The 57,671-nt window shown below is 50.3% G+C and carries 52 protein-coding genes (2 of these 52 cut by a window edge); 18 read left to right on the top strand and 34 right to left on the bottom strand.

The features are described 5' to 3' along the window. From F566_RS0122900 to F566_RS0122875, 6 genes are all read left to right on the top strand, one after another. Nucleotides 1-229: the final stretch of an amino acid ABC transporter substrate-binding protein gene (locus tag F566_RS0122900; RefSeq protein ID WP_020409372.1), read on the top strand. The gene continues 788 nt to the left of window position 1, outside the view; the window shows 229 of its 1,017 coding nt (coding positions 789-1,017); the start codon falls outside the window, past its left edge; it ends in the stop codon at nucleotides 227-229. Between the two features lie 98 nt (nucleotides 230-327). Beyond that, entirely contained in the window at nucleotides 328-1,515 is a 1,188-nt protein-coding gene (locus F566_RS0122895) for an amino acid ABC transporter permease (RefSeq protein WP_020409371.1), read from the top strand. Nucleotides 1,516-1,521: 6 nt separating this feature from the next. After that, nucleotides 1,522-2,616: an amino acid ABC transporter permease gene (locus F566_RS0122890; RefSeq protein ID WP_020409370.1), complete on the top strand. Its 1,095-nt coding sequence runs from the start codon at nucleotides 1,522-1,524 to the stop codon at nucleotides 2,614-2,616. A gap of 32 nt (nucleotides 2,617-2,648) precedes the next feature. Beyond that, nucleotides 2,649-3,416, top strand: coding sequence for an amino acid ABC transporter ATP-binding protein (locus F566_RS0122885; RefSeq protein ID WP_020409369.1), 768 nt, complete (start codon nucleotides 2,649-2,651; stop codon nucleotides 3,414-3,416). A gap of 31 nt (nucleotides 3,417-3,447) precedes the next feature. Next, nucleotides 3,448-3,894: a GNAT family N-acetyltransferase gene (locus F566_RS0122880; RefSeq protein ID WP_020409368.1), complete on the top strand. Its 447-nt coding sequence runs from the start codon at nucleotides 3,448-3,450 to the stop codon at nucleotides 3,892-3,894. A 146-nt stretch (nucleotides 3,895-4,040) separates the two neighbouring features. Beyond that, the gene (locus tag F566_RS0122875) at nucleotides 4,041-4,838 is read left to right on the top strand and encodes a PhzF family phenazine biosynthesis protein (RefSeq protein ID WP_020409367.1); all 798 of its coding nucleotides are present in this window, start codon (nucleotides 4,041-4,043) and stop codon (nucleotides 4,836-4,838) included. Between the two features lie 98 nt (nucleotides 4,839-4,936). Here F566_RS0122875 and F566_RS0122870 read toward each other — a convergent pair whose 3' ends face one another. Continuing rightward, on the bottom strand, nucleotides 4,937-6,670 hold the full coding sequence (locus F566_RS0122870) for a bifunctional protein-serine/threonine kinase/phosphatase (protein WP_020409366.1): 1,734 nt from the start codon (nucleotides 6,668-6,670) through the stop codon (nucleotides 4,937-4,939). A gap of 218 nt (nucleotides 6,671-6,888) precedes the next feature. Further along, entirely contained in the window at nucleotides 6,889-8,361 is a 1,473-nt protein-coding gene (locus F566_RS0122865) for a NarK family nitrate/nitrite MFS transporter (protein WP_020409364.1), read from the bottom strand. A 455-nt stretch (nucleotides 8,362-8,816) separates the two neighbouring features. On the opposite strand from F566_RS0122865, the gene nirB reads away from it, so the two are divergent. The 3 genes from nirB to F566_RS0122850 all read left to right on the top strand — a co-directional run bounded on the left by nirB (nucleotide 8,817) and on the right by F566_RS0122850 (nucleotide 14,648). Then, nucleotides 8,817-11,267: a nitrite reductase large subunit NirB gene (nirB, locus tag F566_RS0122860; RefSeq protein WP_020409363.1), complete on the top strand. Its 2,451-nt coding sequence runs from the start codon at nucleotides 8,817-8,819 to the stop codon at nucleotides 11,265-11,267. Nucleotides 11,268-11,453: 186 nt separating this feature from the next. Next, a complete protein-coding gene (gene nirD / locus F566_RS0122855) occupies nucleotides 11,454-11,783 on the top strand; it encodes a nitrite reductase small subunit NirD (protein ID WP_020409362.1) in 330 nt (109 codons plus the stop codon). 159 nt (nucleotides 11,784-11,942) lie between these two features. Continuing rightward, nucleotides 11,943-14,648 (top strand): nitrate reductase, encoded by a 2,706-nt coding sequence (locus tag F566_RS0122850; RefSeq protein WP_020409361.1) that lies wholly within the window; start codon nucleotides 11,943-11,945, stop codon nucleotides 14,646-14,648. 85 nt (nucleotides 14,649-14,733) lie between these two features. Here F566_RS0122850 and F566_RS0122845 read toward each other — a convergent pair whose 3' ends face one another. From F566_RS0122845 to F566_RS0122775, 14 genes are all read right to left on the bottom strand, one after another. Beyond that, nucleotides 14,734-15,090, bottom strand: coding sequence for a YceK/YidQ family lipoprotein (locus F566_RS0122845; RefSeq protein WP_020409360.1), 357 nt, complete (start codon nucleotides 15,088-15,090; stop codon nucleotides 14,734-14,736). Between the two features lie 391 nt (nucleotides 15,091-15,481). After that, nucleotides 15,482-16,864: an ABC1 kinase family protein gene (locus tag F566_RS0122840; RefSeq protein ID WP_245555288.1), complete on the bottom strand. Its 1,383-nt coding sequence runs from the start codon at nucleotides 16,862-16,864 to the stop codon at nucleotides 15,482-15,484. 342 nt (nucleotides 16,865-17,206) lie between these two features. Continuing rightward, nucleotides 17,207-18,205: a lipoyl synthase gene (gene lipA, locus F566_RS0122835; RefSeq protein WP_020409358.1), complete on the bottom strand. Its 999-nt coding sequence runs from the start codon at nucleotides 18,203-18,205 to the stop codon at nucleotides 17,207-17,209. Further along, a complete protein-coding gene (gene lipB / locus F566_RS0122830) occupies nucleotides 18,198-18,872 on the bottom strand; it encodes a lipoyl(octanoyl) transferase LipB (protein ID WP_020409357.1) in 675 nt (224 codons plus the stop codon). The genes lipA and lipB overlap by 8 nt, the downstream gene beginning before the upstream one ends. A 23-nt stretch (nucleotides 18,873-18,895) precedes the next feature. Next, complete coding sequence (locus F566_RS0122825) at nucleotides 18,896-19,159, bottom strand: HP0495 family protein (RefSeq protein WP_020409356.1); 264 nt, start codon at nucleotides 19,157-19,159, stop codon at nucleotides 18,896-18,898. A gap of 201 nt (nucleotides 19,160-19,360) precedes the next feature. After that, entirely contained in the window at nucleotides 19,361-20,521 is a 1,161-nt protein-coding gene (locus tag F566_RS0122820) for a D-alanyl-D-alanine carboxypeptidase family protein (RefSeq protein WP_026180251.1), read from the bottom strand. Between the two features lie 196 nt (nucleotides 20,522-20,717). Then, entirely contained in the window at nucleotides 20,718-21,638 is a 921-nt protein-coding gene (locus F566_RS0122815) for a septal ring lytic transglycosylase RlpA family protein (RefSeq protein ID WP_020409354.1), read from the bottom strand. Beyond that, a complete protein-coding gene (gene mltB / locus F566_RS0122810) occupies nucleotides 21,635-22,675 on the bottom strand; it encodes a lytic murein transglycosylase B (RefSeq protein ID WP_020409353.1) in 1,041 nt (346 codons plus the stop codon). Before mltB ends, F566_RS0122815 begins: the two co-directional genes overlap by 4 nt. A gap of 185 nt (nucleotides 22,676-22,860) precedes the next feature. After that, entirely contained in the window at nucleotides 22,861-24,012 is a 1,152-nt protein-coding gene (rodA, locus tag F566_RS0122800) for a rod shape-determining protein RodA (RefSeq protein ID WP_020409351.1), read from the bottom strand. A 67-nt stretch (nucleotides 24,013-24,079) separates the two neighbouring features. Continuing rightward, nucleotides 24,080-25,930: a penicillin-binding protein 2 gene (gene mrdA / locus F566_RS0122795; RefSeq protein ID WP_026180249.1), complete on the bottom strand. Its 1,851-nt coding sequence runs from the start codon at nucleotides 25,928-25,930 to the stop codon at nucleotides 24,080-24,082. A 172-nt stretch (nucleotides 25,931-26,102) separates the two neighbouring features. Next, nucleotides 26,103-26,573, bottom strand: coding sequence for a 23S rRNA (pseudouridine(1915)-N(3))-methyltransferase RlmH (gene rlmH, locus F566_RS0122790; protein WP_020409349.1), 471 nt, complete (start codon nucleotides 26,571-26,573; stop codon nucleotides 26,103-26,105). 9 nt (nucleotides 26,574-26,582) lie between these two features. Beyond that, complete coding sequence (gene rsfS, locus F566_RS0122785; protein ID WP_020409348.1) at nucleotides 26,583-26,939, bottom strand: ribosome silencing factor; 357 nt, start codon at nucleotides 26,937-26,939, stop codon at nucleotides 26,583-26,585. A 41-nt stretch (nucleotides 26,940-26,980) separates the two neighbouring features. Beyond that, nucleotides 26,981-27,634, bottom strand: a complete 654-nt coding sequence (nadD, locus tag F566_RS0122780; protein ID WP_020409347.1) for a nicotinate-nucleotide adenylyltransferase — start codon at nucleotides 27,632-27,634, stop codon at nucleotides 26,981-26,983. A 50-nt stretch (nucleotides 27,635-27,684) separates the two neighbouring features. After that, nucleotides 27,685-28,941 (bottom strand): glutamate-5-semialdehyde dehydrogenase, encoded by a 1,257-nt coding sequence (locus F566_RS0122775; protein ID WP_020409346.1) that lies wholly within the window; start codon nucleotides 28,939-28,941, stop codon nucleotides 27,685-27,687. Nucleotides 28,942-29,095: 154 nt separating this feature from the next. Here F566_RS0122775 and F566_RS0122770 point away from each other — a divergent pair, with 154 nt between their 5' ends. The 3 genes from F566_RS0122770 to F566_RS0122760 all read left to right on the top strand — a co-directional run bounded on the left by F566_RS0122770 (nucleotide 29,096) and on the right by F566_RS0122760 (nucleotide 32,628). Continuing rightward, nucleotides 29,096-30,100 (top strand): GGDEF domain-containing protein, encoded by a 1,005-nt coding sequence (locus tag F566_RS0122770; protein ID WP_020409345.1) that lies wholly within the window; start codon nucleotides 29,096-29,098, stop codon nucleotides 30,098-30,100. Then, entirely contained in the window at nucleotides 30,090-31,073 is a 984-nt protein-coding gene (locus F566_RS0122765) for a GGDEF domain-containing protein (protein WP_020409344.1), read from the top strand. The genes F566_RS0122770 and F566_RS0122765 overlap by 11 nt, the downstream gene beginning before the upstream one ends. A 79-nt stretch (nucleotides 31,074-31,152) precedes the next feature. Next, entirely contained in the window at nucleotides 31,153-32,628 is a 1,476-nt protein-coding gene (locus F566_RS0122760; RefSeq protein WP_020409343.1) for a bifunctional DedA family/phosphatase PAP2 family protein, read from the top strand. Nucleotides 32,629-32,673: 45 nt separating this feature from the next. On the opposite strand, the gene F566_RS0122755 is transcribed toward F566_RS0122760, so the two are convergent. Next, complete coding sequence (locus F566_RS0122755; protein ID WP_020409342.1) at nucleotides 32,674-33,270, bottom strand: LON peptidase substrate-binding domain-containing protein; 597 nt, start codon at nucleotides 33,268-33,270, stop codon at nucleotides 32,674-32,676. A 248-nt stretch (nucleotides 33,271-33,518) separates the two neighbouring features. Between F566_RS0122755 and F566_RS0122750 the strand changes: the two genes are divergently transcribed. Further along, on the top strand, nucleotides 33,519-34,358 hold the full coding sequence (locus F566_RS0122750; RefSeq protein WP_020409341.1) for a potassium channel family protein: 840 nt from the start codon (nucleotides 33,519-33,521) through the stop codon (nucleotides 34,356-34,358). A gap of 52 nt (nucleotides 34,359-34,410) precedes the next feature. Here F566_RS0122750 and F566_RS0122745 read toward each other — a convergent pair whose 3' ends face one another. Continuing rightward, complete coding sequence (locus F566_RS0122745; RefSeq protein WP_020409340.1) at nucleotides 34,411-35,658, bottom strand: HDOD domain-containing protein; 1,248 nt, start codon at nucleotides 35,656-35,658, stop codon at nucleotides 34,411-34,413. A gap of 425 nt (nucleotides 35,659-36,083) precedes the next feature. On the opposite strand from F566_RS0122745, the gene ilvD reads away from it, so the two are divergent. Further along, nucleotides 36,084-37,925, top strand: a complete 1,842-nt coding sequence (ilvD, locus tag F566_RS0122740) for a dihydroxy-acid dehydratase (protein WP_020409339.1) — start codon at nucleotides 36,084-36,086, stop codon at nucleotides 37,923-37,925. Between the two features lie 50 nt (nucleotides 37,926-37,975). Here the strand turns inward: ilvD and prsT are convergent, their stop codons facing one another. From prsT to F566_RS0122710, 6 genes are all read right to left on the bottom strand, one after another. Further along, the gene (prsT, locus tag F566_RS0122735; RefSeq protein ID WP_020409338.1) at nucleotides 37,976-40,780 is read right to left on the bottom strand and encodes an XrtA/PEP-CTERM system TPR-repeat protein PrsT; all 2,805 of its coding nucleotides are present in this window, start codon (nucleotides 40,778-40,780) and stop codon (nucleotides 37,976-37,978) included. A gap of 140 nt (nucleotides 40,781-40,920) precedes the next feature. Further along, nucleotides 40,921-41,691, bottom strand: coding sequence for an exosortase-dependent surface protein XDP1 (gene xdp1, locus F566_RS0122730; RefSeq protein ID WP_020409337.1), 771 nt, complete (start codon nucleotides 41,689-41,691; stop codon nucleotides 40,921-40,923). A 170-nt stretch (nucleotides 41,692-41,861) separates the two neighbouring features. Continuing rightward, nucleotides 41,862-42,371 carry a dihydrofolate reductase gene (locus tag F566_RS0122725; protein ID WP_020409336.1) on the bottom strand — a complete coding sequence of 170 codons (510 nt, stop codon included), beginning with the start codon at nucleotides 42,369-42,371 and terminating at the stop codon, nucleotides 41,862-41,864. An 18-nt stretch (nucleotides 42,372-42,389) separates the two neighbouring features. Then, nucleotides 42,390-43,184, bottom strand: coding sequence for a thymidylate synthase (locus F566_RS0122720; protein ID WP_020409335.1), 795 nt, complete (start codon nucleotides 43,182-43,184; stop codon nucleotides 42,390-42,392). Between the two features lie 62 nt (nucleotides 43,185-43,246). Continuing rightward, nucleotides 43,247-44,083 (bottom strand): prolipoprotein diacylglyceryl transferase, encoded by an 837-nt coding sequence (gene lgt, locus F566_RS0122715; RefSeq protein ID WP_020409334.1) that lies wholly within the window; start codon nucleotides 44,081-44,083, stop codon nucleotides 43,247-43,249. After that, complete coding sequence (locus tag F566_RS0122710) at nucleotides 44,080-44,880, bottom strand: sulfite exporter TauE/SafE family protein (RefSeq protein WP_020409333.1); 801 nt, start codon at nucleotides 44,878-44,880, stop codon at nucleotides 44,080-44,082. Before F566_RS0122710 ends, lgt begins: the two co-directional genes overlap by 4 nt. Before the next feature lie 107 nt (nucleotides 44,881-44,987). On the opposite strand from F566_RS0122710, the gene F566_RS0122705 reads away from it, so the two are divergent. Continuing rightward, entirely contained in the window at nucleotides 44,988-45,782 is a 795-nt protein-coding gene (locus F566_RS0122705) for an NRDE family protein (protein ID WP_020409332.1), read from the top strand. Nucleotides 45,783-45,824: 42 nt separating this feature from the next. Here the strand turns inward: F566_RS0122705 and F566_RS0122700 are convergent, their stop codons facing one another. From F566_RS0122700 to pomA, 3 genes are all read right to left on the bottom strand, one after another. Continuing rightward, nucleotides 45,825-46,487 carry a hypothetical protein gene (locus F566_RS0122700; RefSeq protein WP_020409331.1) on the bottom strand — a complete coding sequence of 221 codons (663 nt, stop codon included), beginning with the start codon at nucleotides 46,485-46,487 and terminating at the stop codon, nucleotides 45,825-45,827. Nucleotides 46,488-46,593: 106 nt separating this feature from the next. Continuing rightward, nucleotides 46,594-47,577, bottom strand: coding sequence for a flagellar motor protein MotB (locus F566_RS0122695; protein ID WP_020409330.1), 984 nt, complete (start codon nucleotides 47,575-47,577; stop codon nucleotides 46,594-46,596). A 32-nt stretch (nucleotides 47,578-47,609) separates the two neighbouring features. Continuing rightward, a complete protein-coding gene (gene pomA, locus F566_RS0122690) occupies nucleotides 47,610-48,374 on the bottom strand; it encodes a flagellar motor protein PomA (protein WP_020409329.1) in 765 nt (254 codons plus the stop codon). 262 nt (nucleotides 48,375-48,636) lie between these two features. Here pomA and F566_RS0122685 point away from each other — a divergent pair, with 262 nt between their 5' ends. The 3 genes from F566_RS0122685 (at nucleotide 48,637) to dxs (ending at nucleotide 51,897) form a co-directional block, all read left to right on the top strand. After that, the gene (locus tag F566_RS0122685) at nucleotides 48,637-48,879 is read left to right on the top strand and encodes an exodeoxyribonuclease VII small subunit (protein WP_020409328.1); all 243 of its coding nucleotides are present in this window, start codon (nucleotides 48,637-48,639) and stop codon (nucleotides 48,877-48,879) included. Then, nucleotides 48,872-49,774 (top strand): polyprenyl synthetase family protein, encoded by a 903-nt coding sequence (locus F566_RS0122680; protein ID WP_020409327.1) that lies wholly within the window; start codon nucleotides 48,872-48,874, stop codon nucleotides 49,772-49,774. The genes F566_RS0122685 and F566_RS0122680 overlap by 8 nt, the downstream gene beginning before the upstream one ends. A 188-nt stretch (nucleotides 49,775-49,962) precedes the next feature. Next, nucleotides 49,963-51,897 (top strand): 1-deoxy-D-xylulose-5-phosphate synthase, encoded by a 1,935-nt coding sequence (gene dxs, locus F566_RS0122675; RefSeq protein WP_026180247.1) that lies wholly within the window; start codon nucleotides 49,963-49,965, stop codon nucleotides 51,895-51,897. Nucleotides 51,898-51,975: 78 nt separating this feature from the next. Here dxs and ribA read toward each other — a convergent pair whose 3' ends face one another. The 7 genes from ribA to secA form a co-directional block, all read right to left on the bottom strand. After that, nucleotides 51,976-52,614, bottom strand: coding sequence for a GTP cyclohydrolase II (gene ribA, locus F566_RS0122670; RefSeq protein ID WP_020409325.1), 639 nt, complete (start codon nucleotides 52,612-52,614; stop codon nucleotides 51,976-51,978). A 119-nt stretch (nucleotides 52,615-52,733) separates the two neighbouring features. Then, nucleotides 52,734-53,756 carry a GTP 3',8-cyclase MoaA gene (gene moaA / locus F566_RS0122665; RefSeq protein WP_020409324.1) on the bottom strand — a complete coding sequence of 341 codons (1,023 nt, stop codon included), beginning with the start codon at nucleotides 53,754-53,756 and terminating at the stop codon, nucleotides 52,734-52,736. Between the two features lie 62 nt (nucleotides 53,757-53,818). Continuing rightward, nucleotides 53,819-54,070, bottom strand: a complete 252-nt coding sequence (moaD, locus tag F566_RS0122660) for a molybdopterin converting factor subunit 1 (RefSeq protein WP_020409323.1) — start codon at nucleotides 54,068-54,070, stop codon at nucleotides 53,819-53,821. Then, on the bottom strand, nucleotides 54,063-54,575 hold the full coding sequence (moaC, locus tag F566_RS0122655) for a cyclic pyranopterin monophosphate synthase MoaC (RefSeq protein ID WP_020409322.1): 513 nt from the start codon (nucleotides 54,573-54,575) through the stop codon (nucleotides 54,063-54,065). Before moaC ends, moaD begins: the two co-directional genes overlap by 8 nt. Nucleotides 54,576-54,604: 29 nt before the next feature. Next, a complete protein-coding gene (locus tag F566_RS0122650) occupies nucleotides 54,605-55,576 on the bottom strand; it encodes a Nudix family hydrolase (RefSeq protein ID WP_026180246.1) in 972 nt (323 codons plus the stop codon). A 153-nt stretch (nucleotides 55,577-55,729) separates the two neighbouring features. Beyond that, nucleotides 55,730-56,950, bottom strand: a complete 1,221-nt coding sequence (argJ, locus tag F566_RS0122645) for a bifunctional glutamate N-acetyltransferase/amino-acid acetyltransferase ArgJ (RefSeq protein WP_020409320.1) — start codon at nucleotides 56,948-56,950, stop codon at nucleotides 55,730-55,732. Between the two features lie 5 nt (nucleotides 56,951-56,955). Then, nucleotides 56,956-57,671, bottom strand: the end of a protein-coding gene (gene secA, locus F566_RS0122640; RefSeq protein ID WP_020409319.1) for a preprotein translocase subunit SecA. The gene runs 2,038 nt beyond the window's last position; 716 of the gene's 2,754 nt are visible here — the last part of the coding sequence; the start codon falls outside the window, past its right edge — the gene reads right to left on this strand; its stop codon occupies nucleotides 56,956-56,958.

Here is a 57,671-nt window from a genome sequence, read left to right as displayed (position 1 = left end):
GAAATCCAGCACCAACCCGAACGTACAGCGTCTGCTGGGCACCGAAGCAGGTCAGGGCAAAAACCTTGGTCTGGACGATACCTGGGCTTTCAACATTGTTAAGCAGGTAGGTAACTACGGTGAAATGTTCGAGCGTAACGTTGGCTCCGAATCTCCTCTGGGAATCTCTCGTGGTCTGAACGCATTGTGGACTAAAGGTGGTCTGCAATACGCTCCCCCTATTCGCTAATATAGCGATCCAGCATCCGGGCGCACATCCTGTGCGCCCTTATCCTGTTCAAGACTCAAAAAAGCAACTCCTTTGACATCACACGGGGAGATCACTGAGTGGCAAATCAATCCAACGGACAGGGAAAAGCGAAAACAAGTTTTTGGAACGATCCAGCGGTACGTTCGGTAGTTTTCCAGCTACTCGCTATTGGCGCGGTCGTCGCTTTCTTCCTGTACATTATTAACAATGCGCTTTCCAACATGGAAGCGCGGGGTATCACAACCGGTTTCGCGTTTCTGAACGATTCAGCCGGTTTTGGAATCCTCCAGACTCTGGTCCCGTTTGACGAGACTTATTCATATGGCCGAACATTCATTGTCGGCTTACTGAATACGGTTCTGGTATCTGTCCTGGGTATTTTCCTGGCGACAATTCTTGGGTTTATTATCGGTATTGCACGTCTGTCCAAAAACTGGCTGATAGCCAAACTGGCATCTGTGTATATCGAGATATTCCGTAACATTCCGCTGCTTCTGCAGATTTTCTTCTGGTACTTTGCTGTACTGAGAGCCCTGCCAAGCCCACGTGACAGTTTCAATTTCAATGATTCTGTCTTTTTCAACGTACGTGGACTGTATATGCCGGAGCCAATCGCTCAAGATGGATTTGGCGCGGTCTGGATAGCTCTGTTTGCAGCCATCGCAATCATCATCGGCGTAGTTAGATACGAGAAGAAATACCAACTGAGAACCGGTAAAACTTTCCCACTGTTCTTCCCATCACTGGGATTACTGATCGGGTTGCCTCTGATTACCTACTTTATCGTTGGCTCTCCCATGTATCTGGAATATCCGGAGCTTAAAGGCTTTAATTTCCAGAATGGAATGGTGGTTATTCCTGAATTAATCGCCTTGCTATTGGCGCTCACCATTTACACCGCAGCGTTTATTGCTGAAGTGGTGCGTTCAGGTATCGAAGCGGTTCCGCATGGACAATCAGAGGCTGCTAACGCTCTGGGGCTGACTAACGGACAGCGTCTGCGACTGATCATTATTCCCCAGGCTATGCGTGTCATCATCCCTCCCTTGACCAACCAGTATCTCAACCTGACCAAGAACTCGTCTCTGGCAACGGCGATCGGCTACCCGGACCTTGTGTCTGTATTCGCCGGCACGACCCTCAACCAGACAGGTCAGGCCGTGGAAATCATTTTCATGACGATGGCGGTTTATCTCACACTGAGTTTAACCACATCTGCATTGATGAACTGGTATAACAAGCGTATAGCTTTGATTGAGAGGTAGTCTGAGATGAGCGAATTTAAACCTTTACCAGATCAGCCGCCTCCTCCCAATACTGTCGGACTGGTGGGCTGGATGCGTGCGCATCTTTTTACGGGCCCGGTTAATTCCGTTTTAACGGTCATTGCAGCCTTGATTATTGCCTGGGGTATCGCATGGTTCGTTAATTGGGGCCTCTTCAATGCCGATTTTATCGGCACAACGAGGGACGACTGTTCCGGAGCTGGCGCGTGCTGGGTATTCATCTATGCCCGTTTTGATCAGTTTATCTATGGATTCTTTCCAGAAGCCGAGATCTGGCGTATCAACCTGATGTTCTTCATCTTCGCGGCCTGCATCATCTCCATGATGATAGAGAAAACCCCGAAAAAAGGTTGGATTGCTCTGTTCACGCTCGTCGGTTTCCCGATCATTTCTTACTACCTTCTCAATGGCGGTTTATTCGGCCTTGAGGTAGTGGAAACCCATAAATGGGGTGGTCTGACGCTGACTCTGGTGATTGCGGTAGTAGGTATCGTGGCTTCATTGCCCATTGGAATCCTGCTGGCCCTCGGGCGCCGTTCGGAAATGCCTATCATCCGGAGCATCAGTATTGTCTACATCGAGTTCTGGCGTGGTGTGCCACTGATTACAGTGCTGTTCATGGCTTCCGTCATGCTGCCACTGTTCATGAGTGCCGGTGCAGAAACCGATAAACTGATGCGAGCCCTGATCGGGGTCACCATGTTCCAAAGTGCCTATATGGCCGAAGTCGTTCGTGGTGGTCTGCAGGCGATTCCCAAAGGCCAGACCGAAGCTGCCCAGGCACTGGGTCTGAGCTACTGGAAAACCATGTTCCTGATCGTTCTGCCCCAGGCACTGAAACTGATGATCCCTGGTATCGTGAACACGTTTATAGCCCTGTTCAAAGACACCAGTCTGGTATTGATCATCGGTCTTTTCGACCTGCTGGCCATTGTACAGTCAGCGCTTAACGACCCTAACTGGCTGGGCTTCTCAGTCGAAGGATACATATTCGTCGCCTTCATGTTCTGGATCTTCTGTTTCAGCATGTCTCGGTACAGCCAGGCCCTGGAGCGCAAACTGAACACAAGCCATCGTTAAGCAACTGGCTACATATTTAGAGCGGAGTTTTTATGAGTAATCAAAGCAACGCAGCTGAATCCCGCAGTAAAATGATTCAGCTAAAAAATGTGAATAAATGGTACGGCACCTTCCACGTGTTGAAAGACATCAACCTGGATGTGTACAAAGGCGAACGTATCGTAGTCTGTGGACCTTCCGGTTCCGGAAAGTCCACGATGATCCGCTGCATCAACCGCCTGGAAGAACACCAGGCGGGTGACATTATCGTGAAGGATATTCCACTGACTAACGACCTGAAGAACATTGACAGTGTTCGCCGGGAAGTTGGCATGGTATTCCAGCACTTCAACCTGTTTCCTCACCTGACGGTATTGCAGAACTGCACCCTGGCACCTATCTGGGTCCGCAAAATGCCACAGAAGGAAGCAGAAGAAGTTGCCATGAACTACCTGGAGCGGGTCAAAATTCCTCATCAGGCACATAAGTATCCCGGTCAGCTTTCCGGTGGTCAGCAGCAGCGTGTGGCGATTGCCCGCAGTCTGTGTATGAACCCGGAAGTCATGCTGTTTGACGAACCGACATCAGCCCTCGATCCGGAAATGATCAAGGAAGTACTGGATACCATGGTGCAACTGGCGGAATCCGGCATGACCATGATCTGTGTCACTCACGAAATGGGCTTCGCGAAAACTGTGGCTGACCGTGTCATCTTTATGGACGCCGGACAGATTGTGGAAGAGAACGAACCAGAAGAGTTCTTCCATAACCCACAAAATGAGCGGACCCAACTGTTCCTCAGTCAGATTCTGCAGCACTGAGTTAACAGCCAGAGTTTAAAAGAGTATAAAGATGACTCACAGCGATGTGATCATTCGAGCAGCGGCGCCCACAGATGGCGCCGCTTTACGTTTGCTCATGGATGAACTTGGCTACCCCATGGAACACAAGGTTTTACAAGCCAACCTGGAACAACTGGCCACAGACCCGGAGTGTGCACTTCTGGTAGCAGAAATATCAGAACAGGTCTGCGGCTTTGCCATGGCCTACACTTCCAAATCTCTCACAGCAGGAAAAAGTGCCATCATCGGCCACCTGGTCGTCACAGAATCCAAAAGAGGGGCAGGAATCGGCCGAAGACTGGTCGCCGAGCTAAAGGATTGGACGAAACGTCAGGGACTTACTACTATTCGAGTAGGCTCGCAAACCTACAGGGAAGCTGCCCATAAATTTTATGAAGACCAGGGCTTTAACAAGATTAAAACCCAGCTTTGGTTTCAACAGACTCTAAACGAATAGTCAGGCTGCAGTCAGATAATGACACTGGTAGCTGGACAGTGATTCACAGGGTCGCACGATAACACTGGCACGGTAGCCAATTCACCGGCCTCAGTAAAACCGGTGATGTCTCTCAAAGTGCCGTATACGGTTAATAGCAGGCGCATATGAGCAAACACCGCTTTTATCAGGTTGATGCATTTACCAGCGAAGTTTTTTCCGGTAATCCCGCCGGAATCTGTCCTTTGGATGACTGGCTCCCTGATCGAACGTTAATCAGTATCGCTGCTGAAAACTGTCTCTCCGAAACTGCTTTCTATGTTCCCAGGACCAATGGCTTTGACCTGAGGTGGTTCACGCCCGAGTCTGAGGTCGATTTGTGCGGACATGCGACATTGGCAACCGCCTATATCCTCTACTACAAGGAAGGCTTCAAAGGCCAGCGGGTTCAATTTCATACCCGAAGCGGCCTACTGGAAGTCACCCCCCACAAGAATGGCTATGCCATGTTGCTGCCCAGTCGCAAAGGAGAAATCACGGAGCCTCCACCGGCCCTGCTCGAAGCTCTGGGAGGCATCACCCCCCGTGAGGTTCTGAAAGCCAGAGATTATATTGCGGTTTTGGAAAGTGAAGCGGAAGTTCGCTCCCTGAAACCTGATTTTCGACTGTTGAAACTGCTGGATGTCTTTGGCGTTGGCGTCACCGCCCCTGGAAGCCGGGAAGATTTCGTCTCCCGTTTTTTTGCCCCCCGAGTTGGAATCAATGAAGATTCCGTTACGGGCTCCGCGTACTGCACACTGACCCCCTACTGGTCAGAGCGCCTGGGCAAAGTGGAATTGTCCTCCAGACAGTTGTCACCACGTGGTGGGCAGATCGAAAGCCATTATCGAGGACCCAATACTTTGCTGGTAGGCAACTGCAAACTTTATCTTGAGGGCACAATTCACGTACCAGGAGAATCCTGATCCAAGTACTTTCCTGATCCAAGTACTTTCCTGATCCAAGAGCTTGCCTGATTCAAGTGCCTACCCTGCTCTACGTACGAGAACGTCCTGAGACCTTTCTAGCCTCTGGAGAATATCCACCACAGCATCATCAACTGTGTGGCGAACAATACCCCCGCCGATATCTTCCAGAACCGCAGTGGATTTCTCTCTATCAAAGGTAATGCATGATCAGGCATGAGCCGGGCATTGGGGTGCTTCATATCATGCAGCCACTCTGAGAAGCTCTCGTACCGACGCCTGGGGTCCAGTTGAAGCGCTTTTTTAAGCGCTCCGTCCATCCATACGGGGATCAGAGGATTGTAGTGATAGGCCGGTGTATAGGTCAGTCTGGCGAAAGCGGCCGGGGATGCTGCTTTTTCATAACCTTCACCATAGGGAAGCTCACCAGTCAGCATTTCATACACCACAACGGCGACAGAAAATTGCTCCGATAACACCGATCCCTTACCACCAAGCGCATATTCAGGAGCACTGTAACAGGCAGTACCTAACGCATGCTCCCGTTCCAGCGGCGCGTTAATTTCCTGAATACCGGAGATCCAGCAGGAACCAAAATCAATCAGGGTGACCCTATCGTCATTGGTAATCAGAATATTGTCAGGTTTGATGTCCTGATGCAGTGTTTCCTTACGGTGAAAAGCCCTAACGCCCTTCACGATCTGCTCAACAATCTGTATCACCCGATTGATATCCGGCCGAGTGTTATCCCGAATCCAGCGGGACATCGGCACTCCCTGAATATGTTCGGTCAGATAATACAGCGCAGAGCGACTTCTGGCAGGTACGACCAGCTTCACCACATGGGGATTGTGCACACGCGCGGCAATCCATTCCTCATGCCGAAACCTTTCAATAAATGCGGGGTCATCCTCAAAGTTCACTGACGGGGTTTTCATGACCGATTGCTGCCCGGTTTCCACATCCTCGACCAAATACGCCTGGCTCCGGTGGCTTTCATGGATAATCCGTTTTACTTCATATCCATCAAGCCTCTGCCCCACACTCAGTGGCGGAGGAAAGGGAAGCAACCCCAATTCATGACAGTAATCCCTGGCCGTTTGAAGCCCAAGGCTATCCACCCTCACAATCTGACAACTGAGGTTATCGTCACTGCCGTTTTTCAGCGCTTCGTTAACCATCCATCGGGTCAATCCCTCAAAACGCGTTGGCAATTCGCCAAGCGCCTGACTGAGTTCCGGTTTTGTCAGAAAATCGTGAACGCCGTCAGTGGACAGAAAAAAAACATCTCCTTCCTGTAGATCAATACACCGATAATCTATCTCAAGATGCGCTGAAAATCCCATTGCCTGGGCCAGATAGCTTTGTTCCGCGTTGATTCTCTGAGTGTGATCGGTTGTCAATTGATCCAGTACGCCACCACGCATGAGATAAATACGACTATCTCCTACATGGAAAAGATGGGCCTTGGTGGACTTGAGCACCAGAATTGAGAGAGTACAGACATAACCCCGACTTTCGTTCAGGGCTCTCAGGCTCTGTCCATACAGCCATCGGTTCAATGCCAGCAGAACTTTCTGGGCAGACTGCTTGACCGACCATGAATCAGGCGTAGAGTAATAATCGTTAAGAAAGTTAATGACGCAGGTTTCTGCCGCTTCCTTACCGTTTTCCGCAGCACTGACACCATCGGCAATGAGCGCGACGGCCCCCTTAAAGTTCAGCACTTCCGTATCTGGTATCCGAATACCAATACAATCCTCATTACGGGACTTCACCCCCTGGGAAGAATACTGGTCTACAGACAGTGTTAATACATTACCCAGAACCATAATCTGTGATTTCTTACCTTACGCCTGATCTGTCGGATACTCGGCCTCTAGCAATCAGATACAGCCCTTCACTTATCAGATAAAAGGCCTTGATGCTTTCAGTATAGTGACCAAACACTTCATTCGGAGAAAGCTCATTCTTTGAGCTTATCATCATCATTCTGGACCAGAGGCACATCCCTGTGCCATCAGATATTATGAAAAGAATATAACTCAGGTCAGGTGACTTCTATCAGTTGCACACTGCCGTCTTCATCCACTTCCACCATATGTCCCTGAGGCTCTTCCAGAAACTGAACCGCAATGAAACATACGGCGGCAGCACCCGCGATGGTCATGAAAAAAGTCGCCGCATCCACAAAGGAATAGACCGTAAGAAATGTCACCGCGCCCACATTGCCATATGCGCCAGCCATTCCCGCAATCTGGCCAGTCATACGACGCTGGATAAGTGGAACCATGGCGAAAACAGCACCTTCTCCAGCCTGTACGAAGAAGGAGCAGACCATTACAGACAAAACAGCCACCGGAATGGCCCAGGCACTGTCAATCTGGCTTAGCAACATATAGCCGATTGCCAACCCACAGATCAGAATTGAAAGGGTTTTACGACGGCCAAACCGGTCGGAGATTAAACCACCACCAGGACGTGCGACCAGATTCATCAGGGCAAATGCACCACCCAACAGTCCTGCCTTGATCGGTGTCAGATCAAAGGTTTCCATGAAAAAAGCAGGCAGCATGGAGACCACCGCAAGCTCAGAACCAAAGGTAACGAAGTACGCCCAGTCCAGAATAGCGACCTGCTTGAACTTATAACGCTGCATGTCAGGGACACCATCTTTCAAATGGTCTTTATTCACTTTGTAGATCTGACTGAGCTGCACGAAGAACAGCAGAACCAACCCTATCCATAGCAACAAGGCCGTTGTCGCAGACAGCAATCCGACACCTGATGGAGAGAGTTTCCAGGTCAATACTGCCAGAGCGAGGTACATAGGAAGATTCATCGCGACATAGAACCAGAAATCCTTCCATGAACTGACTTCCAGGCCACCGCTTTTCTTGGGTTTAAAATAGGTAGACCCCTTAGGGGTATTACGAACCTTACGATAAAAAATCAGGCCGTAAAAAAACGCAACGACACCGGTGGTTGCGATCGCATAACGCCATCCATCATCTCCACCATACAGATATGCCGCCACGGCAGGCAGCGTCCAGGCTGCCGCAGAAGAACCAAAATTCCCCCATCCGCCATAGATACCTTCTGCCACCCCAACCGTCTTGGCAGGAAACCATTCCCCCACCATCCGTATGCCAATAACAAACCCAGCACCGATAAATCCGCACAAGAACCTGAACAGCGCAAGTTGCTCATAACTGGAAGCAAAGGCAAAGCCCCAACATAGGAAAGCCGAGGTCAATAATAAAAGGCTGTACACCGACCTTGGACCAAACTTGTCGACCAACATGCCTATCACTATCCTGGCGGGAATAGTCAGAGCAACATTCAGTATCAACAGTGCTTTCCACTGCTCGTTGGTCATATTGAATGCCTCCATGATGAAAGGCTTCATCGGGGCATGAGAAAACCACATCACGAAGGTTAGAAAGAACGCGAACCAGGTGAAATGTAGAGTACGAATCCTGGCCTGACTGAAATCCAGAACATTTAGTTTTTCTGACGACATTGAAAGCCTCTCTGCTCACTAGTTATGCAGTCTCTATCTACAAAAGACATGCCAATGCCTGACACGAAGCATTCGTCTTACCAACATCTGACCAACATCTTCTTTTCTTTCAATAAGTTGAAAATAAATTTCCGGACAAACTCAAAGTAACGCACCAACTATGTGCACACTGAAATTCTCAATACGCACCATTTTGATCTTGTTTTTGGTGCAAGCAGACAAGTTGTCGCACTCAAATAGTTCAAAAACAGACATTCTCACTTGAATTTATTCGAGGGAAGCTGCACCAGCTTGTGTCACGACAAGTTTTTTGTTTTTAGATATCAATAGGTTATTAGAATAACAAAGCAACATGGCACTTATCCTGCTTAGCACTAAGCAAGTTCAGAATACGCGGATTGCAGAACCCCAATTGCAGGAAACGCTCATCCTGCTATTTAAATGTGGAGAAGATCATGAAACAGAAGCTGGTGGTTATCGGAAATGGCATGGCAGGAATGAGAACTGTCGAAGAGCTGTTGAAGATAGCATCCGACAAATACGAAATTACGGTATTTGGAGCAGAACCTCACGGTAACTATAACCGGATCATGCTGTCTCCTCTCCTGTCCGGGGAAAAAACACTTAATGACATCATGATCAATGATCTCGAGTGGTACGCCACGAATAACATTACACTACATGCCGGATATGAAAAGCGGGTCACCAAAGTAGACCGCCGCAATAAAGTGGTTTACGCCGCAGACGGAACGGAAGCTGAATATGATCGCCTTCTGCTGGCCACCGGTTCATCTCCTTTCATTATTCCGGTACCAGGCAAAGACCTTAAAGGTGTCATCGCCTTCCGGGATATTTCAGACGTCGACACCATGCTGAGTGCTGCTAAGTGTAAACAGCATGCCATCGTGATCGGAGGCGGTCTGCTTGGCCTTGAGGCAGCCAATGGACTGCTTAAGCAAGGCATGGATGTGACCGTCGTGCACAACCTTGACGTTCTGATGAACCGGCAGTTGGACACCACCTCCGCCACTTATCTACAGAAAGCCCTGGAACAACGGGGAATGAAATTCCGTATGTCGGCCAATACCTCCTGCTTCGAGGGCGATGAACATGGCCAGGTGAAAAGTATCAAGTTTGATACAGGCGAAACCTTGCCGGCTGATATCGTCGTTATGGCAGCCGGTATTCGTCCCAATACGGAACTGGCTCAATCCATCGGTCTGTATTGTGAAAGAGGCATTGTCGTTAACGACACCATGCAGACCTACGATCCATGTATCTACGCCGTTGGGGAGTGTGTCCAACACCGGGGAGAGTTATTCGGACTGGTCGCCCCGATTTGGGATCAGGCCAAGGTCTGCTCCAATCACCTGGCTGGCTACGGGATCGGTATCTACAAGCAGAAAGAAGTTTCCACCAAACTGAAAGTGACGGGTATCGACCTGTTTTCTGCCGGCAACTTTCTGGGGGATAACGACAGCGAACAGATTGTCTTCCAGGATCCAAGTCGTGGTATCTACAAGAAGCTGGTCCTGAAAGACGACCGTATTATTGGTTCCGTTCTTTACGGAGACACTGTCGAAGGGTCCTGGTATTTCAATCTGATGCGTGAAAAAACCAGCGTGGCCGACTTCCGTGATGCACTGATATTTGGCCAACATTTTGTCGGCGATGCGGGACATCAGGGCCAGAATGCCATCGTCGATATGCCGGACGATGCGGAGGTCTGCGGATGTAACGGAATCTGTAAAGGGGACATCGTCAAAGCCATTACAGACAATAAACTTTTCACTCTGGATGATGTTCGCTCAGCCACTAAAGCCTCTGCTTCCTGCGGCTCGTGCACAGGATTGGTGGAACAGATTCTGACTGCCACTGTCGGTGGAAACTATAGCGACAGCCCCAGTGAGAAACCCATATGCGGCTGTACTAAGCACAGTCACGACAGTGTCCGCAATGCCATTACCGAAAACGGCCTAAAGTCCTTTCATGAGGTATCAGCCTTCCTGGAATGGGACTCCGCGGATGGCTGTCATGTCTGCCGACCGGCAATCAACTATTACCTGGTGTGCGCATGGCCTACGGAGAAAGTCGATGATCCCCGCTCCCGCTTCATCAACGAGAGGGTTCACGCCAATATCCAGAAGGACAACACCTACAGCGTTATTCCACGGATGTGGGGTGGGGTGACAACGCCGGATGAATTACGAGCCATCGCTGACGCTGCCGATAAATATCATGTGCCTTGCGTCAAAGTCACTGGAGGACAACGCATTGATCTACTCGGCGTCAAAAAAGAAGACTTACCAGACATCTGGAAAGATTTGAACGATGCCGGCATGGTCTCCGGACATGCCTACGGCAAGGCATTGAGAACAGTCAAAACCTGCGTAGGTTCTGAGTTCTGTCGTTTCGGCACCCAGGACTCCACGGGAATGGGTATCAAGCTGGAAAAAATGACGTGGGGTTCCTGGACGCCGGCCAAGGTCAAGATGGCTGTTTCAGGTTGCCCCAGAAATTGTGCTGAGGCGACTATCAAAGATTTTGGTGTCGTAGCCGTGGATTCGGGCTGGGAGCTGTATGTTGCCGGTAACGGGGGCATCAAAGTCAGAGCCTGCGACTATCTGTGCAAAGTGTCTACAGAAGAGGAAGTTATGGAATACGCCGGCGCCTTTATGCAGATGTATCGTGAACAGGGTCGACACAATGAGAGAACGGCCCCCTGGGTGGAACGTGTTGGCCTGAGCTATATCAAATCAGAAATTGTGGAAAACCCGGAGCAGCGCAAGGCTTTTCATGCCCGATTCCTCGAATCCCAGAAGTACGCACAGGTCGATCCCTGGGCAGAGAGGGCCAGTCAGAATGTGGAGAAACATGAGTTTATTCCACTGACCCAGGTTAACTGATCAGAAACATGAGAATTTCCGACCTGAACGGAAAGCATGCCGAGTCGGTACTGTCATGCGAAATAATTTCAGGAATATAACAAGGCATAAGCCACGAGCTGAAAAACGCGGTGCGTAAACCAGGACGTAACCACCGCTGATGTATCAACGGCCAACACCAGTTTGGCCCCGTATTGAGATTTGGTTATGACACAGTGGATTGATATTGGACTTCTGGAAGATATCCCCAAACTGGGCGCGAGAGTTGTCGGGTCTGTCCATGGCGATATCGCCATATTCCGTACCAAAGAAGATAAAGTTTTCGCCCTGAGAGATAAGTGCCCGCACAAAGGCGGCGCTCTTTCCCAGGGAATTGTTCATGGCAATCAGGTTACCTGTCCTCTACATAATTGGGTGATCAGTCTGCTCGACGGAGAAGCGCAGGGATTCGATAGTGGTTGTACGCCTGCCTATCCGACTAAACTGGAAAATAATCGTATTTATCTGTCGCTCGAGCAGGAACGCCAGACCGGCTAAGTCCGTTTCCCCGCCGGAAGTGGTGCGGTTTCGGTCCCCGCCCAGACCGTACCATTTCCCTTTTCCTGAGGCGCTTTAGAAGCGTCCCAGTGAGGAACGGGCAAAGATCAGGCAAAAGACAGTTACCGTCATAGAATAAAGTCATCATTTGGATACGCCATGTCAGCTCAATGTGCCTCCAACATTCATACTACCTGCGCTTACTGTGGAGTAGGTTGTGGTATCACCGCCCAAGTGATTGATACCGACACTCGACAGGTAGAAATCAAAGGCCAATCCGACCATCCGGCCAATTTTGGTCGACTGTGCTCTAAAGGGACAGCATTGGCGGATACTCTTGGGCCGGAAAACAGGCTTCTTCATCCGATCGTCGACGGCCAGGAAACATCCTGGAATAGCGCTCTGGATCAAGTGTCCAGCCGTCTTGCAAAGGTGATAGATCAACATGGGCCTGACGCTATTGCCTTTTATCTTTCCGGACAGTTACTGACCGAAGACTATTACGTTGCCAACAAGCTGATGAAAGGGTTTATCGGCTCAGCCAATGTGGACACCAATTCCAGGCTTTGCATGTCATCCTCCGTTGTTGGCCATAAACGGGCCTTCGGCACAGATACGGTGCCGGGTAACTATGAAGATCTGGAACAGGCAGACTTGATTCTGCTCACCGGTTCAAACACTGCCTGGTGCCATCCAATCATATTTCAGCGTATTAAGGCAGCCAAAAAACAGCGTCCGGAAATGAAAGTGGTGGTCATCGATCCACGCCGTACCGCCACCTGTGACATTGCCGATTTATTTTTACCGATCAATCCCGGTAGTGACGCTTTCCTGTTTAATGGCCTGTTGGCTTATCTCAGTCGCCTGGGGGCAATTAACTACGAGTTTCTGGAAAATCACACTGAAGGTTTTGGGGCAGCAATCAAGGCAGCCAACGAAACAGCCGGCGATATCGTGACGGTTGCGCGGCAATGCGGTATCAGAGAATCAGAAGTTGCCACTCTGTTTGACTGGTTCCGGCGAACGGAAAAATCGGTATCTGTCTACTCTCAAGGTATCAATCAATCGAGTAGTGGCTCCGATAAGGTTAACGCCATTATTAACTGTCACCTGGCAACCGGCCGTATAGGAAAGCCAGGAATGGGGCCTTTTTCTCTAACCGGGCAACCGAACGCCATGGGTGGTCGGGAAGTCGGCGGCCTGGCCAACCAGTTGGCCGCACATATGGATTTCGCTCCTGAAGATATCGCAAGAGTCGGTCGTTTCTGGCACGCACCGAATATGGTCAGCCAGCCAGGCCTGAAGGCGGTTGAGCTATTTGAAGCGGTAGCAGATGGAACAATCAAAGCCATCTGGATCATGGGCACCAATCCTGCGGTCAGCCTGCCTAACGCCAACCGAGTGGCACAAGCACTGTCCCGCTGCGATACAGTCATTGTGTCCGATTGCATCCATCAGACCGATACCGCCGAATACGCCAATATCCTTTTACCAGCACTGGGTTGGGGAGAAAAAGACGGTACCGTTACCAACTCCGAGCGACGAATCTCAAGACAAAGAGCTCTGCTTCCACCGATGGGGGACGCCAAGCCAGACTGGTGGGCGCTTTGCGAAGTCGCCAAAAGAATGGGATTCGGCCAGGAATTCAACTATCAATCCAGTCGCGACATTTTTGCCGAGCATGCTGCTTTATCCGGCTTTGAAAACTCAATGGAAGGCACTCTTCGTGACTTCAATATCTCGGCACTGAAGGGTATCTCCCGGCAGCAATACGAACAACTCGCGCCATTTCAGTGGCCGCTGGCAGGCTCGGGAGATTCAGACAAAGGATTGACAGAAACGACAGGCACTCCCCGTCTGTTTGCAGATGGGCAATTCTTCACCCCTAACAGGAAAGCCAGATTACTTCCGATTACCCCTACCCTCCCCCAGGCAAGCTTGTCAGAAGAGTATCCACTGGTGCTTAACACCGGCAGAATCCGTGATCAGTGGCACACCATGACTCGCACCGGTCTGGCTCCGCAACTGAATCAACATATCGCAGAACCGTTTTGTGAGATTCACCCCAGCGATGCAGACAGAATCCATGCCCCTCAGGACAGTCTGGTTCAAGTCCAGTCCCGTTACGGTGAGATGTTGGCAAGGGTACAGATTACAGAAAACCTGCAACCCGGGCAGGTGTTCGTTCCCATGCACTGGACCGGGCAACTATCCAGTGCGGGGCGAATGGGAACCTTGGTTAACCCCATTACCGACCCCTACTCCGGCCAGCCGGAAAGCAAACATACTCCGGTTAACGTCAAACCCTTTGCAGCCAACTGGTATGGTTTTGTGTTTTCCCGGCAACCTCTGGCGGTAGAAGGAATAGCTTACTGGGTGAAAGTTGTGGGACGTAATTTCTACCGTTATGAACTGGCGGGGGATGCCCCCATCGCTGATATCGGTAATTGGAGCCGGCATTTACTTTTGAGTGGAATAGAGAACGAGGAATGGCAGGAATATTCAGACCCGTCTGCCGGGAAATATCGTTCAGCAGCATTCGTCAACGGACAGCTGACCAGTTGCCTGTTTATTTCTCCAACCAATCAGTTACCGGAAAGATCCTGGCTGGCCAGCCTGTTTGAAGCAGATCATCTGACAGATCAGGATCGGCTCGGTCTGCTGGCAGGGATTCCAATGAACAGCGCCGCAAATACCGGCAAGACAGTCTGCGCCTGCTTTGGCGTAGGCGAAAAGACCATACGCACGACCATAGAGGAAAAACAGCTATCATCAGTTGAGGCGATAGGACAATGCCTGAACGCAGGCACCAACTGTGGCTCATGCATTCCTGAACTACAAGCCTTACTGGAAGACGCCGGTTAAGCCCTGCTACGATTTGTGAGGAGTCATTATCAGCAACGACTCGCTCCTCCGCGAAGGAGCCTTTATGGCTCCTCTTTTTCCTCAATCAATCAGAATGCGTACGCAATTCGATATCACCATATCGGGACTGATCATAAAGGGTATAGGGTAAGGCAAGGGTATCCAGAATGCCCGAGGCAACCAGATCGACCGCCCACATGGTGACGGCTTTTTCCGTTCCCTGCCAACTGTGTACAGGTGCTGGACGACCGTACATAAGGCACAACCCGTAGCTGACTCCGCTGTATACCCTGGGCAGCCGGGAACAATAACTCCCAGCCTCTTTCAGGTTATTGGCAGCAATGTGTTCCGGTCTGCCAACGGTATTAATGGTTCCGCATCCGGTTTGAAATAAAACAAGTACTAGAATGCCGATAGTGGCGGCCAATCGGATTAACAACATAATATGAGGCTTATCTATCGTTATAATTTTTCAATCGTTATTGTTTTCTATCATTATTATTGGGCTAAAGCTTTGCCCGGAAACAGAGATTACCCGATAACAGATTGTAATAGCGTGAGGGGATTCAAAGAGTTGGACTTCCAAAGACATCTCACCAGCCCTGGAACCCTATAAGCTCGAAAAGGTTATAGGATAGATATTGCAGATTGGTGAAGAAGGTCAATCATGTAGGACGGACACTGCGATTGACCTGTAAAGGAACGACGGCCACTTCAGCCAAAACGAAGCAGCATCAAATATATCAATGGCAAGGGAAGTTTAATCAATGCCGTCCAGACATCCGATACTCACCTGGCAATAACCCGACTTTCTTAGAGTCTGGTGGAACTGCTCAATGCTCTTCTGGTTCAGCACCATTCTCTTCAGGATATAAATAGGGAGTCAGAATCTCCCGACCATTAAACTCGGCCCCCAGCACAGAAAGAAAGGTGTACACCCCGACCAATTTACGGTTCAGGAATACAAACTCTTTGGGTGGAATCTGAAAGTAACGGCTAATTGCCGATCGGGTCGCGCGTTTGGCGATTCGGGTGGGAAGATCGCTTTGTTTCCAGCGGTATTCTCCGTTGTCATTCATGGCGCTGGCAGGCACAGTCAGACTTTCCGGCCCCAAAGGTTCCAGAACAGCCATACAGACTTCACCAAACTCTTGGAGAACGGAATCCGGCCATTCCCGCCGCATGAATTTCAGACGGATCGCCCCTTCTATTACTGAGTCGAGATCATGCTCGTAAGATGCCCTGATCATCTGACAAACCGGTTCAATAAACGCCGGCGGGTATTTCTGTACGGCCCCGAAATCCAGCAATACGATTTGGTCAGAGCCTTCAGCGGATTGACTAGAGCCTTCAGCTGTCTGACTAGCCCCTTCAGCGGACTGACCAGAACCCTCTCCGATTCGAATCCGGTAATTGCCAAAGTTAGGATCTGTCTGTAACTCACTCCAGGAAAAGAGTTCGCGTAGAAATAATTCTAGAGCGGCTTTTGCCAAATGATTTCGACGCGCCAAGGGCAACGCTGCAACAGAAGAATCCCCGACCCCAACACCGTGCTCGAAAGAAGTGGTAATCACATGTCCGGAAGAATATTCTGGAAAAACTTCGGGAACGATGAAACGGTCATCACCTTTAAGCATTTCTCCGAAACGCCGGGTAGTTTCGAGCTCCAGTTCGTAATTGACCTCCCGGTGCATCATATTCCGAACTTCTTCCAGCCATTCATCGAAATCCCGCCCCATGGACACCATTCGAGCCATTTTCAGTAGTGTGGCAACCGAATTGATATCACTGTCGATGGCATCCGCAACGCCTGGGTACTGGATTTTCATGCACAGTACTTTGCCGTCAGACTTGCGTACTGCCTTATGGACCTGCCCTAAGGAGGCAGCTCCCAGTGGCTCATGCTCAATTTCAAGTTCAGCCAACCTGTCTTCACCCAACTCCCGAACCAGCACCTTCCGCATTACTGGCCATTCCAGGGCGGTGGTTTTATCTTCCAGGGTGTGCAGGGCCTCCGTGACTTCCACCGGCAGAAAATGCTCTCCGTATAAGGCCATGACCTGACCAATCTTCACCACACTGCCTTTCAGGTGCCCCAGCTCCTCGACCAGGTAATGAGCCTGCCGGGAAAGTGCTTCACGCTTGCGCTGCTCTTTCTTGTCTCTGGAGGAAAACAAATTGGCGGCCATGTTACCTGCCAATCTTGAGCCGGCCATGACACCCGCCCGAGTCAAACTCAGGCGACGCTCAAAACTTCCGGTTTTAATACGTTGAACAGAATGATGTTTGGATTTGTCTACCATGTAATGGGTATAGGAATTGATTGATTTGGATGTCCCGAAAACTTTCAGGCCATAACCACACCAGAAAGTTGGCGGGTATTTCGGACTTACAGCGAAAAAATCTTTAAGGACGCGTCTATTCCCGATACCTAAACTCCCTGTAGTTGATGTTCGGGATTCAGAAATCGAAGAAAGCTGGGAGGATTATAAGGGAATTACAAAGTGAATGCAGGCACCTCCATGTGCCCATCAGATCTCCAACATCAATGCTGGGGACTAGTTAACGATTTCGCCCGCAGCCTGCTTGTCCGCGTGATAAGAAGAACGAACCAGAGGTCCGCTTGCCACTTGCTTGAAGCCGATCTCGTAGCCGTAATCGGCAAGTTCCTGGAATTCCTCAGGTGTCACGAAACGTTCTACTGGTAAATGGTCCTTGGAGGGAGCCAGATACTGCCCAAGTGTCAGCATGTCGGTATTGTGTTCACGTAGGTCACGCATCACCTGCTTCACTTCTTCGAGTTCTTCTCCCAGGCCGAGCATCAGACCAGACTTGGTTGGCACCTCAGGAGCAAACTCTTTAAAGCGCTTCAACAGCTTCAATGACCAATCATAGTCAGCGCCTGGACGGGCTTTCTTATACAGACGAGGTACCGTTTCCAGGTTATGGTTGAACACGTCTGGCGGGGTATCTTTCAGGATCTCAAGGGCAACATCCATACGACCCCGGAAATCCGGTACCAGCACTTCAATCTTCAGATTCGGGCTATATTTGCGTGATTCGCTGATACATTTGGCAAAGTGAGCAGCCCCACCATCGCGCAAGTCGTCACGGTCCACGGACGTTACGACCACATATTTCAGCCCCATTTCCCCGATGGCCTGTGCCAAATGGGTCGGCTCGTTTTCATCCAGAGGATTGGGACGCCCATGGGCAACATCACAGAATGGGCAACGACGGGTACAGATGTCCCCCATAATCATGAATGTCGCAGTCCCATGACTGAAACATTCACTCAGGTTTGGACAGGCTGCTTCTTCACAAACTGAATGCAAGTTGAGCTTACGTAGTTTTTTCTTGATTTCTTCCACTGCCGGAGAGCTCGAGAGACGGACCCGAATCCAGTCAGGTTTACGGGGCATATTATCAGTCGCGATAATTTTGACAGGGTTACGGGCCACTTTGTCGTAGCCTCTCAGCTTAACACCCTGCTCCACCCTTTTAACCGGCGCTTTTGACGCTTTTTGCAGTGAACCGTCAGTCATGGCATCACTCATATTCGGGTAAACCTCTTTTTTCAATAATATTCCGATAGCCCAGACGCTGAGTCATCAGCTCCAGCCAGCGGGCAGCCACATCCGACAGAGTGGCTGCCGGGTTTAAATCAGAAACCTGGGTCATACGCAAACCCGCATATCCACAAGGGTTGATACGTTGAAACGGTTCCAGGTCCATATTTATGTTCAGAGCCAGACCATGAAAGGATGATCCACGTCGTATTCTCAACCCCAGTGAAGCGATTTTGGCTTCATCAACATATACCCCCGGGGCATCTGGCTTGGGGTAGGCTTCGATGTCATAGGTTGCCAGTGTATCGACTGTCGTCTGTTCGATGGCAGTCACCAGATCGCGCACCCCTATTTTGAGTCTTGGCAGACGTAACAGTAAATACGCCATTAGTTGGCCGGGGCCATGGTAAGTCACCTGCCCACCACGGTCGACTTTCACGACAGGAATATCGCCCGGCATCAATACGTGCTCGGCCTTGCCCGCCTGTCCCTGAGTGAATACCCGCTCATGTTGCAGCAGCCATATCTCATCCGGGCTTTCATCGTCCCGGTGCTGGGTGAATCCCTGCATAGCCTTCCATACCGGCTCATAGGGCATCACACCGAAGTTTCGGACGACAATATCCTGTTGTGGTTGAAGTTCATTTTCAGACATGACGGGCGCCCCAGAAATGAAACCTATAGAACCATTTGCACATATTTGTGTGCTTTCAGGGCAACAAAGAGTGTCTTAACGTGGTCTTCACTTTCGGCAACAATCGAAAACCTGAGTGAGGCGAATCGCCCGTTCCGGCTATCGATCACTTCTACGGAGGATTCGGTAAACGCCGGATAATGCTCCTTGACGATTTCAACCACCACCTCTTTAAAATCCGGCTCGGCATGGCCAATCACTTTGAGGGGATAGTCACAGGGAAACTCGATTTTGGGCGTTTCGGACACTACGCAACCTACCTACATACGTTAAAGACGTTACTTCTTCTGGAGAATATGACGACCAGAGAATCTATCAGGAAAAATCCAATTAGGGGTAATTTTAACCGCTGGAGACGCCAGTAGCGAATTTACACTGTAAATTCATCTATAAGCGGGGCAAATCGAAGGAGTTACCGGACCTCTGAATGAAGCCCGGCAGATAACGGATTATTCGAATAATCCCAGGAAAAACAAAACGATGGCATGCCAGATACGCTTAAAGAAGCCAGCTTCCTCTACCGTCTGCAAAGCCACTACTGGTTCATCAACGATCAGGGAATCACCCAGTTTAACCTTCAACTGACCTAATTCATCACCGGTCTGAACTGGCGCCTTGATAACCTTGTCCACGTCCACTGATGCTTCAAGAGCTGCTTTTTGGCCACGCGGGATCGTCACGATGACCTGCTTCGCCAGTCCTAAAGGCAGTTGATCCACCTGGCCTGCCCAGAGTTCGCTGTCCAACAGTTTTTCGCCAGCCGCGTACAACTTATGGGTCTCATAGTAACGGAAACCATAGTTAAGCAGCTTCAGGGTTTCTCTGGCCCTGGCCTCTTCGCTCTTGGTGCCCATTACCACGCTAATCAGGCGCATGCCATCACGCACAGCAGAGGCTACCAGGCAATATCCAGCTTCATCCGTGTGTCCGGTCTTAAGTCCATCAACACTTTTATCACGCCACAGTAGTAAATTACGGTTGGGCTGACGGATATTGTTAAAAGTGAAATATTTTTCTGAATAAATCGGATACTGCTCAGGAAAATCATTAATGATGGCATTGGCCAACATCGCCAGATCGTATGCCGATGAATAATGATTTTCACCCGGCAGGCCCGTGGCATTCATGAAATTGGAGTTTTTCATGCCCAGACGTGTGGCATGCTGATTCATAATCGAAGCAAACGCATCTTCACTACCGGCGAGATATTCCGCTACCGCGACACTCGCATCGTTGCCCGACTGGATAACGATCCCTTTGAGCAAATCCTCAAGCGGAACTGTTGTCCCCTCCCGGATAAACATTTTTGAGCCGCCTGTCTTCCAGGCATTGACGCTGATAGGCACTTCATCGGTGAAATTAACGTTCCCCTTACTCACCTCATAATCGAGTATGTAAGAGGTCATCATCTTGGTCAGGCTGGCAGGCGGCAACTGTTCGTGCGCGTTATGCTCTACGATGATGGCTCCACTTTCGGCATCCATCAATATATAGGAAGTACCTGCAATCTGAGGCGGCGCAGGAATCAGCGCCGACTGTACAGCAAGAACCTGACAAGTGAACAGACTGAGAATAAAGGCAAGAAAGACTTTCATCCTTGGATGCGACATCGGATACTCTGGACTCTTTGATTTTTAATATGGGATGAATATATACAGTGATTAACCTGTCATAAACGGCACAGGTTAATAATTCGAGAAATAGTATCGGAAAGTGACCACGAATTCACCTCCAGCCATCATTACCATGGCGTAATACCGATGATCTATAACCTTGGGCCTTCGTCGAGTTCATGAAATCAGGCCATCAGCTATTGGCTTCAGCCAACGGGCGTTTTATCAACAGAGCATCGGGATAAGCGGCACGTTGTAGTATATCAAGGAAACGCCGGGCTTCCCTTTCTCCACTGAATGGCCCCACTCTGACCCGATAGACGGGAGTTCCAGATTCACCCTTACTGACAAACACCGGGGCATCCAACAATGCGCTAACCCGATTGAGCGTACGTATCGCCGCTATTTCATTGCTGAATGCGCCGACCTGAAGAAAGAATCCCTCTGCTCCGGCAGGAGCCGACGAAGTGGACGACGGTGGTACCGTTGACTCAATCTGGTCTGCAATCGTGGAATCGGATTTATAGGGATAGGCCTCAATCCTGACCCTTGCCGTCCCTTTATTCACGTATCCCAGTTTTTTCGCCGCCGCATAAGAAAGATCGATAATCCGGTCACTGTGAAAAGGGCCACGGTCATTGACTCGCACGACGACCTGAGCACCATTGGCCAGATTCGTGATTCTCGCGTAAGTTGGCAGCGGGAGACTCCGGTGGGCGGCAGTAAACCCATACATATCATAGGTTTCACCATTGGAAGTCTTATAGCCATGGAATTTCTTGCCATACCAGGAAGCAATCCCTTCAGCCACGTATCCATTGGCATTATCCATCACATAATAGGTTTTCCCCCAGACCTGATAGGGAGACTTGTTCCCGCCGCGACTTTTCGGCTCAACCCGAGGTGTCGGCTCGGCAACAGAATGGGGATTGAACGAAGAGTCCTCCGGCCCCCGATCCTGAGAGAGATGGTAGCGTGATGAGTTTCCTCCGCATCCGGACATCAGAAGGAGCAATGCGCCAGTCAAAATCCAAACCAGGGGCAAACGCGTATGACGCATGAGGTAATCGCTATAAACAATGAGGCCTCTATGTGCAGCACCAATGGCAGTCACGAACTCACCTCTGATTCTGCCGCTTTGGTTTCATGGCTCTTCATCGTCTCTGATTTCTGCCTGATTGCCTGACTGAGCTGATAAACCGCCATGGCATAGAGGTCACTATGGTTATATCGGGTGATCACATAGAAGTTATTAAGCGCCATCCAGTATTCATTACCATGCTGTCCTTGCAGCATGAGCAGACGTGCTTTGTCATCCCCCTGCGCAGAGGACGTAAAGGTAATACCTTTATCCTTCAGATCGCTGACGCGGCTATCCAGTTTCAGCGTTTTCACGACTTTCACTTTCCCTTCCACCTCATCTACGCCAGCTTTCACAACAACATCCTTACCTGCCTGCCAGCCGTGTTGGGACAGATAGTTGGCAACACTGCCGATAGCATCCGTCCGATTTTCCAACAGGTCAGCTTTTTCGTCGCCATCAAAGTCGATGGCATACCGCCGGTAACTACTGGAGATAAACTGACCGAAGCCCATTGCACCTGCGTAAGAACCGTACATGGAGAGAGGATCAAATTTCTGTTCTCTGGCCAGCAGCAGAAACTGCTCCAGTTCGCTACGGAAGAATTTGCTTCGTGGGGGATAATCAAAAGCCAGTGTGGAAAGGGCATCCACAACTCTGTAGCGACCTTTGTGTTTGCCGTATAGAGTTTCAACACCAATGACAGCAGTAATGACTTCTGCCGGTACACCAAACTTTTCTTCTGCGGCATGAAGTGCTTTCTGGTGAGCTTGAAGAAACTCCAGGCCACCGGCGATGCGGCTTTCGGTCAGAAATATTTCCCGGTATTCTTTCCAGGTCAGGACACGCTCTGCCGGACGACTGATTGCATCAATGATCTTCTGTTTCTTTTCTGCTTTTGCAAATAGAGTCGACAGCTCGGCTTTATCAAACTGGTGTTTTTCCACCATTTCATCAATAAACTGCCGGGCTTCTTCTCGCTGCTTGTACGTCACATCGTCGCTGGCCTGAACACCAGTATTCACGACAACTCCCAGAACAGCCGGGATCAACCACTTCACTCGTTTCATTTATCGTTTCTTTTTTTCAATATCAAATGCGGATAAGAGCAATGGAAATTGCTCATTCATCTTCTTTAACCCAACTCCATGGCCACCAATAAGAAAATCCAATGGTTCACTAGCCACCAACCCCATCGCTTTTGCTCCATATTAAAAGCTGCTAACTCCCTGAGCTGGAAAGGATCCATTACTTCCTAACGAGGCAACATCTTCCGGTGCGTCTGAATAGACATCAGAATCCCGAAGGAGACCATCAGGGTCAACACCGATGTTCCCCCATAGCTGACCAAAGGAAGCGGCACCCCAACAACCGGCAGAATCCCACTGACCATGCCCATATTCACAAATACATAGACGAAGAATGTCATAGTCAGGGAGCCTGCCAACAGGCGGGAAAAGGTATCCTGCCCTTTCATGGCAATATACAGACCTCGGTAAATAATCATGGCATAAAGCAATAAAAGTACAGATACGCCAATGAATCCAAATTCTTCAGCAAATACGGCGATAATAAAATCTGTATGGCTTTCAGGCAGGAAATCCAACTGGGACTGGGTACCGCCCAGCCATCCTTTGCCTTCCAGTCCGCCAGAGCCGATGGCTGTCTTTGACTGAATAATGTTCCAGCCCGCACCCAGTGGGTCTTGCTCCGGGTCCAGCATCGTCAATACCCGCTGCTTCTGGTATTCCTTCATGCCAAATAACCACATGATTGGAGCAAATGCCGCCACACAGCCGCAAAAGCCCAGAATCCAGCGCAATCCCAGCCCGGCAAAGACCAGGACAAATATTCCCGAAGCGGCAATCAATATAGAGGTCCCCAGATCCGGCTGAATAACAATCAGCGCAGCGGGGATGGCAACAATAATCAAGGTGCCAATGATATGCTTGAAACTGGGAGGTAGCGTGCGGTCTGCCAAATACCAGGACACCATCATGGGAACCGCGATTTTCATAAATTCCGAGGGTTGTATGCGGGCGCCGACACCGGGTATTTTCAACCAGCGCTGCGCTCCTTTGGCATCAGCCCCCGCCAGCAACACCGCCACCAGGCCTATCAAACCAAGCAAAAATACCCAGGGGGCCCAACGCCGCAACACAGCCGGATCAATCTGCGCCACGGTAATCATTAAAACCAGAGCGACAATAAAGTGGATTCCTTGCTTCTTCACATCCGCCAGACTCTGGCCGCTACCACTATATAAAACAAACAGACCGGAGCTGATAAGAATCAGCAACAGCACCAGCAGAGGCCAGTCAATATGAATCACATCAGACAATCCGGGCCGACGACTGAAGTGACTCTCAGCCCCTGGCAATTGCCGGATAAAATCACCCTGGGCCATCTAATAGCCCTCCTCTCTGATGCAGCGCTTTGTACTGAACCCGGTCACGTCTCTTATCACCTTTGACTTAATTTGCTGCCTGTAGTTGAGTTGAACCTACCAGATAGGCATCAAATACCTTTCTGGCAACCGGCGCAGCCGCACTGCTGCCCCCTCCACCGTTTTCCACGACAACGGCCAATGCGATTCGTGGATTATTGACCGGCGCAAAGCCGATATAAAGTCCATGGTCCCGGTATTCCTCTGCGATGGCATCGGCATCATACCTTTCTCCCTGCTTGATCCCGATCACCTGAGCAGTTCCGGTTTTGCCCGCCATACGATACTCTGCACCACGAGCACTACCACGGGCGGTGCCATGCCTCCCGTGCATCACTTCTTCCATGGCTTTGATAATGTAGTCCCAGTACCATTCCTGGTTGACTTTGACATCCTCTGGAGATGGTACATCAGTGACCTCCACCTCATTAATCGTCCTAATCAGCCGAGGAGCCACCCATTTGCCCCGGTTGGCAAGAACGGCAGCTCCAGTGGCGAGCTGTAACGGCGTTGTCAGCATGAAGCCCTGCCCAATGGACATATTAATGGAATCCCCCGGAAACCAGGGCAGTCCCTTCATACCACGTTTCCACTCTTTGGAGGGCAATATCCCCTCCCGGGCATTATCAATGTCATAGGCTGTGAGCTGGCCGAATCCGAATCGGTACATGTAATCAAACATGGGATCGACCCCCATCCGGTAGCCAAGGTCATAGAAATAAACGTCACAGGATTCAGCAATAGCCGCTTTCAGATCAACCCACCCGTGCCCCTGGCGTTTCCAGTCCCGATATTTCCGATCATCCCCTTTCAACTGGTAATAACCCGGATCCCATACCGTGGTTCCGGTATTGACCTTTTCGGTATCCAGCCCTGCCAGACCAATGAAAGGCTTGATCGTCGACCCCGGTGGATATTGTCCACGCAAGGCCCGGTTAAACAGTGGAATAGCCGGAGAGCTCTGCAGTGCCTGATAGCTTGCGGTATCGATTCCCGTCACAAACAGATTGGGATCAAAACTCGGCGTACTGACCAACGCCAGAATGCCGCCAGTGCTGGGATCAATGGCCACCACCGCACCTTTTCGCTCCCCCAACGCCTGCACTGCCACTTTTTGCAGCTCGGTATCTATATGCAGGGAGATGTCCGCACCGGGTGCAGGTGCCACTTTTTCGAGCACACGAAGGACCCGTCCTCTCACATCAGTCTCAACAGTCTGAAAGCCCGCCTTGCCATGGAGCAACTCTTCGTAGTGCCCTTCTACACCAAGCTTGCCGTAATACTGGGTACCACTATAGTTGGCAGGGTCTACATTCTTCAGCTCTTGTTCGCTGATGCGACCCACATATCCAAGCATATGGGCAAAGTCTTCCCCCTGCGGATAATAGCGGATCAATTCTGCTTCAACCTCTACACCAGAGAGTAGATGCCGATTAACGGCAATCCGGGCGATTTCATCCTCGGTCAGTCGGGTTTTCAGAGTGACAGACTCATAGGAGCGTCGCCGCTGATAGAGGCGCTTCTCAAAAGAGGCCAGATCTTCTGGAGTGATTTCTATAAGATCCGACAGAGAGGTTAGGGTTTCCTCCATGTCGGAAACCCGTTCTTTAACGATGGTGAGAGAAAATGTTGGCTGATTGTCTGCCAGCAGCACGCCATTTCGGTCATAAATCAGCCCCCGGGTCGGCGTGATAGGCTGCAACTGCATTCTGTTGCGATCAGACAAGGTGCTGAATACATCATGTTGCACCACCTGCAAGTAGTAATAACGCGCTGCCAACACGCAAATCATCATAAATACAACGAGGACAGCGGCAATAGTCCTGTTAACGAAGATTCGCTGTTCGCGATAGTGATCCTTGAATTCTCTAGAGGCCATGGACTCAGCTGGATATTAACCGTATCGGTATTGTTGCAACATTATGAGTAACCCGGCATGAATTGCCAGAAAAATTGGCCACAAGCTCTTACTTTCCGCCAGAGTCTAACTTAAATGGTAGCCAATTTTTCATCCGACTCATAATTAGGGTCTGTTAACCTTACCCGTGATCTTACTCGCGATGGTAAGGATGTCCCTGCAACACACTCCAGGCCCTGTATATCTGCTCGGTGAGAATGACCCTCACCAGCGGGTGAGGCAACGTCAGAGGGGATAGTGACCACTGTTGATCCGCTCGCTGACGGCAGGAATCACTCAGGCCGTCAGGCCCGCCAACCAGCAAAGCCACATCCTTTCCGGACATCCGCCAGCGGTCGAGCTGCCGGGACAGCTCCATCGTTGACCAGGGTTTCCCCTTAACCTCAAGGGCAACCACGTGATCAGAAGACGAAAGCTGTGCCAAAATGCTATCCCCTTCCGCAGCCTTGAGCTTTTCCGGATCAGCGTTTTTCTGACGTTTGGCCAGAGGAATCTCCTGGATTGAGAGCGGCATATCTCTGGGCATCCTTTTCAGATACTCACTGCTGCCGTCCTCGACCCAGCGGGGCATTTTACTGCCCACAGCCATGATACGAATACGCATGGCTGCGAGTTAGTGCATCTGGCTGGTCAGATTTTCCTCAACGGGAGCATCCCGCCAGAAGCGTTCCAGGTCATAAAATTCCCGGGCTGCCGGCAACATGACATGCACCACAATATCGCCCAGATCCACCAGAATCCAATCCGAAGCAGCACCGCCTTCAGATCCGAAAGGACGGACACCATTGGCCTTGACTTCGGTAACCAGGTTATCGGCAATAGACTTAACATGTCGGTTGGAAGTACCACTGGCAATAATCATATAGTCAGTGACGCTGGTTCGGTCTTTTACATCAAGAACCGAAATATCTTTCGCTTTGAGATCTTCCAAAGCTTTAATGACGATATCTTTCAGAGTATCAGTCTCCATAATGCCTCATAGAGGGTTTGGTTGAGTTGACAGACAACTGATCAAGCATCAGTGCTGCCGTATAGATGGTGTGAACGGATATAGTCCAACACCAAATCTGGGATTAAAAACCGGGGGGATTGGCCCGCTTTCAACAGAGTGCGGACCTGAGTGCTGGATATGTCCAGCTGGGTAAGCGCACATTCGGCTATGCGCCCACTGGGTAATTCGGTAAGTTCATTCAGGCTGGTTGCGTTGTGCCTTAGTAAAAATTCGCTCAATTCACCCTGTCCAATATTTGACCAATTCGGCCTATTAATAACCATTATATGGGCTAGCCGAATAATTTCCACCCATCGATGCCATTTTGGCAGAGATAGAAATGCATCTCCTCCCATGACAAATATAATCGGCCGGTCCGGACCTTCCTTTGCCCGTAGTTCTTCAAGAGTATCAACCGTGTAGGTCGCCCCAGTACGCTTGACTTCCATATCGCTGACAACCAGACGAGATTCTCCGGAAACAGCCAGCTTGAGCATTTCCAGGCGATGAAGAGCAGAGGCGTGCGGCGCAGCACGATGCCGCGGATCGCCGCTAGGCATTAAATGCACAACCGTATCGTTCCCCAGCAATTGCTGAATTTCCAGGGCAGTACGGAGATGCGCATGATGAACCGGATCAAAGGTGCCGCCAAGCACCACCAAAGGAGATGGCACTAGCGGTTCGCCTTATTGAAGGATGTGAAACTCATATTGTGGAAACAAACCTACTGACGGATATGCCCTTCACCGTATACAACATACTTCTGAGAGGTCAGCCCTTCCAGCCCAACCGGGCCCCGGGCATGGATTTTATCGGTTGAAATTCCCACTTCAGCTCCCAGTCCATATTCGAATCCATCAGCGAAACGGGTCGATGCATTCACCATCACAGAACTTGAATCCACTTCAGCCACAAACTGGCGGCTTCTGGTGTAATTCTCCGTGACTATCGCATCGGTGTGCTGTGAGCTGTAGGTATTGATGTGATCGATGGCAGCATTCACATCATCGACAACACGAATCGCCAGAATAGGAGCAAGATATTCCGTTTGCCAGTCTTCTTCAGTCGCAGGTAACGCATCACTCAGAATTTCCCGGGTCCGCTCGCATCCACGTAATTCGACGCCTTTATCTCGATACTGTTCGGCCAGTAAAGGCAAAACCGTCTGAGCGATAGGCGCATCCACCAACAGTGTCTCCATCGTATTGCAGGTGCCATAACGATGGGTTTTGGCATTCAGGGCAATATTGACGGCCTTATCCAGATTCGCATCCCGGTCGATGTAAACATGACAGATACCATCCAGGTGCTTGATCACCGGCACTTTGGCTTCACGACTGATGCGTTCAATCAGCCCTTTACCACCACGGGGAACAATAACATCCACAAACTCAGGCATGGCAATCAGGTGTCCAACCGCTGCCCGGTCCGTGGTCTTAATCACTTGCACTACGGTTTCAGGCAGACCCGCAGTGCTCAACCCATTGGCAATGCAAGCAGCAACGGCCTGATTAGAGTGTATGGCTTCACTGCCTCCACGCAAAATAGTGGCGTTACCGGATTTCAGGCATAGACTGGCGGCTTCCACCGTGACATTGGGGCGACTCTCATAAATAATTCCCACAACTCCAAGTGGCACACGCATCTTGCCCACCTGGATACCACTGGGGCGGTAGTTCAAACCGGTCACCTCACCTACCGGATCCGGCAGGGCAGAAACCTGTTTCAGGCCTTCAATCATGGTATCGATACGTGCCGGCGTCAGTTCAAGGCGATCCAGCAGAGCCGGTTCCAGGCCATTAGCCCGACCTGCTTCTAGGTCTTTCTGATTTTCCGCCATCAGGACGTCCCGATTTGCCTCGATCTCATCGGCTATGGCCAGGAGAGCAGCGTTTTTGGCGCCTGTGGATGCTTTGGCAATTTGTCGTGATGCAGCACGGGCCTGTTGCCCGACTTCGCACATATACGCATCGATATCCATTAATTCAAAGCCCTCTGCTTTGCTTCAGTGTTTCGTAATTTGCTATAAACGGCATATTATACGTTAACTGGGCCATGCCCAGAAACGTTTGATTGGGATTCAAGGAGTTTCGCATCCCGAGCCACGAATAACAACTACACCTCAAGAGACCTGGATGACACCCGTCGAGCTAAATAATCAACTTCGCAGTAAAGCCTACTCCCTGGCGTCGGTCGTCGCGGCCATTCTCGCCCTTGGATCAATGTTCAGCGGTGAGTGGTTAATGCTTGGGTTTGCCGTAATCTTTGCCATTCTACTCACTGCCAACTGGCGATTGAACGCCCGCAACAGCGAGAAGCCAGCGCCTATGTGGCTGTCTCATGTTATTGTCGGTTTTTTAATTGTGACGACACTTGCCAGTTTGACAAAGTATCAACATACCACCGAACAGTGGTGTTATATCCTGCCATTGATCGCTTTCTTGATATATCGGATCCAGATCGCCACATTTCTGACAGCAGGCTATTCTATTGCTCTCGCTGTTGCTCTTATCGGTTACTACCAAGGGCCGGAAAAAGTACAGATTTTTTTCATCTATCTGCTGAGTCTTGCCATGACCCTGGCTTTTGTCTATCTCCGGGAAATCAAGGAACAGCAATTGCGCCCCTTACGCCGCACCGACAATCTGACCCTGGCCTGCACCCGAGAGTATCTGATTCAGGATCTGGACAAGGAAGTATTGAGAAGTGAGCGCGAAGGCACAGACCTGTCAGTACTGGCGTTGAGTCTTGACACCGCGGCAACCGACCTGGCGAGCCAGGAAGAACGGGACCATCTGCTGCATCGTCTCGGCGGACTTCTGCATGAAAACCTACGACTTTTTGACAGTTATTATCGATACGAAACTGTCGACTTTATTATCGTACTCCCCCATACCGGTTCGAAAGAGGCCAATAAAAAGGCCGCCCAGTTAAGACTGAAGACCCGCCAGGAACTGAGCTCCCGCGAACATACAGTGTCCATCAGTATTGGCGTATCAACCCTGAACGTGGGAGATACTGCGGAAACACTGATCGCCAATGCAAAAAAAGCGTTGACTGTTGCCAGATCCAAAGGGAATAACCACACCGTTGCCTATCTCGATATAGCAACCACTGAGGAGACGAACCTTGCTGGCTGAATCTTATTTGCGTACCCGTGCACGTATTGCTCTTTACGTTACCTGTGCATTTTTACTGTTGTTTATGGCCGTACAAAACGTTCGTTACGGGCTCTACGATCTGTTCTACATGAGTATACTACTGGCCCCGATCATGCTGATTGGCGCCGTGTACGCATGGAGCCGGCGCAGTGATCTTGGAGCCCATCGGGGACACCTCTGCGTACTGGCTTTTATGCTGGTGGTCATCGTCATTCAGCTCGGATTGGGAGAAACCGCGATCAGTCACTGGCTTTATGGCCTGGGACTTTTCAGCTTTTTACTCCTGCCATTGAAAAAAGCCTTCGTCTTCAATATTGCCACCCTTGTCTGCAGCAGCCTGGCGCTGTCTCTGAACGAGAGTTTTTACACCACCCTGAGATTCGCAACCAGTTACTCTCTATTGGTCGGCCTGGCGGGCATGTACGCCTATCTCTACCACCATAAATCCCGATTTCTGGTAGAAGTCTCCATCAAAGATCCCACAACCGGAGCCTACAATCTCAAACACCTGGACTTCACACTGAAGCAGGAGATATCACGTTCGGAATCAACTGCGCACCCATTGTCCATCATCCTCCTGGAAATTGACTTCTTTGATCAGCAGTTGGAAGTGCACGGCCCGAACTTTGCCAATGAACTCCTGGCGGCCTTTGGACAACGCCTGCTACAGGCAACTCGCGCCGGTGACAGTATCTACCACGCTGAAAGAGGGCGTTTCTACATTCTTTTACCCGTCACTCCGGAAGAAGGCCTCCTGGTGATCGCTGAACGCCTACGCCGTAGTGTTGAAGAACAGACTTGGCCGGTCGTGGACAAGCTGAATATTTCCGTTGGTTGTCTGACCCGGTCAGCAGGCGAAGTCGACGATAAACTCCTCCTGGAAAGAGCTCAGGGAGCCCTGAAACAAGCCCAGAAATCCGGACGCAACAAAGTCATACTCAGCAAGAGATAACGGGGCTTCTCAAACCTCTGTGTGCTACTTAGAATAAAGCGACAACGATGACTACGCCGGGTACAACATTACCGGCAGCATGATTGGAGATACAAACAAAGGTATGGATTTCGGGGGCTGGATTAACCAGAGCATCGCCTGGGTCGGCCAGTACCCTGAACTGCTGGCAATAACCATCTTCCTGGCTTCTTTCTTTGAGTCTCTGGTCATTATCGGTGTTTTTATTCCGGGCGTTGTATTGCTGTTTGCTCTTGCAGCCCTCGCAGGCGGTGGTGCACTAAGCTTGGAAATCACGTTGATTTCGGCATTTTTCGGTGCGGTGGCAGGTGACGGTATCAGTTTTTATATCGGCCGAAACTTCAGCGATCGAACCCGGTCGATATGGCCGTTATCCCGCTACCCAGACCTGATTACACAGTCTGAGCGTTTCTTTCACCGACACGGCGGCAAAAGTGTCGTCATCGGGAGATTTGTAGGCCCCTTAAGATGCTTTTTGCCGCTGGCGGTCGGAGCATTAGGAATGCCTCCGGCAAGGTTCTTCACCTTTAATGTCGCTTCCGCCCTGGCATGGGCACCCTGGTATATACTGCCAGGATTCCTGGTGGGGTCAGCCATTGATATTGAAACTCCCTTGCCCAATCATTTTTACCCCGTTCTGGGCACGCTGCTTCTGATCATCGTACTGACGGCCGGTTTATTTACTCAATTACAGTGGCACCTTCGCCCCACAGGTCCATTCTATCAATGGATTGGCAACAGATTTGACCAATCAAGATTTGCCCACCGAATTTGGGATAACGCATACAGCGTCCGCCAAGGGGAAAGAGAGTACCCTATCAGCTCTGCGCTCTTGTTTACGGGGGGGCTGCTTGGCTTCTTATTTTTCACTTTGCTGACACTGAATCTGCCCGCCATTCAACACCTTGATCAGACGGTTACTGAGGTACTGAACGCCATCCAGATTCCAGCTCTGGATATCGTATTTGTCGGCCTGACTCTGTTGGGAGATCCAGCGTTTTTATATCTGGTTTTCGGCTGGTTTGTCCTGCTTTTGCTGCTCCGAAAGCATATAGCGCTGGCTCTTTTCTGCATTGCAGGAGGACTGGCAACTCACGCATTGACCAAAATATTGAAAGCCTTCCTGGCCATCAGTCGTCCTGATAGTCCAGGTATACCGGATTCATTCGCCTACCCCAGCGGACATACCAGTGGCGCTATACTCGCTTACGGACTGATAACAGCATTCATTGCCCGGGAAAACATGCCTCACCACCGCTGGCATATCTATATCCTCGGCGGAATCTGGGTTTTACTGATCGCCAGCAGTCGGCTTTATCTGCAGGTCCACTGGCTTAGCGATATTATCGGCGGCACCTTACTTGGGCTGATGCTGTGTGGATTGGTCAGGACACTGCAAAGCCCCTACGACCGCATGCCCATATGGCATAACAGATGGCTGGTAACTTTTGGCTTTGGGGCGGCGATACTGGCAGCAGGTTATCTGTTTACGTTTTTGCCAGACGCGATGTCGAACTTTCAGCGGATGCCAACATAGGCCACAGAGAACAGCCATGCTGTTGGGCAAGTAAACTTATTAGCACTATTCAGCCAGTACGTGAATCAGGTACCTGATCTGTTCAAGCCGATACACGGGGTTGTCCAATGTCAGTAGGTACTGCTTATCCTGTAACTCCAACGGTAAAAGCTCAGTTAGACGCCACCCCACCTCTCTGGCATCAGTGTAATTCACATTCATTCCCAACAATTTGACGACCGGGTGACGAAGCAGCTCTTCCAGCAACTCTGCAAGCTCAAAAAAGCTGTCGGGAATACTCCGTTCTTCCTCTACCGGCACAGGGAGTAAATCCCCCACATAAAGCCCGTCTTCCTGCTGACTGACATGATGGATAGCGACTTTGCTGATTCCCTCAACGGTGATTCCCAGCAAACCATTAGGTAACTGCTGGAAGTCAACGACCTTTGCGTAGGTTCCCATGTCAAACATGCTGACATCCTGCCCGGCCTCCTGTCCTTCTTTGATCAGCACCACAACAAACCCAGCCTCTTCCTTCAGGCAGGTCGAAATCATATGCAAGTAGCGTTGTTCAAATATCTGCAGCGGAAGCCGCCCTTTGGGACACAACACAGTTTTCAAGGGAAACAGAGGAACATGCTGATACGAATTGGACAGCTCCATGGTCTGGTCCTTATGCTAGACGACATTCCAGACATTTACCCGACAGCGGGTAAAAATCCTTTATACTTTGTCGCGGCTTCTGCACGTCGACAAAAGACTATTCTGATATTAGTCACTGCTTGTTAAGGAAAGCAAATGTGTTACGCCTTCAGTTCATCTCTGGCTGGCGTTGGATTATTAACCGCAAGCTGACCAGAAACGCCTAAGCGGCGTATGTCAGCGTAGACAGAAAATCTGGACGAATTTTCATGCCCAACCAAGACAATATCAGCCACATTTTCGGATTGGCCGGCGTAGACAACCGAGAAAATGCAAAGGCAAAACGTTGGGCCGGTTATCTGGAATGGCCAATGATTCTATTGGCGCTCTGGATTATCGTTTCCTGGTACCTGGAGGCCGGACACCACCTGACTGAGGCCGTTATCGGTGTGACGGACTGGATCGTGTGGCTGTTCTTCCTGGCAGAAACGCTGATCCTCACCACTCTTGTCGACAAGAAGATGACCTATCTCAAACGTAACTGGATCAACCTCGTCATTATCTTTTTCGGCTTTCCTCTGATCTGGTGGTACTTCCCATTTACCGGTGCTCTAAGAACCCTGCGAATCCTGGCAATGCTGGGCCTGTTCCTACAGATTTCAAAGACCACCCGTAAACTACTGTCACGTCACAATCTGGGCACGACCCTGGCTCTGGGGTTTGTCATAATCATCATGGCTGGATTTATCATCGCGGGCATAGAACCAGGTATTTCTAACCCGATGGATGGCATCTGGTGGGCACTGGTGACAATGACAACAGTGGGCTATGGCGATATCGTGCCGGAAAGCACGGCTGGCAGGCTATTCGCCTCTGTGCTGATTGTCATGGGACTGGGAATGATTTCCGCCCTGACCGCCAGCTTTGCCGCCTTTTTCCTCAGCGAAGATGAAAGCCAACTGCGCCGAAAGGAAAACGAGATACTGCGTAAAGTTAATCGACTGGAATCAGAACTGGCAGAAATGCGCGCATTACTTGAGAGTTTGGCGGGTTCCGACTCAAAGTCGACATCAAATACCAGCACCACCTCCAAGAAAAGCAAGGACTGAAGCAAGCTTTACCCCACCCACTATGATATCTGGTCAGGCGGCGAGACTTTCACTAGCGCAACACCGCCTGCATCCCTTCAATCTCTTCCTTGGCCATCTGCATCACCTGAAGGCTTCTCTGGGGAGATAATTCACCGAGAGCCAATTTATGAAAGGCCGGTATATGTTCCATCTGCGGTATTGAAGCGTGCTCAGGCTTGCCAATAAAAGCATGTACCTGGGCCACGATGACAATATCGGCATAACTCGCGGTCTCCTTACCGGAATCATAGGAATAATTTTCAGCTTCGCGCGCAGCCTCGACAAACACTGACGGAAAACTCCAGTTCTCCAACAGAGCGCAGCCGATTTCACCTCGCACCTCTGGGATGATGGCATCCAGCATGTCCTGATGGGACCTGAGAACCGGATGCTCCTCGGCATACCGAATCACCGGCACCACGCCTATATCATGCAGGATTCCAGCAAGCATGGCCTGTTCGGGTTTCAAGCCAGGCGTCATGCGCGCAAGTACAAAGGCAATACTGCCGACTTCCATGGAGTGTTGCCACAATGCCGACATTTTCTTCTGCAGGAGTTCGTACTTACTCTTGAACAGTTCCCGCAGTGTAAAAATCGTAATCAGTTGCCGCGTAGCATCCAATCCCAGCCGCACTACGGCATCTTCGCAGCTCTCAATTTCCTTGAACCCACGGTACAGCGGGCTGTTGGCAGCATGGATCAGTTTCGCGGTAATGGATGGATCCCGCATGATAGCTTTTGCTACATCCACAATATTGCAGTCATTCTGCTCAGTCATCGTACGAATGCGCATGGCCAGATCAGGCAGGCTTGGCAGACTGAGCCTGTGGGCATTCAGATCCTGATAAAAGGATGAAACGATCGCATAGGCTGGATTGTCAGCGTGTTCCGACGCTGATTCTGCTTCCCCCATGGAAAACTCTTGAGGCGCATTTTTCAGCATTTGAGTCAGCGTTGGCTGATCAACAATCAGCATGGTTGACGCCTTCAACGCCGTCACTTTGTACTGGCGGGGCTGCAGATGTGCGATCGGCTGTCTGGACCTGTCAGAGCCGGCAACAACCTGAACACTGCGTCCATCTTTGGCCTCAAGCTTTACTTCACCTTCGAGCAGATAATAATCAGAGCTGTCCTGACTGCCATGCTCGAGTATCACCTGACCTTTTCGGTACTCACGGCAGTCAGCTCGGGAGGCCAGTACCACGAGCTGCTCATCTGCCAGTTTTTCCAGGAGATTAAAATGTTTAAGCGCGTCCAGATTATGTTTGATGTCGTCCATCAGGATTCCGTCTCTCTCGTTTATTGTCGAATCCGGTCTATGCTAAGGTCTTACCGGTGCAACTCATTACATTGTTTATAGCAAAGATTTTACTCTTGCGTCCGCCAGACAATCTGGTACACCAACAAACATTTTTCAGTGACACCACTCAAAGCTTCACAGCAGCACTGACAAACACCACTGAAGTCGGCCTAAACCGTTTCTGGGACGCAACTTCCAGAGCGCTTCCATGAAAAATAACTTACTATGTCTAATCAGCGAATGCCACCTCAGTAAAAAAACAGAAATTCAACCAGACACTCAGCAGCCCCAAGCTTAGCCCTTTTGAGCCAGATAGCGCCGCTTCAAAGCATTTATAGGCCAATCTATTAATGCTATTCTTTCACGTCTGGTCTCATTAAAAATCAGGATGTACGGAGCACGACATGCCGACCTATCGTTCAGCGACAACTACACAAGGCCGCAATATGGCCGGAGCCCGAGCTTTATGGCGGGCCACCGGGATGAAATCCGAGGATTTTGACAAGCCCATTATTGCTGTCGCCAATTCCTTCACCCAATTTGTACCTGGTCACGTACACCTGAAAGACCTTGGGCAACTGGTTTGCCGGGAAATTGAGGCGGCGGGAGCCGTCGCCAAAGAGTTCAATACCATTGCCGTAGACGACGGTATTGCCATGGGCCATGACGGCATGCTTTACAGCCTACCGTCTCGAGAAATCATTGCTGATTCCGTCGAATATATGGCCAACGCTCACTGTGCAGATGCCCTGGTATGCATCTCCAACTGTGACAAGATTACGCCAGGGATGTTGATGGCCGCCCTGAGATTGAATATCCCTACCATCTTCGTTTCCGGGGGACCAATGGAAGCCGGCAAGACCAAGCTGGCAGAACATAAGCTCGACCTGGTGGATGCCATGGTCATTGCCGCCGATTCCAACGCCTCTGACGAGCTGGCGGAAGAGTATGAGCGATCAGCCTGCCCGACCTGCGGCTCATGCTCCGGCATGTTCACGGCCAACTCCATGAACTGCCTGACCGAAGCCATCGGGCTTTCACTGCCTGGCAACGGCACAATGCTGGCAACTCATGCGGACCGCGAAGAGCTGTTTCTGGAGGCTGCGCGCCGCATTGTCGGGATCACACGTCAATACTATGAAGAAAATGACGAATCGGTATTGCCCCGCTCAATCGCCAGCTTTAAGTCTTTTGAGAATGCGATGACCATGGATATCGCCATGGGTGGTTCCACTAACACTATCCTGCACCTGCTGGCTGCAGCCCAGGAAGCTGAAGTGGATTTCAGCATGACCCATATCGACCAACTGTCCCGTAAAGTCGGCCAGTTCTGCAAAGTCGCTCCGAACACGCCTCTATACCATATTGAGGACGTTCACAGAGCCGGTGGCATTATGGGCATTCTGGGGGAACTGGAACGCGCAGGACTGATCCATACGGATGTTCCCACAGTTCACAGCAAAACGCTTCTGGATGCGATCAACCAGTGGGATATCGTGCGTACAGAAGACGAAAAAGTCCGCACTTTCTATAAAGCTGGCCCCGCCGGCATCCCGACCCAAACCGCTTTCAGTCAGTCGACTCGCTGGCCAGCACTGGACCTTGACCGGGAAAATGGCTGTATCCGCAATGACGAGCACGCTTACAGCAAGGAAGGTGGGCTGGCCGTCCTTTACGGCAATATCGCCGAAGACGGCTGTATCGTAAAAACCGCCGGTGTGGACGACAGCATCCTGGTTTTCAAGGGAAGTGCCAAAATCTTCGAAAGCCAGGACGATGCCGTTAAAGGTATCCTGGGGGACGAAGTGAAAGAAGGAGATGTGGTCATCATCCGCTATGAGGGTCCCAAAGGCGGCCCAGGTATGCAGGAAATGCTCTACCCTACCAGCTATCTCAAATCCAAAGGATTGGGTAAAGCCTGTGCACTCCTGACAGATGGCCGTTTCTCCGGCGGCACCTCAGGCCTGTCTATTGGGCATTGCTCGCCAGAAGCGGCAGCTGGCGGCGCCATTGGCTTAATAGAGGAAGGGGATACAATCTTGATCGACATTCCCAACCGCTCTATTAACGTAGAGTTAAGTGCCGAGGAACTGGAACAGCGCCGGAACGCGATGAACGCAAAAGGCGATAGTGCCTGGAAGCCTGCCAAACAGCGCCCGCGCAAAGTCACCACCGCACTGAAAGCCTACGCACTGCTGGCCACTTCTGCCGACAAAGGTGCTGTCAGAGATAAATCTCTGCTCTAATCGTTAAACTCCTGTCCCGGAAATTCCGGGACAGGACTACATCCCTGTGACTACTTCTGCGATTCCAGCAAAGCCTTGGCCTCGGCATAGTCAGCATAGGAGTCTCCTGCTGCCACGGCAGCTTCAAGCTCAACCAATGCTTCTCTGGAACGATCCAGCTTCAATAATGTGTAGCCTAGGTGATACCTGATTTCACCACTGCTTGCGTCAACGCTGTAGGCATTCCGCAGATAGGGCAAGGCTTCCTTGTATTTTTCCTGACGAGCCAGAATCCAGCCTACTGTATCCAGCAAAGCCGGATTTTTGGCATCTTGATCAAGCCCTTTAAGTGCCATATCCAGGGCCTTGGCCAAATCAGAGTCCGCATAAATATTAGCCAGGTTGTTCAGTATCGCCGGATCATTCTCCAAACCAGGAACAGCCCTCAGCTTTTCGTAATGCTTCCGGGCTTCTTCCAACATCCCGCGGTTAAGGTAACTATCTGCCAGCAGCTTCCTCATCCAGGGCAAAGCGCCGTCTGAATTGACTTTGCTTTCCATCATGGAAGCAAACTGCTCTTCTCCCACATTACTGAGGGTCAGTTGATATAGGTTGAACAGAATCGGCGGGCTGTCAGGCGAACTTTTCAAAGCCTCATAATAAGCAGCTCTGGCACTTTCAAGACTTCCACGTGCCTGAGCCAGATCGCCTTTCAGCACAATCACCTCTGTCTGTCGGCCGAACTGGCTCTCCATCCTGTCTGCCATTTCCTCAGCCTTATCCAGTTGACCAATTGAAAAGTGTAGACGGGAGAGTCCCAGTTGCATTTCCAGAGACTTTGGAGCCAGTTGCACAGCTTTTTCCATACTCTCAAGTGCCGCATCAGGTTGTCCTGCAGACATCTGTAGCCTGGCAAGGTATCCAAGATTATCCGCATCTTCGCTCCAGATACTTTGAAGAATCTTGAAATAGCGTTCTGTTTCACTCTGCCGTCCCAATCTGGTCAGAACATTGACCAACTCCACCAGATAGGATGTATTCAACCTGTCCAGCTTATTGAGTTGTCGGACAGTCTCCAGCGCCTCCACCCAATTTTGCTGCTGCTTATAGATCGCCAGTTTGGTTTCCAGCGCTTGTGGATTGGCAGCGTTATAGACCAGAACTTTATTGGCGCGACTGAGAGCATTTTCCAGCTTTCCTTCCTGCATTTCGATACGCGCCAGCAGCAGATAGGAAGGTGTGTGCTGATCATTTATCTCAAGAATACTGCTGAGGAGCTTCTGGGCCTCTTCAGTCTGCCCTTTGGACTTCAAAGCAATAGCTTTGTTAAACAAAGCATTCAGATCTGCGCTGTCTTTTGCCAGCACCTTTTCAATGAAAGTCATTGCAGTATCCACCTGCTCTGACCTGAGATAAACCGCGGCAATGTAATTCAGAACATCAATCCGCTCAGCCTGTCTCTCGACAAAATCGTCTGCAATGGCTCTGGCTTCATCAAGTCGGTTCAACTGCATCAGCAATTCACCGCGAAGCAATGCAAAAGAGAGTGGCTCAGCCTCTTTGAACGTCACCGAATTGAGCAAATCCAGCGCCTGTTGAGGGCGTTTGCGCCCCTTCTCTATCAACGCTTTCAGATAGATGATAAAAGAGCTGTTAGGATATCTGGCTTCCAATGTGTCCAGCAGTTGGTCTGCCGACAGCATTTTCCCTTCATTGATATAAAGCTGCACTAGACGGAACTGAAGACCTGCATCAGCCACAATGTCATGACGTCTGCTCTCCAGTAGCTCTCTTGCTTTACGGGCATTACCGCTTTTCACATAAACTTCTGTCAGCATGCGCAATGCGGCCAGATTCGAAGGCTCACGGGATAAATACAGTTCAAGCTGCTTCTTGGCTTTTTCCAGATTTCCCTGAATGAATTCCGAAGCTCCCTGAATAAACAGAAGCGACGCATCCTGAGCCAGTTCAGGATCATCCAGTAAAGACAATTGCGCCGTCAGATCCGCCAGAGATTGTTGGGCGACATCATAGTCATTGTCTTCAATTAACAGCCAGGCATTGATTAATGTAGCGGCCGGATCGTTTGGCGACTGAGTCAGTATCAGGTTGATGTAGCGTTTGACTTCCTCACGATTGTTCATTTTGAGGTAAATCGACACCAGACTGCGAAGAATCCTGGGATCATCATTATCCTGGTCAAATGCCGCCAGATAACTATCCAATGCGGCTTCAAGGTTACCCTGACGTGCGGCCAGGTCGCCGCTCAGCACCAGTGTTTTTTCATTATCGCTGTCAATATCGAGGGACTGCTTGATCATCAGGTCAGCTTTGTCGAGCCAACCAATCTTCAAATAAAGTGTAGCGAGGGTATTCATACCGCGAATACTGTTCGGCAGTATTTTAAGCGCCTGCTCAAATTGCATTTGGGCCAGCGTTTCATCTTCCTTGATCAGGTATGCTTGCCCCTTCAACAGAGCCAACTCAAACTGATTAGGCTTTGTTAACCGGGAGTTGAATTTCTCCAGATTCAGCACATCATCAGCTTTCTCCTGCAATACCAGAGCACTCCCGAGCATCGGCAACAGGAGATTTATATCAGCCCCAAGCCCAAGTGCATCATTCAACTCCAATTCAGCAGCCTCCATGTTCCCCGCGTCCAGGTATACCTTGCTCAAAAGTATTTTCGATGGCAGGTGATCGGGATTTTTCTGCAGGGCATTCTTGAGATAGATAAAAGCTTCATTGGATTTTTTTTCATTGAAGGCTTTTGTTGCCAGCTCATAGTTATCGACAACTTCATCAGCGACAACAGCATGTGAAAATAAAACCAACAGGAGTGTAAACGTAACTGACAGGGTATTTAGGTGCTGCATAATGAATATTGAAGTCCAGGCGAGAAAATAAGAATTCAACAGATTAAGTCAAACTGGTATTTGTAAACCAATTTCACTCATCAGGCCAACAAAAAAGGCGAAACAACGTTTCGCCTTTTATAGGTCAACCAAAGCAATGATTACGCTTTGGCTTTTTTCCGTCTGGCTACCAAACCAGCAAAACCGGCGGCAAGTATTGCCAAGGCTCCAGGCTCTGGTACTGTGGTTGGAGGGGTATGCGTGGAACCGGTCACAGCCGCCAACTTCATACCATCTCTATAACCTGCACCAGGTCCGTTGTGAGAGTCACCACCAGTAAATATCGGATTGTAGGCACCGATCAGCCAGTATTTGGAGGTCAGATCAGTGTCAACAGCTTGATAGCTATAGTCGCTAACGTTGCCGTAATGGGCAACAGTCGACCAACCATCATTAAAGACGCTCGACCAAGTGTCGCTGGATGCGAAACTGAAATCACCAGCCCCAGTAAAGGCAGCTATTGTCACATCAGCCTGGCCACCACTGTATTGTTCAGTTGCCCATCCGATTGAGAAGCCTTCCAAGTTGATCGCATCCTCAAACGACAGCAACACCATGTCATAGTCATCGCCGTAGTTATCAATTGAGTGCGAAGGAACTGAATTGTCCTCATCACGGTTTTGCAACATTAGTCCATAGCTGCTGCTATAGCTCAACTTTCCGTTCTGGATGTTGGAATCCCCGGAACCACCGGTATCAGACCAACCAGACAATTGCAGGCTGTTTCCATCTGCTCCGTTAACGGTCATCACATTACCGTTATAGGAATGGTTGAGTGTACCGCTATTCAAATTCCAGGTTTGGGTTGCTGCCATGGCAGGAATTGCCACGAGTGAACCCGCCACCATCAATAGCTTGCTAAAGGTTTTCATAATTTAAGTCTCCCGCTTAACAGCCTAGATTAAGCAAGAATCTAGCCAGACTTTTAATTTTTGATAAAAAATAGAGCAGAACGTTAAAGACTTCAAATTAAGCCGAGATATTCATGTAAAAAAAATGACATCAAAATGCCAATTCGGCTTCAATTTTTTGACAGAACTGATCAGTGACGCTCGAACACAATGAAATCGTGGTCGAACTGATTTTTGTCATCTGCTGTATGGCTTTCCCGGCTAACTTCCCGCCACTCCGAGGAAAGCTCCGGAAAATAGGCATCGCCTTCTGGCTCCGCTTTCACTTCAGTCAAATAAACGGTTGAGGCGTACTCCATTCCCTGACGGTATAACTCAGCTCCCCCAATTAACATAACCTCTTCTGCCTCGCCGACTTTTTCAAGTGCCTGCTGTAACGAATGCACAGCAATGACACCCTCTTCCCGCCAATCCGGGTTACGGGTCACGACGATATTGCTTCTTCCAGGTAATGGTCTGCCAATGGAGTCATAGGTTTTACGCCCCATCACAATCGGCTTACCCATGGTAATGCGCTTAAAGTATTGAAGGTCATTGGGTAGCCGCCAGGGTAATTGGTTATTTACTCCAATCACGCCATTACGGGCCCGTGCCACAATCAGGGAAAGTTTGGGTAAAACCATCGACTTGGATAGGGTCATCAGATATTTATCTCCGGCTTATACTGCTACTGGCGCCTTGATATGAGGGTGCGGATCATATCCGGTGATTTCAAAATCCTCATACTGGTAATCAAACAAAGTTTCGGGCCTCCGCTTGATTTTCAGACGAGGCAACTCTCTGGTCTCCCTGGACAGTTGTTCGTCGGCCTGCTCCAAGTGATTCTGGTACAAATGCACATCGCCACCGGTCCACACAAAATCACCAACTTCCAGATCACATTGCTGTGCAAACATATGGGTCAACAGGGCATAGCTGGCAATATTGAACGGCACCCCCAGAAAAATATCCGCACTTCTCTGGTACAACTGACAAGACAGACGACCATCCGCCACATAGAATTGGAACATGGCATGACAAGGAGGGAGCGCCATCTGATCCACAAAGGCAGGGTTATAGGCAACCACCAGATGACGCCTGGAATCCGGATTGTTTCTAATCTGCTGCAGCACGTTCGTGATCTGATCCACATGCCCACCATCCGGGGCAGGCCAGCTACGCCACTGGTAGCCGTATACCGGTCCGAGATCACCCTCGCCGTCAGCCCATTCATCCCATATCGAGACCCCGTTCTCCTGCAGATAACGAACATTGGTATCCCCGTTCAGAAACCACAGCAACTCATACACAATAGACCGAATGTGCAGCTTTTTAGTGGTCAACAAAGGAAAGCCTTTTTGCAGATCAAAGCGCATCTGATAACCAAATGTACTTAGCGTACCGGTACCGGTGCGATCAGTTTTGACGTTTCCGTGATTTCGGACAAACCTCATCATGTCGAGGTATTGCTGCATACTGCTTACCTTTTTACCTAAATGACCTTTAACGATTCAGACTTTGACTGGATATTTTCTCTTTAGCTTTTACTGGCTTTAGCCGTCGACTGCACCTGCTCGCCCTGGTGAAACTTCCACCCCCAGCCGATGAACAGCAGACCAATGATGACCATTGGCATGGACAGAAGCTGTCCCTCGGTCAGCCATCCCCATGCGAGGTATCCGATGTGAGCATCAGGCTCGCGGACAAACTCGACCAGAATCCGGAAAATACCGTAACAAAGCAAAAACAACCCGGACACCATCATGCGTGGCCGGGGCTTCCGGGAGAAAAACCATAGAATACAGAACAGCGCGACGCCTTCCAGCGCAAACTGGTATAGCTGGGAAGGATGCCTGGCTGCAGCCAGAGGATCTCGAGGAAATATCATTGCCCAGGGCACATCAGTGACTTTTCCCCATAGTTCACCGCCGATGAAATTCCCCAACCGGCCGGTTCCAAGACCAATGGGGACCAATGGAGCAACGAAATCTGCAATCTGAAAAAACTTCAACCCAAGTGAACGACCATAGAGCCACATGGCGACAATCACGCCAATCAATCCGCCATGAAAGGACATTCCGCCAGTCCAGACTTTAAACAACCAGATGGGGTCCTCAAGAAATTTTTCAAAATTATAGAAAAATACATACCCCAAACGCCCACCAATGACGACCCCCAGGGCACACCAGAACACCAGATCAGCGACCTGCAGTTCCTGTAGCGGCGTATAGGATTTCCGTGCTCGGTATTTACCCAGCCACCAGGCAGCACCAAAGCCAATTAGGTACATAATGCCGTACCAGTGAATCTGCAGTGGCCCCAGCGAGATCGCTACCGGGTCAATATTGGGATAGTCAAACCAGCGTTCCGTCACAGTGCCCCCCAGGCTTGATAGAGGAATCTTCCTCCGACAATGAATAATAGAATGGAAAAAATTCGTTTTAATGTAGTGCTGGGCAATCTATGGGCCAGTTTTGCTCCAACCCGAGCAAATGGCACACTGGTCAGCACAATGCCCACCAGAGCTGGCAGGTAGATAAAGCCCAGACTCCACTCAGGCAATGCTGCGTCACCATAGCCTTCATATATATTAGTCAGAGCTCCCATCAAAGCTATAGGGAACCCACAGGCAGCAGACGTGCCGACAGCCTGTTGCATGCGTACATTACACCAGGTCATATAAGGAACGGACAGAGAACCTCCGCCAATACCAAATATGGCAGAAGCCCAACCGATCCCTCCCCCCACAGCTGCCAGTGAGGCATTACCTGGGAGATTGCGATGTGGCTTCGGCTGTGCGGCCAGGGCCATTTTAATGCCAATAATGACAGCAAATATTCCTATCACCAGACGTAGCGCCATTCCCGAAAGGAGACCCGCAGTCAACACACCGAACATGGAACCCACCACAAGACCAACGGCCATCGGTCGGAACACAGGCCATAATACAGCCCCCTTGTCATGATGTGATTTAATCGAAGACAGCGATGTGAAGATGATCGTGCCCAGTGAAGTTCCTACGGCAAGGTGTGTAGATACAGAAGGATCTACCTTCAGGATATCAAAACTGAAAATCAGTACAGGTACGATGATCAGGCCGCCCCCAATACCGAATAGTCCCGCCAGGACACCGGCCATTGCGCCCAGAATCATGTATGTCAGAAATACCATTCTGCCCTCGTTTCAGGCTTATTTCACAGCCCACAACCGGGCACCAGAAAAAATAAAGCTGGTATGATACACAAATTCATTTCGATCGACGACGAGCGTCTCTTAATATGTGCCTGATATTTGCTGCCTATAACATGCAACCGGATTATCCGCTGATTGTGGCGGCAAATCGTGACGAGTTTTACGAACGGCCGACTCAGTCTTTGCATCGCTGGGACGACCAGCCAGACATATACGCTGGCCGGGATCTTAAGGAAGGCGGGACCTGGATGGGCGTTCACCGTGAAGGGCGCTTTGCTGCCGTTACCAACTTTCGATCGGGGCACTCTACACCAGCGCCTCTGTCACGCGGCAATCTGGTGAAGGATCTGCTACTGACCTCCTCCCAAAAGAACTTTGTAACTGCGACTCTGTCAGAAAAAGCTCAAGACTATGGCGGGTTTAACACACTAAGCTACGATGGAGAGGCGTTGATCTACTGCAGCAACCGGGCTCCTGACTTCCATAGAGTTCTGCCACCAGGTTTTTACGGTCTGAGCAACGGCCTTCTGAATGCTGAGTGGCCAAAAGTCAGCCAGGGACTGCAACAATTCAGGAGCATCATTGAAGCAAACAGCCTTGATGCCTCGAAAGATATGAACTCACTATGGGAATTACTTGCCAACGGTGAGCAAGCTCCTGACGAGCTATTACCAGATACAGGCATTGATCAACATCTGGAAAGATTACTGTCTTCCCGCTTTATTCGTTCTCCCACTTATGGTACTCGAGCGAGCACCATTCTGACCTGGAACAAAGAACGTCGAATCAAAATACTGGAAAGAAATTTTAACCATGAGGGCGTCATTGGGGAGAAAGAGGAAATCATCAAGCTCCTGCCAGATGGAAAAAACGAGACATAGTTATGATGAGACATGAAGCTGGTGAGTCATGGCCATACAAGGTCATGACTGGCGATTTCGGGCTTCCCTTCTCTGTTTGAGTTCTTTGGTCTGACATCTCAGGACATGCTGAATCAAAACCTCCTGGGCTTCTTCCTGCAAATGAGTAAAGTCCGCCCTGACCAGGAACAGACCTTGCCCACTATCCAGACCTTTCTTTTCGCTAGTGGTGTTCTGGGCCTCATCTGTGGTTTCCTGAGCCTCATCATCCTGCGTCTTATTCTCGACATCCTGCGCCTCGCAAGCAATAACGGTCGCTCCTATCGTCAGCTCAACCATTGTCGGGTATAAACGTAAATGCAGCTGCAGCGAAGATCCCACAAATAACTGCTCCTGAACCTGGAAGGCAATGCCGCAGGCACTGATATTGACGGATGCCGAGGGCTGATAGATAAAATCATCACTGGATCCAGCTTCCATATCGCTTTCCAGTAAGTTGATTTTTTGATTGAACAACGCGAGCACGTCAGCTACTTCTGCTGATTGCTGACGTACTTTATCCAGCGCAATATGAATGTCGTTTTCCAGTTTTAACCATTGGGCAGATCGACTGCGAAGAGAGGTTCCTGACTCCACCAGTTCCCCGACCTGCAGGGTACGGAAGCTCAGATCAAGCGTATCGTTAATCCGAAAATAACGTCTTCGCTCATGTTGTGGTTGCGACATACTTTAATCTCCCAGAGCACTGCAATCTTCAAGAACACTGCACAGAGTTCTTGCCTTCTATGCGTCGCCGTTTACGCGACGATCTCATTCGACTTCAGGCTTGCAGCTAGAAAATCTCATCGGGGGACAACCCACCCCAGTCGTTCAGTTCATTATCCGGAATTACACCAGGTGCAACATCCCTCGCCTGCCTGATTTCCTCCTTCGTCTGCTCATCCAATGGTTGTTGCAAAATAATCTCTACACGACGATTCCTAGCCCGATTTTCAGGACTGTCATTCGGTACCAGCGGGTGAGTATCTGCATACCCCCCAATATTAAAGCGTGATTGATCCAGCTCTCCTGAATCGAATAACGCATGCGCCACCTCCAGAGCCCTTTGCGCAGAAAGGTCCCAGTTGGACCGAAATCGCGCGGTGCGAATGGGGATGCTGTCTGAATGACCTTCCACCGATACTGAACCTTCCATTTCAGAAAGTAATTCGACCAACTTGTCGATAACCGGGTAAAACTCAGGGTTCAGATCCGCCGAACCGGATTCAAAAGAACCTTTTTCCTGCACCCGGATAACAATCTTTCGGCCACGGGTCTCGACTTCCACCTGGTTATTGCGAACTTCCTGCTCTAGGGCTGACGCCATGGTGATAGCGTCATTTTCAGTCTCTTCGACCAGCATTTTGATCTTTTCCAGAACAATATCGCTGAGTTCTTCCCCCTGAACTTTGGGGCATTCTTCTTTTAGCGCCTTCTCCACTTCCTGCTCACAAACCTGTTCCAGGTTAGGCAGGTCTGCAATTGTCGTCTGCTGCATAACGGTCTGAATGGGGGTTGGATCAGGCTTACCAGGGCTGAACTCCTGTGCCACCACACTGGTTCCTTTGGGAATGCTGGTCACATTAATCACATTCTGCACACCAAAGGCTTCACGCATTGAACCGGCCAGCCGCTTGAACTTCAGTACGTCCATTTCGGAAAAGGACAACAGCAAAACGAAGAAGCACATAAGCAGAGACATGAGATCCGCAAAAGTCGCCATCCAGGCAGGCAACCTCGGCGGACAATCACATTTCTTTTCTTCTTCATCACTCATCGGGAACTACTCGACTATTCTGTATCAGGCGATCAAGCAGCTTCTTCAGCCACCTGCCGCTTGCCTTCAGGCAGGTAGGTTCTCAGCATGGTCTCAATAACTCGCGGATTCTGTCCCGCCTGAATTGCGAGCAGAGCATCGATTACCATGGACTTAATACGCTCCTCCTCTGCCATTCTGATTTTCAGCTTGTCGGCAATAGGAATGGCAATCATATTGGCCAGCATCGCTCCGTACAGCGTGGTTAACAGAGCCACAGCCATAGCAGGCCCAATAGACTTCGGGTCATCCATATTGGAGAGCATTGCCACCAGGCCTATCAATGTGCCAATCATCCCCATCGCCGGAGCTACATCTCCCATGGCGGAAAAAACCATAGCCCCTTGAGAATGCCTTTCCACCGCAAGATTTTTATCCTTCCCCATCAATGCCCGAACAACATCGGCATCATGTCCGTCTATCAGTAGTTGAATGCCTTTGGCCAAAAATTGATTGGGAATCTCCTTCCCTTCCAATGAGAGCAACCCTCCCTTACGAGCAGCATCGGCAAGTTCCACAACCGTCTCAATCAGTTCCTCAGGTTTATCCAGTTTAAACATGAAAGCTTTGGTTGCGACTTTGCCCGCTCCCAAAAACTGATTCAGGGAAAATTTCATCAACACAACAAGTAACGTACCAACAAAAACAATAAGAATGGAGGGTACATTGATAAACAGCGCCAAAGAGCCTCCAAGCAACATTGCCATAGCCACGATAGCAATGCCTCCAATGAGGCCCAGCAGGGTTGCTAAATCCACTTAACACTCCTATTCAGGGAAATTGACAAACTATGCACTGAGTTCTCAGCCTTTCTGCTGCGGATTAGAGAATCACGAAAAGTATAGTCAGGGTTTGGAAAAATTTCTGTATTTTCCAAACCTTAGTTAAGAGAGTAAAGAATTCTTTCTGAACACAGGGGCTGCAACAAATTTATTATAATTGACCCTTTCCGGCGGCTGCGGTAGGGTTAGCGCAGCTGGACCAGTCAGCATTTAATATGGCAGTACAATCAGTGAAACCATGAGCAAAACACCCTCTACATCAACTTTTGAAGACTCCCTTGCCCGACTTGAGGAGCTGGTCAACAAACTGGAACAAGGCGAACTGAACCTGGAAGACGCCCTTGTGGCATTTGAAGAGGGAGTTCAGTTAACCCGTCAATGCCAGCAGGCTCTAAAAAACGCAGAGCAAAGAGTGACCCAATTGGTGGAAGACCAGAACACCACATCGGAAAAACCATTTGACGAGCCAAACGGTGAATAACGAATTAATCGCTGATTTCACCAGCTTCTCAAACCATCACCGCCAACTGATCGACCAATACCTGGACCAGATACTCCCTTTACCGCAAGGTGCTCAATCACTTTTGCGTGAGGCGATGCGTTACAGTGTACTGAACGGTGGCAAACGAGTTCGACCACTACTGGTATTTGCGACCATAGAAGCTTTGGGAGGAAATACGGAGCTCGGACTCGGACCGGCCGCGGCAGTTGAAATGATTCATTCCTATTCCTTGGTCCATGATGACCTTCCCGCCATGGATGACGATGATCTACGCCGAGGTAAACCGACCTGCCATATCGCTTATGACGAGGCTACGGCAATCCTGGTGGGAGACGCACTTCAGGCACTGGCTTTTCAGCACTTGAGTGAATTCGAGAATATTTCGGCCGACTTCCGTCTCGCCATGATCAGGGAGCTCACCAAAGCCAGCAGTGACAGCGGCATGGTCGGAGGCCAGGCGATAGACCTTGCAGCCGTCGGCCAAAACCTCGCCCTGGAAGAGCTGGAGTTCATGCATCTCAACAAAACCGGAGCCATCATTGAAGCCAGCGTTGTCATGGGAGCCTTATCCTGTCAGCGAAACTGCCAGGACCTGATTGAGCCCCTCCGCACGTTTGCCCGCTCCATTGGACTGGCATTCCAGGTTCGCGATGACATCATTGATATTGAAAGCGATACCCAAAGGCTTGGAAAAACCCAAGGTAAAGACGCCGCCAATAATAAACCTACCTATACCAGCCTGCTTGGTGTTGATGGTGCCAAGAGTAAAGCAGACCTGCTGTATCAATCAGCGCTCAAGAGCCTGGAAAAACTCAATTTGCAAAACAGTCGGTTACAGCAATTGGCGTCTTTTATTATCGAGCGCACTTACTGACCTGAGAAGCGCCCCCGTAGAACCGATAAGTCCAACATCGAACCAGCCACTTTCTGACGATTTTCCTCTCAATTCTGGCAAATTATGGCGATATATCCCAATCCTCATGTCAGACCGTGTGATTAGCCTTAACTTCGCTTATAATGTGCGGCGAATTTGACCTTATGGATATAGATAGCCCGCTGGCCATGCAGAAGCCCTACGTTTTCCAAGAAATACCAACTCGCCGCCCCAACACTCCCCTGCTGGACCGGATAGACTCCCCAGCCCAATTGCGCCTGCTCAATGACAGCGAGCTTTTGCGCCTGGCCCACGAGTTGAGAGCCTTCTTATTGTTCAGTGTAGGTCAGACAGGCGGGCATTTCGGCGCGGGCCTGGGCGTGGTGGAGCTGACCATCGCTCTGCACTTTATATTCAACACTCCGGAAGACCGTCTGGTCTGGGATGTGGGCCATCAAGCCTATCCACACAAAATCCTGACCGGTCGCCGCGAGCAAATGTCGACCATTCGTCAGAAAGATGGTCTGGCCGCATTCCCAAATCGTGACGAAAGCCCCTACGACACTTTCGGCGTCGGACATTCAAGCACCTCAATCAGTGCTGCACTCGGTATGGCCATTGCCGCCCGCATGCAGGAAAAACCAAGAAAATCCATTGCCGTCATTGGCGACGGCGCCATGACGGCCGGAATGGCCTTCGAAGCTCTTAATCATGCCGCCGATACTGGCACAGATCTGCTGGTCATCCTGAATGACAACGACATGTCGATCTCCCACAATGTTGGCGGACTATCGAACTATTTCGCTAAAATTCTTGCCTCCAAAACCTACAATAGTGTCCGTGACAGTGGTAAACGTGTACTACAAAGCACTCCAGGTCTGATGGAACTGGCACGGAAGACGGAAGAACATTTCAAGGGCATGGTGGCACCGGGCACACTCTTTGAAGAGCTGGGCTTTAATTACATCGGCCCCATCGATGGCCACGATCTTCCCCTGCTGGTCGAAACACTCGGCAACATCAAAGAATTGAGCGGACCACAGTTTCTGCATGTAGTGACCCAGAAAGGAAAAGGCTTTGCACCAGCAGAGTCCGACCCCATCGGATACCACGCCATCAACAAGATCGAGCCGAAGCCCAAGGTACAGGACACACAGCCTCCCGCCGCCAAAAAGCTCAAATATTCCAATGTTTTTGGTCAATGGCTTTGCGATATGGCTGCCGCAGATGATCGCCTGGTGGGTATCACGCCGGCAATGTGTGAAGGCTCTGACCTGCTGGCGTTTTCAAATCAGTATCCGGAGCGCTACTACGATGTGGCAATCGCCGAGCAGCATGCTGTCACTCTGGCAGCAGGCCTCGCCTGTGATGAAGCCAAACCGGTTGTGGCAATATACTCAACCTTTCTGCAACGGGCCTATGATCAACTGATCCACGATGTCGCGATACAGAATCTCGATGTACTATTCGCCATCGATCGTGCCGGACTGGTAGGTGAAGACGGCCCAACCCACGCCGGCAGTTTTGATCTCACATTTTTGCGCTGTATTCCCAACATGGTGATCATGGCTCCCTCTGATGAGAATGAGACACGCAAGCTGCTTTCTACTGGCTATCACCACCAAGGTCCCAGCGCTGTCCGCTATCCCAGAGGCTCTGGTCCAGGATCTGAAATTGAGGACTCACTGGAAGCGGTGGAAATTGGCAAGGCCAGATGGATCAGACAGGGCAAGAAAGTCGCCATTCTGGCATTCGGGACTCTGCTTGAGACTGTCAAACCAATCGCTGAGACCAATAATTACACCCTCCTGGACATGCGTTTCGTCAAACCGCTGGACGCAGAAGCCATTCTAAACTGTGCTGGCCAACATGATCTTCTGGTCACTCTTGAGGAAAACAGTATTCATGGGGGAGCCGGGTCCGGCGTTGTCGAACTCCTTACCCAATCTGCTGTCAGCATACCAACTCTGTTACTTGGCCTTCCGGATCAGTTTATCGAGCACGGTAAACCTGCAGAGTTACACGCAGAAGTTGGATTGGATACGGCAGGTATTGCCGAGAGCATTGCGCAGAGATTGGAACTACTTGGGATGACCCCGGATAAAACAGGCACTCTTGACTGAGTGCCTTTGCCTCATTTTCTGCCCGGATTCATCGCGGCCTGTTGTAATCCGAGTTTTTTAATTAGGTAAAATAACGGCCTATTTCTGGGCATCAACTACCAGTTCAGCCGGATCCTCGTCATCCTGGTGAGTTGTCAGCCAGTGCCCAAGCTTACCGGCCTTGGTTGCCAGATAGTGCTGGTTATGGGGATTCCTTCCAACTTCCAGAGACACTCGCTCAACCACATCTATGCCAAGCTGACGTAGAGAGTCGACCTTCCTGGGGTTATTGGTCATGAGGCGAATTCGACTGATCCCCAAATGCTCAAGCATAGGCTTACAAATACTGTAGTCCCTCAAATCTGCCGCAAAACCAAGTTTTTCATTTGCCTCAACCGTATCCGCACCTTCGTCCTGAAACTTGTAGGCTTTGATCTTATTCAGCAGACCAATACCGCGCCCTTCCTGGCGCAGATAAAGAAGAATCCCACGCCCTTCCGAAGCGATGCTGCGCAAAGCCTCATCCAACTGGTAGCCGCAATCACAGCGCATACTGAAGAGTGCATCACCGGTCAGGCATTCAGAGTGGGTACGGGCAAGAATAGGTTCAGGAGACGCTATATTTCCCAGAGTAAGGGCAACGTGCTCTTTTTGCGTTGCCTCTTCCTGGAATCCATGCATATCAAAGACACCGAATGGCGTTGGCAATTTACAGCTTGCAATGTAAGTGACAGACACTCATGGACCCTCTGAACCTGATTGGGGCGCCGATTTTAGCAGATCAGCCACGAACTCCCAACTTTTGATGCTTTATCAGCAACGTTAAATAGGCTTCTATCTCCTTCCTACTGAAGGACTTAGCCGCCGGTCATATTCATAAACCGGACAATCTGGGGCTCTTCCTCAAGATTAAAGTAGTGCCTTTCCGGCTTGATATTCATTGCATCACGAATAGTCTGTTGAAGCACTTCAAGATTCCCGGGATGAGTCCGCAAGACCTCTCTTAGATCAACAGAATGCTCATTCCCAAGGCATAGCAACAAGCGCCCCTCAACCGTCACTCTCACCCGATTGCACAAGTGACAGAAGTTATGACTATGAGGCGAAATAAATCCGAGACGCGTTGAGGTGCCCTGCATCGTATAATAATCCGAGGGCCCACCAGTACCTGTGGCCTCACTCGAGTTTGCCGGACTTAGTGGATATATCTTCGTAATTAACTCACGAAGTTCACTGCTGGAGATGAAGGATAACTGGCGATCATGTTCAGTAATATGCCCTAGCGGCATTTCCTCAATAAAGGACAAATCGAGCTGCCGGTCTCGCGCGAAATCTACCAGCTCCAGCACTTCGTCCTCATTCCGCCCCCGCATGATGACAGAATTGATTTTGATACGCTCAAATCCAGCTTCTCTTGCGGCATCGACTCCCGCGATAACATTGGCGAGATCTCCTGTCCGGGTCAGCTCCCGAAACCTGACCGGATTCAGACTGTCCAGGCTGATGTTAATACGCTTCAACCCAAAAGCTTTAAGATCTCTGGCCATCTTGGGCAACTGCGACCCATTAGTGGTCAACACGAACTCATCAAGTCCCTCCAGCTGCCCCAAACGCTCCACCAGGGATAGAATATTACGTCGAACCAACGGCTCGCCGCCGGTAAGGCGTATTTTTTTCACCCCCAGAGACACAAAGGCCCTGGCGACCTCATACAATTCTTCCAATGACAGTATCTGCTGGCGCGGCAAAAAGGTCATATCTTCCGCCATGCAGTATACGCAGCGGAAATCGCAACGGTCTGTGACCGACAGGCGCACATAATTCACCACCCGTCCAAACCGGTCTACCAGAACATTTTCAGGATTTTCCACTACCGTCATTAGATCACCCAGATTTCACTATTTCCCGGCAGAGCAACTAAGTCCACCTCAATATCGGCCAATCACCCACCTGTAACCGGCGGGAAAAAAGCCACTTCATCACCATCTTTGAGCCGGTGATCCGCTTTTACCATTTCCTGGTTTACGGCACACAACACCTTCCCTTGCGCAAACACAGACTCTGCCTGAGGCAACTGTTGAATGATCCGCTGCTTCAGCTCATGAAGATCACCGTCATGATCATCCCAGTCAACTTCAACTTCCGAGCAGCCCATAGCTTCGCGCAAACGAGCAAAAAACAACACTTTAATCATTGTGACCCTCACCCTCAGATGCTTCAGGGTCAAGCGCCTGCCAATGGCCTGAACGCCCACCTGTTTTTTCCAACAGACGCACCTGACGAATAACCATTCCTTTATCGACAGCCTTACACATATCGTAAATAGTTAATGCAGCCACACTGGCTGACGTCAGCGCCTCCATTTCCACCCCGGTTTTCGCGTCCAGTTTACACATGGAGTGAATCACCAATTCAGAGTTCTCCACATCCGGAGTCAGTTCCACTTTAACAGATGTCAGGTTGAGACTATGGCACAGAGGAATTAGTTCCGATGTTTTCTTGGCTGCCTGAATACCCGCAATCCGTGCAACAGCCAGCACATCCCCCTTTTTATGCCCGCCCTCAACGATCAATTTGAGTGTTTCCGGCAACATGGAGATTCGAGCCTCGGCGCGAGCAATCCGAGTGGTTACCGTCTTCTCTCCCACATCGACCATATGGGCCGCGCCTTTTTTATCCAGATGGGTCAATTCAGCCATCTCAGCTTCCTGTTCTGCGAATTAAACAACTATACATTTGTCAGATTATTGTCCCACCAAGCACGTATCCCTGCCACCCCCTGACAGCCAGCTTCCCGGGCTTGAGAGATATTTGAATCATCAACCCCGCCCAAAGCATAAACAGGAAAGGTTGCGCATTTTGTCAGCGCCTCTAGCCCATCCCATCCTAGCAGCTCACCATCAGGATGAGACAGCGTTGGTAACACAGGTGATACAAAACCATAACGGCACCCTAAAACATGCGCCTTCTCAAGCTCAGCAAGCGAATGACAGGATGCTCCCAGCCACTTGGAGTCCGGTATAGGTCGGTCTTGCAGTGCAGAAAGCTGGACAGATGTCAGATGGCAACCGTCCACTGGCAAATCTGTATCTTTCATCAGGGATAACCCACTTTCACCATGCACAAGAAGGAATTCAAATTGATCCCGCCACTTTCCCGTGATCCCTTCCACCCATACGACATAAGCTGAGCGATCCAATGCCGGCGCTCTCAGTACAACCATACGAATGCCACACCCTAAGGCCCTTTCCAAGCCAGAACCCATGTCGTCATCGCTCGTATATTCTCCCGTAATCAGACATCGGGATGGCAGCTTGAGTGCGTCAATAATCGGCTTATTAGCGGCGGGAAAGGTTTCCGGTGTCAGGTCATTTACAGACATTCGGAACAGCGGCTGCCCTTCACGCCCCTGGGCTTCTCCCCGGAAACCTTCAACAACCCAGACATCGAGACAAACATTTTTATCCGGGTAAGAGTAGTTAATACAAATCAGGGGGTGTTTGGGCGAATGGGTTACATCAACCCCCAACTCCTCACCCAGCTCCCTCACCAGAGCTTGCTCAACCCGCTCTCCTGTCTCGACCTTGCCACCAGGAAACTCCAACAGTCCGCCTTGATGTAGATGTTCAGGACGCCGGGCAATAAGAAGCTTTCCATCGGCATCAAATAATACGGCAACCGCCACATGAATATACTTCACAACCACTCCATCAATTCCAGAAGGCCTGCAGAATATGGATGCAGATCTACATCGTTTTTGAAGAGAAATGACACCACTTTTATTGTGGTTATTAGCTGAGAGAAGGACTCTCGACACAGCTGTCACAAGAGTCCCGGAGGGGAATGGTGTTAATCAGGTCCGGTACTCGGCGTTTATCCGAACATATTCGTGTGATAAATCAGTCGTCCATACCTGGTCTTTTACCTGCCCGCGCCTCAGCACTACCCGAATCAGAATCTCTTCCTGATCCATAACAGCCTGCCCAGCTTCCTCTGTATAAGAAACAGCGCGTCCGCCCCGCTCAACGATACACACGTCATTCAGATAGATATCGATACCATTGACGTCCAGACTCTCTATTTCGGCACGCCCCACTGCTGCCAGAATACGCCCCCAATTGGGGTCACTGGCGAACAGCGCCGTCTTAACCAATGGGGAATGTGCAATGGTATAAGCCACATCAAGGGCTTCCTGACGATCAGCCGCCTGCTCCACCCTTACTTCGACAAACTTGGTCGCTCCCTCACCATCTCTGACGATGGCATGAGCCAATTCCTGCATCAGATCTTGTAAGGCTGCCCGAAAATTCAGCCATTCCGACTGATTCAGATCCGTCATGGCTGTAACGTCTGCCTGACCTGTGGCAGTCAGAATACAGGCATCATTGGTGGAAGTATCACTATCAATGGTAATGCGGTTAAATGACCGCTCTACGGCCTCTGTCAGTAACTGCTGCAACACATCCTGGGCAATGGGCGCATCGGTTGCGACAAATGCCAACATCGTTGCCATATTTGGCCTGATCATACCGGCACCTTTGCTGATGCCACTGATCCGGACAGGCTTTCCTTCTACCAATACCTCGACAGTCGCACCTTTGGGGCGGGTATCTGTCGTCATTATGCCTGACGCTGCTTCCGGCCAGTGAGCGCTCATCAGATTTTCCAGTGCCGCCGGTAAAGCAGACTTGATTTTGGAAACAGGGAGAGGCTCTCCAATAACACCGGTTGAGAATGGCAGCACATGGGAAGCACTGCAATTGACCTCACTGGCGAGAGCATTACAACTCTCAAGCGCATCCTGCATCCCTTGCGAACCAGTCCCGGCATTGGCGTTACCGGTATTGATCAGAAGATAACGTGGCGAGTCGTTTTTGAGATGCTCTTTTGCCACCACCACAGGCGCCGCACAAAACTGGTTTTTTGTAAAAACGCCAGCAGTCCTGGAGCCTTCAGCCAACTCGAAAACAACAACATCCTTGCGTCCCGGTTTTTTTATACCGGCCGAGGCAATACCAATACGAACACCAGGTATTTCAAAAAAGTCGGGCAACGCCCCTGGGCCTACCGCCATCGGCGCTACTCCACCTTACCGTGACACTGCTTGTACTTTTTACCGGAACCACATGGGCAGGGTTCGTTACGCCCCACTTTCTTGCCTTCTCTGACAAAGGGTGCCGCGTGCTGCTCGCCTTTAGCTCCACCCTCTTCATCATCAGAAGACTCAGACAACTGTTCGCTAACCTGGCTTTCCGGGTGCTGAGCCTCTGCTTTCTGCATTTGCAACGCCAACGCTTCACGGCGACGACGCTCCATTTCTTCCAGCTCTTCCTGAGTCTGCACCCGAACATGGCAAAGAATCCGAATAGCGTCTGTCTTAATGGAATCGAGCATTCCCTGGAACAATTCAAACGCTTCGCGTTTATATTCCTGTTTCGGGTTTTTCTGGGCATATCCGCGCAAATGGATCCCCATTCTCAACAGGTCCATATTCGAGAGATGCTCCTTCCACAAAGTGTCCAGTACCTGCAGGAACACTTGCTTTTCAAACTTACGCATCGTCTCGGCGCCAACCACGGATTCCTTCGCTTCATAGGCGGATACCACCTCTTGAAGAACTTTCTCCCGCAGGGTTTCCTCATGCAGCTTCTTGTCTTCATCCAGCCATTTCTGTATCGGGAGTTGCAGTGCCATCTCCGTTTCCAGGAACTTCTCCAGGCCGGGAATATCCCATTGCTCCTCAAGGCTCTGAGGCGGAATAAACTGGCTCAGGGAACTGTTGACGACATCCTCAC

The organism is Hahella ganghwensis DSM 17046 (assembly GCF_000376785.1).
In the GTDB taxonomy this organism is placed as follows: Bacteria; Pseudomonadota; Gammaproteobacteria; order Pseudomonadales; family Oleiphilaceae; genus Hahella; species Hahella ganghwensis.
The sequence above is the reverse complement of the archived record's forward strand: the minus strand, read 5'-3'. Positions and strand labels throughout refer to the sequence as shown.

What these genes read in the sequence shown, in the direction of transcription:
- F566_RS0122760 (WP_020409343.1), top strand. Translation starts at nt 31,153, where the DNA reads ATGATTGGAGATACAAACAAAGGTATGGATTTCGGGGGCTGGATTAAC.
- lipB (WP_020409357.1), bottom strand. Translation starts at nt 18,872, where the DNA reads ATGTCTGAAAATGAACTTCAACCACAACAGGATATTGTCGTCCGAAAC.
- rodA (WP_020409351.1), bottom strand. Translation starts at nt 24,012, where the DNA reads ATGGCCCAGGGTGATTTTATCCGGCAATTGCCAGGGGCTGAGAGTCAC.
- F566_RS0122880 (WP_020409368.1), top strand. Translation starts at nt 3,448, where the DNA reads ATGACTCACAGCGATGTGATCATTCGAGCAGCGGCGCCCACAGATGGC.
- F566_RS0122870 (WP_020409366.1), bottom strand. Translation starts at nt 6,670, where the DNA reads ATGGTTCTGGGTAATGTATTAACACTGTCTGTAGACCAGTATTCTTCC.
- argJ (WP_020409320.1), bottom strand. Translation starts at nt 56,950, where the DNA reads ATGGCGGTAGGCCCAGGGGCGTTGCCCGACTTTTTTGAAATACCTGGT.
- ilvD (WP_020409339.1), top strand. Translation starts at nt 36,084, where the DNA reads ATGCCGACCTATCGTTCAGCGACAACTACACAAGGCCGCAATATGGCC.
- moaC (WP_020409322.1), bottom strand. Translation starts at nt 54,575, where the DNA reads ATGGCTGAATTGACCCATCTGGATAAAAAAGGCGCGGCCCATATGGTC.
- rlmH (WP_020409349.1), bottom strand. Translation starts at nt 26,573, where the DNA reads ATGCGTATTCGTATCATGGCTGTGGGCAGTAAAATGCCCCGCTGGGTC.
- F566_RS0122865 (WP_020409364.1), bottom strand. Translation starts at nt 8,361, where the DNA reads ATGTCGTCAGAAAAACTAAATGTTCTGGATTTCAGTCAGGCCAGGATT.
- F566_RS0122710 (WP_020409333.1), bottom strand. Translation starts at nt 44,880, where the DNA reads ATGGTATTTCTGACATACATGATTCTGGGCGCAATGGCCGGTGTCCTG.
- moaD (WP_020409323.1), bottom strand. Translation starts at nt 54,070, where the DNA reads ATGATTAAAGTGTTGTTTTTTGCTCGTTTGCGCGAAGCTATGGGCTGC.
- prsT (WP_020409338.1), bottom strand. Translation starts at nt 40,780, where the DNA reads ATGCAGCACCTAAATACCCTGTCAGTTACGTTTACACTCCTGTTGGTT.
- F566_RS0122820 (WP_026180251.1), bottom strand. Translation starts at nt 20,521, where the DNA reads ATGTCGCATCCAAGGATGAAAGTCTTTCTTGCCTTTATTCTCAGTCTG.
- rsfS (WP_020409348.1), bottom strand. Translation starts at nt 26,939, where the DNA reads ATGGAGACTGATACTCTGAAAGATATCGTCATTAAAGCTTTGGAAGAT.
- lipA (WP_020409358.1), bottom strand. Translation starts at nt 18,205, where the DNA reads ATGAGTGATGCCATGACTGACGGTTCACTGCAAAAAGCGTCAAAAGCG.
- F566_RS0122720 (WP_020409335.1), bottom strand. Translation starts at nt 43,184, where the DNA reads ATGCAGCAATACCTCGACATGATGAGGTTTGTCCGAAATCACGGAAAC.
- F566_RS0122725 (WP_020409336.1), bottom strand. Translation starts at nt 42,371, where the DNA reads ATGACCCTATCCAAGTCGATGGTTTTACCCAAACTTTCCCTGATTGTG.
- F566_RS0122755 (WP_020409342.1), bottom strand. Translation starts at nt 33,270, where the DNA reads ATGGAGCTGTCCAATTCGTATCAGCATGTTCCTCTGTTTCCCTTGAAA.
- moaA (WP_020409324.1), bottom strand. Translation starts at nt 53,756, where the DNA reads ATGACGGTAGTGGAAAATCCTGAAAATGTTCTGGTAGACCGGTTTGGA.
- F566_RS0122775 (WP_020409346.1), bottom strand. Translation starts at nt 28,941, where the DNA reads ATGGATATCGATGCGTATATGTGCGAAGTCGGGCAACAGGCCCGTGCT.
- F566_RS0122770 (WP_020409345.1), top strand. Translation starts at nt 29,096, where the DNA reads ATGACACCCGTCGAGCTAAATAATCAACTTCGCAGTAAAGCCTACTCC.
- F566_RS0122850 (WP_020409361.1), top strand. Translation starts at nt 11,943, where the DNA reads ATGTCAGCTCAATGTGCCTCCAACATTCATACTACCTGCGCTTACTGT.
- F566_RS0122750 (WP_020409341.1), top strand. Translation starts at nt 33,519, where the DNA reads ATGCCCAACCAAGACAATATCAGCCACATTTTCGGATTGGCCGGCGTA.
- F566_RS0122745 (WP_020409340.1), bottom strand. Translation starts at nt 35,658, where the DNA reads ATGGACGACATCAAACATAATCTGGACGCGCTTAAACATTTTAATCTC.
- F566_RS0122885 (WP_020409369.1), top strand. Translation starts at nt 2,649, where the DNA reads ATGAGTAATCAAAGCAACGCAGCTGAATCCCGCAGTAAAATGATTCAG.
- F566_RS0122845 (WP_020409360.1), bottom strand. Translation starts at nt 15,090, where the DNA reads ATGTTGTTAATCCGATTGGCCGCCACTATCGGCATTCTAGTACTTGTT.
- dxs (WP_026180247.1), top strand. Translation starts at nt 49,963, where the DNA reads ATGCAGAAGCCCTACGTTTTCCAAGAAATACCAACTCGCCGCCCCAAC.
- F566_RS0122705 (WP_020409332.1), top strand. Translation starts at nt 44,988, where the DNA reads ATGTGCCTGATATTTGCTGCCTATAACATGCAACCGGATTATCCGCTG.
- F566_RS0122840 (WP_245555288.1), bottom strand. Translation starts at nt 16,864, where the DNA reads ATGGCCGGCTCAAGATTGGCAGGTAACATGGCCGCCAATTTGTTTTCC.
- F566_RS0122685 (WP_020409328.1), top strand. Translation starts at nt 48,637, where the DNA reads ATGAGCAAAACACCCTCTACATCAACTTTTGAAGACTCCCTTGCCCGA.
- F566_RS0122695 (WP_020409330.1), bottom strand. Translation starts at nt 47,577, where the DNA reads ATGAGTGATGAAGAAGAAAAGAAATGTGATTGTCCGCCGAGGTTGCCT.
- nirD (WP_020409362.1), top strand. Translation starts at nt 11,454, where the DNA reads ATGACACAGTGGATTGATATTGGACTTCTGGAAGATATCCCCAAACTG.
- mrdA (WP_026180249.1), bottom strand. Translation starts at nt 25,930, where the DNA reads ATGGCCTCTAGAGAATTCAAGGATCACTATCGCGAACAGCGAATCTTC.
- F566_RS0122700 (WP_020409331.1), bottom strand. Translation starts at nt 46,487, where the DNA reads ATGTCGCAACCACAACATGAGCGAAGACGTTATTTTCGGATTAACGAT.
- nirB (WP_020409363.1), top strand. Translation starts at nt 8,817, where the DNA reads ATGAAACAGAAGCTGGTGGTTATCGGAAATGGCATGGCAGGAATGAGA.
- F566_RS0122875 (WP_020409367.1), top strand. Translation starts at nt 4,041, where the DNA reads ATGAGCAAACACCGCTTTTATCAGGTTGATGCATTTACCAGCGAAGTT.
- mltB (WP_020409353.1), bottom strand. Translation starts at nt 22,675, where the DNA reads ATGAAACGAGTGAAGTGGTTGATCCCGGCTGTTCTGGGAGTTGTCGTG.
- F566_RS0122890 (WP_020409370.1), top strand. Translation starts at nt 1,522, where the DNA reads ATGAGCGAATTTAAACCTTTACCAGATCAGCCGCCTCCTCCCAATACT.
- xdp1 (WP_020409337.1), bottom strand. Translation starts at nt 41,691, where the DNA reads ATGAAAACCTTTAGCAAGCTATTGATGGTGGCGGGTTCACTCGTGGCA.